Annotated in this window: 53 protein-coding genes, 2 tRNA genes and 1 other RNA gene; 6 read left to right on the forward strand and 50 right to left on the reverse strand. The window is 42.7% G+C overall.

The annotated features are described in order from the left end of the window. The first annotated feature begins 183 nt into the window (after window positions 1-183). Window positions 184-267: transfer RNA gene (locus tag HNQ46_RS11120), tRNA-Ser, on the forward strand. Between the two features lie 93 nt (window positions 268-360). Here HNQ46_RS11120 and sufU read toward each other — a convergent pair. The 8 genes from sufU to HNQ46_RS11160 form a co-directional block, all read right to left on the reverse strand. Continuing rightward, a complete protein-coding gene (gene sufU / locus HNQ46_RS11125) occupies window positions 361-828 on the reverse strand; it encodes a Fe-S cluster assembly sulfur transfer protein SufU (RefSeq protein ID WP_183684752.1) in 468 nt (155 codons plus the stop codon). After that, the gene (locus tag HNQ46_RS11130) at window positions 818-2053 is read right to left on the reverse strand and encodes an aminotransferase class V-fold PLP-dependent enzyme (RefSeq protein ID WP_183684753.1); all 1236 of its coding nucleotides are present in this window, start codon (window positions 2051-2053) and stop codon (window positions 818-820) included. Before HNQ46_RS11130 ends, sufU begins: the two co-directional genes overlap by 11 nt. Then, window positions 2053-3108 (reverse strand): SufD family Fe-S cluster assembly protein, encoded by a 1056-nt coding sequence (locus tag HNQ46_RS11135; protein ID WP_183684754.1) that lies wholly within the window; start codon window positions 3106-3108, stop codon window positions 2053-2055. Before HNQ46_RS11135 ends, HNQ46_RS11130 begins: the two co-directional genes overlap by 1 nt. A gap of 12 nt (window positions 3109-3120) precedes the next feature. Then, window positions 3121-4536 (reverse strand): Fe-S cluster assembly protein SufB, encoded by a 1416-nt coding sequence (gene sufB / locus HNQ46_RS11140; protein WP_183684755.1) that lies wholly within the window; start codon window positions 4534-4536, stop codon window positions 3121-3123. Window positions 4537-4566: 30 nt separating this feature from the next. Continuing rightward, window positions 4567-5313, reverse strand: coding sequence for a Fe-S cluster assembly ATPase SufC (sufC, locus tag HNQ46_RS11145; RefSeq protein ID WP_183684756.1), 747 nt, complete (start codon window positions 5311-5313; stop codon window positions 4567-4569). Between the two features lie 336 nt (window positions 5314-5649). Continuing rightward, the gene (locus HNQ46_RS11150; protein WP_243155929.1) at window positions 5650-6003 is read right to left on the reverse strand and encodes a DUF1667 domain-containing protein; all 354 of its coding nucleotides are present in this window, start codon (window positions 6001-6003) and stop codon (window positions 5650-5652) included. Between the two features lie 68 nt (window positions 6004-6071). After that, entirely contained in the window at window positions 6072-7574 is a 1503-nt protein-coding gene (gene glpK / locus HNQ46_RS11155) for a glycerol kinase GlpK (RefSeq protein WP_183684757.1), read from the reverse strand. Window positions 7575-7708: 134 nt separating this feature from the next. Further along, entirely contained in the window at window positions 7709-8773 is a 1065-nt protein-coding gene (locus HNQ46_RS11160) for a radical SAM protein (protein ID WP_183684758.1), read from the reverse strand. 121 nt (window positions 8774-8894) lie between these two features. On the opposite strand from HNQ46_RS11160, the gene HNQ46_RS11165 reads away from it, so the two are divergent. After that, the gene (locus HNQ46_RS11165; protein ID WP_183684759.1) at window positions 8895-9380 is read left to right on the forward strand and encodes a peptidylprolyl isomerase; all 486 of its coding nucleotides are present in this window, start codon (window positions 8895-8897) and stop codon (window positions 9378-9380) included. Between the two features lie 25 nt (window positions 9381-9405). Here HNQ46_RS11165 and rnpB read toward each other — a convergent pair. From rnpB to HNQ46_RS11210, 9 genes are all read right to left on the reverse strand, one after another. Further along, window positions 9406-9739, reverse strand: an RNA gene (rnpB, locus tag HNQ46_RS11170) — RNase P RNA component class A. Between the two features lie 65 nt (window positions 9740-9804). After that, window positions 9805-10692, reverse strand: a complete 888-nt coding sequence (locus HNQ46_RS11175) for an AraC family transcriptional regulator (protein WP_243155930.1) — start codon at window positions 10690-10692, stop codon at window positions 9805-9807. 158 nt (window positions 10693-10850) lie between these two features. Further along, window positions 10851-13142, reverse strand: coding sequence for an alpha-galactosidase (locus HNQ46_RS11180; RefSeq protein ID WP_183684761.1), 2292 nt, complete (start codon window positions 13140-13142; stop codon window positions 10851-10853). Between the two features lie 15 nt (window positions 13143-13157). Then, window positions 13158-13997 (reverse strand): carbohydrate ABC transporter permease, encoded by an 840-nt coding sequence (locus HNQ46_RS11185; RefSeq protein WP_183684762.1) that lies wholly within the window; start codon window positions 13995-13997, stop codon window positions 13158-13160. Window positions 13998-14010: 13 nt separating this feature from the next. After that, window positions 14011-14916: a carbohydrate ABC transporter permease gene (locus tag HNQ46_RS11190; protein WP_183684763.1), complete on the reverse strand. Its 906-nt coding sequence runs from the start codon at window positions 14914-14916 to the stop codon at window positions 14011-14013. A 202-nt stretch (window positions 14917-15118) separates the two neighbouring features. After that, window positions 15119-16462, reverse strand: a complete 1344-nt coding sequence (locus tag HNQ46_RS11195) for an ABC transporter substrate-binding protein (RefSeq protein ID WP_183684764.1) — start codon at window positions 16460-16462, stop codon at window positions 15119-15121. A gap of 210 nt (window positions 16463-16672) precedes the next feature. After that, the gene (locus HNQ46_RS11200; RefSeq protein WP_183684765.1) at window positions 16673-17980 is read right to left on the reverse strand and encodes an ABC transporter substrate-binding protein; all 1308 of its coding nucleotides are present in this window, start codon (window positions 17978-17980) and stop codon (window positions 16673-16675) included. 192 nt (window positions 17981-18172) lie between these two features. Beyond that, entirely contained in the window at window positions 18173-19810 is a 1638-nt protein-coding gene (gene ptsP / locus HNQ46_RS11205; protein ID WP_183684766.1) for a phosphoenolpyruvate--protein phosphotransferase, read from the reverse strand. A gap of 12 nt (window positions 19811-19822) precedes the next feature. Next, window positions 19823-21805, reverse strand: coding sequence for an alpha-amylase family glycosyl hydrolase (locus HNQ46_RS11210; RefSeq protein WP_183684767.1), 1983 nt, complete (start codon window positions 21803-21805; stop codon window positions 19823-19825). A gap of 375 nt (window positions 21806-22180) precedes the next feature. Between HNQ46_RS11210 and HNQ46_RS11215 the strand changes: the two genes are divergently transcribed. Both HNQ46_RS11215 and HNQ46_RS11220 read left to right on the forward strand, forming a co-directional pair. Next, the gene (locus HNQ46_RS11215) at window positions 22181-23071 is read left to right on the forward strand and encodes an ROK family protein (protein WP_183684768.1); all 891 of its coding nucleotides are present in this window, start codon (window positions 22181-22183) and stop codon (window positions 23069-23071) included. Between the two features lie 22 nt (window positions 23072-23093). Beyond that, window positions 23094-24422: a chloride channel protein gene (locus tag HNQ46_RS11220; RefSeq protein ID WP_183684769.1), complete on the forward strand. Its 1329-nt coding sequence runs from the start codon at window positions 23094-23096 to the stop codon at window positions 24420-24422. Between the two features lie 55 nt (window positions 24423-24477). Here HNQ46_RS11220 and HNQ46_RS11225 read toward each other — a convergent pair whose 3' ends face one another. Continuing rightward, entirely contained in the window at window positions 24478-24699 is a 222-nt protein-coding gene (locus HNQ46_RS11225; protein WP_183684770.1) for a hypothetical protein, read from the reverse strand. Window positions 24700-25093: 394 nt separating this feature from the next. Here HNQ46_RS11225 and HNQ46_RS11230 point away from each other — a divergent pair, with 394 nt between their 5' ends. Next, complete coding sequence (locus HNQ46_RS11230) at window positions 25094-26284, forward strand: ATP-binding protein (RefSeq protein ID WP_183684771.1); 1191 nt, start codon at window positions 25094-25096, stop codon at window positions 26282-26284. Window positions 26285-26334: 50 nt separating this feature from the next. Here the strand turns inward: HNQ46_RS11230 and HNQ46_RS11235 are convergent, their stop codons facing one another. The 31 genes from HNQ46_RS11235 to HNQ46_RS11385 form a co-directional block, all read right to left on the reverse strand. After that, complete coding sequence (locus HNQ46_RS11235; protein ID WP_183684772.1) at window positions 26335-26877, reverse strand: GNAT family acetyltransferase; 543 nt, start codon at window positions 26875-26877, stop codon at window positions 26335-26337. Continuing rightward, window positions 26874-27992: an AAA family ATPase gene (locus HNQ46_RS11240; protein ID WP_183684773.1), complete on the reverse strand. Its 1119-nt coding sequence runs from the start codon at window positions 27990-27992 to the stop codon at window positions 26874-26876. Before HNQ46_RS11240 ends, HNQ46_RS11235 begins: the two co-directional genes overlap by 4 nt. A 256-nt stretch (window positions 27993-28248) precedes the next feature. After that, on the reverse strand, window positions 28249-29904 hold the full coding sequence (locus HNQ46_RS11245) for a uridine kinase family protein (protein WP_183684774.1): 1656 nt from the start codon (window positions 29902-29904) through the stop codon (window positions 28249-28251). A 27-nt stretch (window positions 29905-29931) separates the two neighbouring features. Next, complete coding sequence (locus tag HNQ46_RS11250) at window positions 29932-30720, reverse strand: Nif3-like dinuclear metal center hexameric protein (protein WP_183684775.1); 789 nt, start codon at window positions 30718-30720, stop codon at window positions 29932-29934. Between the two features lie 10 nt (window positions 30721-30730). After that, window positions 30731-31519 carry a tRNA (adenine(22)-N(1))-methyltransferase gene (locus HNQ46_RS11255; protein ID WP_183684776.1) on the reverse strand — a complete coding sequence of 263 codons (789 nt, stop codon included), beginning with the start codon at window positions 31517-31519 and terminating at the stop codon, window positions 30731-30733. A gap of 143 nt (window positions 31520-31662) precedes the next feature. Continuing rightward, on the reverse strand, window positions 31663-33408 hold the full coding sequence (dnaG, locus tag HNQ46_RS11260; RefSeq protein WP_183684777.1) for a DNA primase: 1746 nt from the start codon (window positions 33406-33408) through the stop codon (window positions 31663-31665). Window position 33409: 1 nt separating this feature from the next. Next, window positions 33410-34444: a deoxyguanosinetriphosphate triphosphohydrolase gene (locus HNQ46_RS11265; RefSeq protein ID WP_183684778.1), complete on the reverse strand. Its 1035-nt coding sequence runs from the start codon at window positions 34442-34444 to the stop codon at window positions 33410-33412. A 42-nt stretch (window positions 34445-34486) separates the two neighbouring features. Continuing rightward, window positions 34487-35839 carry a sodium-dependent transporter gene (locus HNQ46_RS11270; RefSeq protein ID WP_183684779.1) on the reverse strand — a complete coding sequence of 451 codons (1353 nt, stop codon included), beginning with the start codon at window positions 35837-35839 and terminating at the stop codon, window positions 34487-34489. Between the two features lie 60 nt (window positions 35840-35899). Then, window positions 35900-35973, reverse strand: a tRNA-Pro gene (locus HNQ46_RS11275). A gap of 208 nt (window positions 35974-36181) precedes the next feature. Beyond that, a complete protein-coding gene (locus tag HNQ46_RS11280; protein ID WP_183684780.1) occupies window positions 36182-36769 on the reverse strand; it encodes a hypothetical protein in 588 nt (195 codons plus the stop codon). Between the two features lie 145 nt (window positions 36770-36914). Further along, window positions 36915-38789, reverse strand: a complete 1875-nt coding sequence (locus HNQ46_RS11285) for an N-acetylmuramoyl-L-alanine amidase family protein (RefSeq protein ID WP_183684781.1) — start codon at window positions 38787-38789, stop codon at window positions 36915-36917. 253 nt (window positions 38790-39042) lie between these two features. After that, entirely contained in the window at window positions 39043-39420 is a 378-nt protein-coding gene (locus HNQ46_RS11290; protein ID WP_183684782.1) for a hypothetical protein, read from the reverse strand. Window positions 39421-40189: 769 nt separating this feature from the next. Further along, window positions 40190-40747, reverse strand: a complete 558-nt coding sequence (locus tag HNQ46_RS11295) for an HrpE/YscL family type III secretion apparatus protein (RefSeq protein ID WP_183684783.1) — start codon at window positions 40745-40747, stop codon at window positions 40190-40192. After that, window positions 40744-41244 (reverse strand): pantetheine-phosphate adenylyltransferase, encoded by a 501-nt coding sequence (gene coaD, locus HNQ46_RS11300; protein WP_183684784.1) that lies wholly within the window; start codon window positions 41242-41244, stop codon window positions 40744-40746. Before coaD ends, HNQ46_RS11295 begins: the two co-directional genes overlap by 4 nt. Then, window positions 41241-41804 carry a 16S rRNA (guanine(966)-N(2))-methyltransferase RsmD gene (rsmD, locus tag HNQ46_RS11305; RefSeq protein WP_183684785.1) on the reverse strand — a complete coding sequence of 188 codons (564 nt, stop codon included), beginning with the start codon at window positions 41802-41804 and terminating at the stop codon, window positions 41241-41243. The genes coaD and rsmD overlap by 4 nt, the downstream gene beginning before the upstream one ends. Window positions 41805-41924: 120 nt before the next feature. Next, window positions 41925-44108, reverse strand: coding sequence for an ATP-dependent DNA helicase RecG (gene recG, locus HNQ46_RS11310; RefSeq protein WP_330604613.1), 2184 nt, complete (start codon window positions 44106-44108; stop codon window positions 41925-41927). Between the two features lie 223 nt (window positions 44109-44331). After that, window positions 44332-46035 (reverse strand): DAK2 domain-containing protein, encoded by a 1704-nt coding sequence (locus HNQ46_RS11315; protein ID WP_183684787.1) that lies wholly within the window; start codon window positions 46033-46035, stop codon window positions 44332-44334. A gap of 28 nt (window positions 46036-46063) precedes the next feature. After that, window positions 46064-46423: an Asp23/Gls24 family envelope stress response protein gene (locus HNQ46_RS11320; protein WP_040648588.1), complete on the reverse strand. Its 360-nt coding sequence runs from the start codon at window positions 46421-46423 to the stop codon at window positions 46064-46066. A 219-nt stretch (window positions 46424-46642) separates the two neighbouring features. Next, complete coding sequence (locus tag HNQ46_RS11325) at window positions 46643-47383, reverse strand: hypothetical protein (protein ID WP_183684788.1); 741 nt, start codon at window positions 47381-47383, stop codon at window positions 46643-46645. Then, window positions 47384-48085: an ABC transporter ATP-binding protein gene (locus HNQ46_RS11330; RefSeq protein ID WP_007156411.1), complete on the reverse strand. Its 702-nt coding sequence runs from the start codon at window positions 48083-48085 to the stop codon at window positions 47384-47386. It lies immediately after the preceding gene. A gap of 248 nt (window positions 48086-48333) precedes the next feature. Then, window positions 48334-48537, reverse strand: a complete 204-nt coding sequence (rpmB, locus tag HNQ46_RS11335) for a 50S ribosomal protein L28 (RefSeq protein ID WP_040648381.1) — start codon at window positions 48535-48537, stop codon at window positions 48334-48336. A 174-nt stretch (window positions 48538-48711) separates the two neighbouring features. Then, on the reverse strand, window positions 48712-49230 hold the full coding sequence (locus HNQ46_RS11340; RefSeq protein WP_183684789.1) for a GerW family sporulation protein: 519 nt from the start codon (window positions 49228-49230) through the stop codon (window positions 48712-48714). After that, window positions 49217-49639: a hypothetical protein gene (locus HNQ46_RS11345; RefSeq protein ID WP_007156414.1), complete on the reverse strand. Its 423-nt coding sequence runs from the start codon at window positions 49637-49639 to the stop codon at window positions 49217-49219. Before HNQ46_RS11345 ends, HNQ46_RS11340 begins: the two co-directional genes overlap by 14 nt. Then, the gene (locus HNQ46_RS11350) at window positions 49639-49986 is read right to left on the reverse strand and encodes a hypothetical protein (protein WP_183684790.1); all 348 of its coding nucleotides are present in this window, start codon (window positions 49984-49986) and stop codon (window positions 49639-49641) included. The genes HNQ46_RS11345 and HNQ46_RS11350 overlap by 1 nt, the downstream gene beginning before the upstream one ends. Next, window positions 49971-50261 (reverse strand): hypothetical protein, encoded by a 291-nt coding sequence (locus HNQ46_RS11355; RefSeq protein WP_007156416.1) that lies wholly within the window; start codon window positions 50259-50261, stop codon window positions 49971-49973. Before HNQ46_RS11355 ends, HNQ46_RS11350 begins: the two co-directional genes overlap by 16 nt. Window position 50262: 1 nt before the next feature. Further along, the gene (locus HNQ46_RS11360; protein WP_007156417.1) at window positions 50263-50784 is read right to left on the reverse strand and encodes a CinA family protein; all 522 of its coding nucleotides are present in this window, start codon (window positions 50782-50784) and stop codon (window positions 50263-50265) included. Next, complete coding sequence (gene pgsA, locus HNQ46_RS11365) at window positions 50784-51326, reverse strand: CDP-diacylglycerol--glycerol-3-phosphate 3-phosphatidyltransferase (RefSeq protein WP_183684791.1); 543 nt, start codon at window positions 51324-51326, stop codon at window positions 50784-50786. The genes HNQ46_RS11360 and pgsA overlap by 1 nt, the downstream gene beginning before the upstream one ends. Next, window positions 51310-52581, reverse strand: a complete 1272-nt coding sequence (gene rimO, locus HNQ46_RS11370; protein WP_183684792.1) for a 30S ribosomal protein S12 methylthiotransferase RimO — start codon at window positions 52579-52581, stop codon at window positions 51310-51312. The genes pgsA and rimO overlap by 17 nt, the downstream gene beginning before the upstream one ends. Continuing rightward, window positions 52581-53003, reverse strand: coding sequence for a DNA-directed RNA polymerase subunit omega (gene rpoZ / locus HNQ46_RS11375; RefSeq protein WP_007156420.1), 423 nt, complete (start codon window positions 53001-53003; stop codon window positions 52581-52583). Before rpoZ ends, rimO begins: the two co-directional genes overlap by 1 nt. Continuing rightward, the gene (gmk, locus tag HNQ46_RS11380; protein WP_007156421.1) at window positions 52984-53634 is read right to left on the reverse strand and encodes a guanylate kinase; all 651 of its coding nucleotides are present in this window, start codon (window positions 53632-53634) and stop codon (window positions 52984-52986) included. The genes rpoZ and gmk overlap by 20 nt, the downstream gene beginning before the upstream one ends. 18 nt (window positions 53635-53652) lie before the next feature. Further along, window positions 53653-54528 (reverse strand): YicC/YloC family endoribonuclease, encoded by an 876-nt coding sequence (locus tag HNQ46_RS11385; protein WP_183684793.1) that lies wholly within the window; start codon window positions 54526-54528, stop codon window positions 53653-53655. 208 nt (window positions 54529-54736) lie between these two features. On the opposite strand from HNQ46_RS11385, the gene HNQ46_RS11390 reads away from it, so the two are divergent. After that, on the forward strand, window positions 54737-56530 hold the full coding sequence (locus tag HNQ46_RS11390; RefSeq protein ID WP_183684794.1) for an Rqc2 family fibronectin-binding protein: 1794 nt from the start codon (window positions 54737-54739) through the stop codon (window positions 56528-56530). A gap of 247 nt (window positions 56531-56777) precedes the next feature. Here the strand turns inward: HNQ46_RS11390 and HNQ46_RS11395 are convergent, their stop codons facing one another. Continuing rightward, complete coding sequence (locus HNQ46_RS11395) at window positions 56778-57518, reverse strand: YebC/PmpR family DNA-binding transcriptional regulator (protein WP_183684795.1); 741 nt, start codon at window positions 57516-57518, stop codon at window positions 56778-56780. Window positions 57519-57671 lie beyond the last annotated feature (153 nt).

A 57671-nucleotide genomic window follows, 5' to 3' on the forward strand; every position in this document is an offset into this window, starting at 1 on the left:
CTAGAATTCAAAAAGAAAACAAGAGCTCATAAATGGCGTAATTACGCCGTTTATGGGCTCTTGACTCTTTCGCAACTGTCAAAGACGGGATTATAACGTATCGTTTCGAAAAATACAGCAAAGTTCTAAAAAATAATGCTTGATTTTCAAAAAAGCTAATGGTATACTGGCACAGTTGATTGAGACGAGGTGTGATAATGGTAGTCGGCCAGCCTGGAAAGTTGGTGCCCGTTCTGCGGGTTGTGGGTTCAAGTCCCATCCTCGTCGCTAAGATAAAGAGCCTTGATTTATGTAAGAAACGACATAAATCAAGGCTCTTTTCTTACCTTAATTCACCAAAAAAGGAGCTGTAAGCCCCTTTTAATCAAACTTTCCGGAATACTTGTCAATCTTTCCTTCATCCGCATCCTTAAAGATTTCATCCATGGTTCTCCAACCAAGTACGGCACACTTTACTCTGGCAGGCATGTGGGAAATATCCTCCAGGATTCCGGCTTCTTCCAGCTCTTCCTTTTCCTCCTCCGAAATCTTTCCCCGAATCATGCGCAGAAAGATTTCAGAAAGCCGAAGGGCTTCGTCCTTTGTTTTTCCTATGATTAAATCGCACATAATATCTGCACTGGCCTGAGAAATTGCACAGCCGTCTCCATCAAAGCTGGCTTCGGAAATAACATTATCCTTATCCAACTTTAAATACAAGACGATATCGTCTCCACAGCTGGGGTTCACTCCCTCTAAAGAAAAGCTGGCATCCTCCATCTTATATTTATTGTTCGGACGAATATTATGCTCTGTTAAAATCTCATTATAATAGGTATTACTCCCCATATCCCATCACTCCTCGAATAGTTTTTAACGCCGCCAAAAAGGCATCCACATCTTCCTTAGTATTGTAAAGGCCAAGACTGACTCTGGTGGTACTTGGTGTTCCCAGGAATTTCATCAAAGGCTGAGCACAGTGGTGTCCCGCCCGGACGCAAACCTGATTGGAATTGAAAATGGCTGCAATATCATGGGGATGAACCCCGTCTATAGTAAAGGTTACAATGCCATGATGTCTTTTCGGATCTTTGGAACCTATGATGTGTACATGGGGGATTTTTTCCATTCCCTCCATGAGATAAGCACAGAGCTCCGCCTCTCTTTCCTCAATAAAGGAAAATCCGACTTTATCAAGATAAGAAATCGCCGCTGTAAGACCAACCGCACCGCCAACATTTACCGTACCCGCCTCAAACTTATGAGGAAGCTCTGCCCAGGTGGCGCCTTCCTTGGTCACATATTCAATCATTTCTCCGCCGAAAAGGAAGGGAGGCATCTTTTCCAGAAGCTCCTTCTTTCCGTATACGGCGCCGATTCCCATGGGAGCATAGAGCTTATGGCCGGAAAATACCAAAAAGTCCACATCCAAATCCTGAACATCCACCTTGGTGTGGGGAACGGACTGGGCTCCGTCACAAACAAATACCGCTCCAATTTCATGCGTAAGCTTTGCAAACAGTTTAATGTCCTGAATATTTCCAAGAACATTGGAAACCTGCGCCATGGCCACCAGCTTTACCTTTGGATTTAATACTGCTCGGAAGCTTTCTTCCGTAATAATGCCCTCTTCATTGGGCTCCAGAAAATGAAGCTTTAATCCCTTTTCCTTTGCCAGCTGCTGCCAGGGAATAAAATTACTGTGATGCTCCGAAATCGGGAGCATGATTTCATCTCCCTCCTGCAAAAAGGCTCTGCCATAGGTATAGGCGATAAGGTTCAATCCCTCGGTAGCATTTCTTACAAAGATGATTTCCGCACTTTCCTTCGCATTCAGGAACTTCGCCACAGCTTCCCTCGCCTCTTCATAGGCTTCCGTAGCCTTTAAAGAAAGCTCGTAGAGCCCACGGAGAGGGTTGGCATTTTCCGCATGATAATAATGCTCCATAGCTTCCAAAACCTGCTTTGGCTTTTGGGTAGTTGCCGCATTATCCAAGTAGGCAAAACTTCCTGTTTTGAAAATAGGAAAATCTTCTTTTAATTTTTTCGCCAATTCCTCTCTTGCCAATTCCATTATTCCTCTTCCTTACCCTTTCCTCTGATAGTCTCCTCAATATATGCCTGAATACTCTTATCGGAAATGCTGTGAATAACATTTTCCATTCTGGCTTCCGCCATCAGCTCATAGGTGCTTTCCAAATCCATGCCCCTACTTTGCATATAAAAGACACTGTCCTCGTCCAAACGACCGATGGTAGCACCGTGGTTTCCTTCCACATCATCCTCATCACAAAGAATGACCGGGATGGTCTGGTTTACCACATTGTCATCCATCAAAAGCACATTTTCCTGTTCATTACCGCAGGCACCCTTTGCCCCATGCTTTAGGTCAATAGTGCCGCGGAAAATTTTGAAGGCTTCTCCTCTCAGAACGCCGTCACAGTAAATATGAGACTCGCTCTTCTTTCCGAAATGATTTACCAAAAGGTTGTAGTCCGCTCTCTCCTGCTTCTCCAAGAAGTAGCCAAGATGCATCTCCGCCTCACTGCGGTTTCCTAAAAGATCAGCCCGATAGCCTATATGGGCACTCTTTCCGCAAAGATGAATTGCGCTAAGCTTTACCTTCGAAGATTCCTGAAGCTGCAAAGATAAATCATCATAGCTTTGGAATGCATCACCGAACTTACTCACCAAAATCAGATTCAGCTCTGCATTTTTTTCTAAAATAAACTTTTCCTGTAAATAAGCGGAACCTTCCGCCTTCTCCTCTGATTCTCTATGCAAGAAGAGAGTAAGCTTTGCCCCCTCCTCCAGATAGAAGCAGAAGGAAGAATGCTGGTTCTCTTTACTCTCATAAAGAAAATGCATAATCATGGGAGCCTTGGCTTCACCCTTTTTAATGCGATAGCCGGTGCTTTCACAGCCGTCTTCCTTCGCAAGACCGGCTAATTCCTCTCCCAAACCGCTGACTACTCGAGAGAAGTCTCCCTCTCCTCTAGTGGCCTCTTCTTCTATTTCCGGTGTAAAGGATTGAAATGCTCCCTCAATCTTAATTTTACTTTCATTCATTTTCAGCCAGCGAAATGTAGGAACCGGCATTTTATTGATAATTAATTCTTCTGTACGCACAATTCCTCCTTCCTAGCCGATGGCTCCCACCATCTCCAAACGAATCAGGTTATTCATCTCCACCGCATATTCCAAAGGTAACTCCTTGGAAACGGAGTCCGCAAATCCGCTGACAATCAGAGATTTAGCCTCCTCCTCGGGAATGCCTCGGGACATCAGATAAAATACCGCTTCATCGGAGATTCTTCCAATCTTTGCCTCATGTCCCACATCCGCCTGGTTAGTACGAACATCAATGGCAGGAACCGTATCGGAACGGGACTGATCATCCAGCATCAAAGATTGACAGGATACCGCAGACTTTGCATTTTTCGCCTGATTTTGAATTACCACCGCAGAACGATAGGTGGAAATACCGCCGCTCTTGGAAATAGAACGGGTATTGATATAGGAGCTGGTATCTTTTCCGATATGCACCATCTTGGCACCGGTATCCAGATTCTGCCCTGCTCCCGCAAAGGTTACTCCGGTAAATTCTGCCCTGGCATTATCTCCCTTTAAAATGGTCATAGGATACAGATAGGAAATATGGGAACCGAAGGAACCGGAAACCCATTCCATAATACCGTTTTCTTCCACTCTGGCTCTTTTGGTGTTTAAGTTATACATATTCTTGGACCAGTTCTCAATGGTGGAATAACGAAGCTTGGCATTTTTTCCAACGAAAAGCTCTACACATCCCGCATGGAGGTTTGCCACATTGTACTTCGGTGCGGAACAGCCTTCAATAAAGTGTAACTCCGCTCCCTCATCCACAATGATTAAGGTATGTTCAAACTGTCCTGCTCCCGGTGCATTCAGACGGAAATAGGACTGGAGGGGAATTTCAACATTTACCCCCTTGGGAACATACACGAAGGAACCACCGGACCATACCGCCCCGTGAAGAGCCGCAAACTTATGGTCTGTTGGGGGAACCAGCTTCATAAAATGCTTCTCAATCATTTCCCCGTAAGGACCGTGAAGGGCAGATTCGATATCGGAATAAACCACACCCTTGGCAGCTACCTCCTCCTGCAGGTTATGGTATACAAGCTCAGAGTCATACTGAGCGCCCACACCTGCTAAGCTCTTTCTTTCCGCCTCAGGGATACCAAGCTTTTCAAAGGTATTCTTAATATCCTCGGGAACCTCTTCCCAGTCTGCGGACATCTTGGTTTTCGGCTTAACATAGGTCACAATATTATCCATGTTTAAGTCGGAGATATCCGGTCCCCAATTGGGGATATCTGTTTTATGATAAACTTCCAAGGCCTTTAGGCGAAAATCCCTCATCCACTGAGGATCATTTTTCTTATCCGAAATCTCCTCTACGATTTCCGCTGTTAAGCCCTCTTTGATTTTATAGAAGTCGCTGTCCTTTTCTTCATATCGAAAATCATATAAAGAACGATCAATATCTTGAACTTCTGTTCTTTCCTTTGCCATACTATCCTCTAGCTTTCCAAATAGAAGGATTTATTCCTTCTCCAAAAAAGATTCAAAACCTTCGTTGTTGATTTTATCTACCAGACTTCCGTCTCCCTCAGCCTTCATCACACCGTTAATCACCACATGCGTCTTATCTACTGTCAAGGACTCTAAAATTCTTGTAGAGTGGGTGATAATTAAAAGGGAGCCTTCCATATTCTTCTGATACTCCTTGATCCCTTCGGAAACGGTTCTTACCGCATCCACATCCAGTCCGGAATCTGTCTCATCAAGAATGGCAAGACCGGGTTTTAACATCAGAAGCTGTAAAATCTCCGCCTTCTTTTTCTCTCCACCGGAGAAACCTACATTTAAATCACGCTCTGCATAGCTATGATCCATCCCCAGGATATCCATGGACTTCTTAAGCTCCTTACGAAAATCCCAAAGGCGGATTCTCTTTCCGAAACGCTGTTCCATAGCGGAACGAATGAAGTTTCCGAGGCTTACTCCCGGAACCTCCAAGGGGTTTTGGAAGGAAAGGAAAATTCCTCTCTTAGCTCTCTTATCCACCGCTTCATGGGTAATATCTTCCCCGTCAAAAAGAATCTGTCCGTTGGTAATGCTGTACCGGGGATTTCCCATAAGAGCATTTCCCAAGGTGGACTTTCCTGCTCCGTTAGGCCCCATCAGTACATGGGTTTCACCCTTATTGATGGACAGGTTCACATTCTTTAAAATTCCTTTTTCTTCTACTGAAACGGATAAATCTTTTATCTTTAGTAATTCCGCCATATTCCCTCCAAATATATAAAGACCTTTCTGTCTTATCATTAAGATGCTTGGACTTGCCACCGTAAACCAATCTGTACAAACGATACGGTTCAATTCCCTGATTCTTTAATTCTGAACCAATAACAGCAATTCATAACATCTTCTTGACTATGTTTGGGATTATAAACGAGGCAAAATCATGTGACAATACTATTCCTAGTAATTTTATAGGATTATAAGAAAAAAAACAAAAGAAGAGAAAAAAGCCTGTAATAGCAAGCCTTTGTCTCTTCTTTTGGTTATACAACACTAACTATATTTTAGGAATCTATTCTCTTCAATACTTCCTGATTAATATTAACGTATACTTTTCAAGGCTATCAAGCGAACTCCGGTTTGACAGAAGTCATTTACCAAGACATCGCCTATTCGGATAGGAATAGGTACTCGGAAGCCCTTACAAAATGCCTCCGCCTCTGAAAATTTCTCCTTGGGAATGGCTTTCTCCGTCTTTACCGGAAGAAATTCCTTGGAACCTATCAAGCGAATCTCCGAGAGAAAGCTAGCCTTAGTCTCGGAAATCTCTCTTTCGGCAAAATCCTTCCCTCTTCCACATCCATTGCCTGTGACGGAAATCAATCTGTTTCCTTCGAAGCTTACTTCCAAGGTGCAGCCTTTTCTACAGTTCATACAAGTCATTTTTGTTTCCAAATTGTTCCCTCTTTCCGTAAGTAAAAATCTATTGTCAAAACATTCTTTTCCTTTGATGCCCTTTTCCTTTAATCCTCTTTACCGAAACCGAAGCTTGCTTCCAATGCTTTTTTCCAGCCCCGGACTTTTTCTTCTCTTTTCTCCCGGGTCATCTTGGGGAAGAACTCCATTTCCACATGATGTCTCTCCTCCAGGCTGTCCATGGATTCATAGAGTCCAACAGAAAGTCCCGCAAGATAGGCTGCTCCCAAGGCGGTGGTTTCTATAGAACGGGGACGAATCACGGAGGCCTGCATTAAATCCGCTTGAAACTGCATGAGGAAATTATTACCGGAGGCTCCTCCATCCACCCGAAGACTTCTAAGGCGCTGGCCCATATCCTGCTCCATGGCCAAAAGCAGGTCTCTGCTTTGAAAGGCAATGGACTCCAAGGCGGCCCGGATAATGTGATTTTTATTCACACCTCTGGTAAGACCGGTAATACTTCCCCTGGCAAAGGGGTCCCAGTAGGGCGCGCCCAGTCCGGTAAATGCAGGCACAATATAACAACCGTTGCTGTCCTCCACCTTGGAAGCAAAATATTCCGAATCCTCCGCCTTATCCAACATGTGCAACTCATCTCTTAGCCACTGAATGACCGCTCCACCTACATAAACCGAGCCCTCTAAAGCGTACTGCACCTTCCCGTCAATGCCCCAGGCAATGGTACTCAGCAAGCCGTGTTTTGAAAGAATAGCCTGATTTCCTGTATTCATCAGCATAAAACAGCCTGTACCGTAGGTATTTTTCACATCTCCCTTTTGGAAGCAGCATTGTCCGAAAAGAGCCGCCTGCTGATCTCCAGCCACTCCACAGATAGGAACAGGCCTTCCCAAAAATTCCGAATCCACCTCACCGAAAAAGCCGGAGGAGGGATTCACCTTGGGAAGCATTGCCTTGGGAATTCCAAAGAAGGACAGAAGCTCCTCATCCCATTCCAAGCTGTGAATGTTAAACAGCAGCGTTCTTGAGGCATTAGTATAATCCGTCACAAAACAGTTTCCCTTACTCAGCTTATACATCAGCCAGGTATCCACGGTACCGAAACATAGTTCTCCTGCCTCCGCCCTTTCCTGAGCCCCCTCCACATGGTCTAAAATCCAACGAATTTTCGTGGCGGAAAAATAAGGATCAAAAACCAGACCGGTTTTTTCCCGAATTTTTTCTGAAATCTCCGGATGGGCCTTTTGCGCTTCCTTAATCCATTCCGTAGTTCTTCTGCACTGCCAGACAATAGCTGGATAAATGGCCTGTCCCGTCTTTCTATCCCAAACAATGGTACTTTCCCTTTGATTTGTGATACCGATGGCCAATAAAGCCTCTGAGGGAATTCCGGACTTTTCCAGACATTCTCTTGCTACCGCCAACTGGCTTTGCCAGATTTCATTGGGATGATGCTCCACATAACCGGGTTTAGGGTAATACTGGGGAAACTCTTTTTGAGCCTTGAATATAGACTCTCCCTCTTCGTCAAAAAGGATGGCTCTGGTACTGGTGGTACCCGCATCTAAGGCCATGATATATTTTTTCATTTCATATCCTTTCTATAATTGCCTGATAATTTCTCTTTACTGCAAACTTTCTTTGCCTACCTGGATATTTATTACACTTTATGCTCTTTATTGTTTAACGTTTCCATTTATATACCACGCAAAACATATCTTCTCTAAATTCTTTTTTCCGTAAATTCCGGAATAAAGCTTTCTTTGGCACTTTCTTCCTCTTGCATATAGGCGTTTTGAATTCCTAGCTCTTCAGCATAACGAATCCATTTTTCATACTCTTTTCCGTAGACTCGACGGTCAATCTCCGGGTAAGCCTCAAGATTTCCATAAGGAATGTATTGCCAAAGTAAACTGTATAAAATATTTTCTCCGTACTCTTCATAGGCATATTTTAACACTTTTTTTGCCTGATACACCTGATTCGGCAGGAGCAAATGTCGAAGAATCACACCTTTTTGTAAAAGCCCCTCCTTATATTCAAGTTCGGGACACTGGCGTATACACTCCGCCAGAGCTTCCTTTGCCCTCATCGGGTAGTCCTTTGCCTTGGAATAGCGTAAAGCCGTGTCTTCCTTTATATATTTAAAATCAAAAAGATAAATATCGATAAGCCCTTCGCAGCTTGCCAATACCTCACTACTTTGATAACCGGAGCAGTTCCAGACAAAAGGCAAGCTAAAGCCTCTTTTCTTAGCCAAGCCAATCGCTTCTAAAATCCCCGGAAGATAATGCTCTCCCGTAACCAGATTAATATTATGACAGCCCAGCTTTTCCAAGCTCAGAAAATGCTGATAAAGCTCTTCAACAGAAACCACCTCCCCGATTTCTCCCCGAGAAAGCCTTTGGTTTTGGCAAAAAACACAGGACAGACTGCAATAAGAAAAGAAAATGGTTCCGCTTCCCTTGCTTCCGGAAATACAGGGTTCCTCCCAAAAATGAGGAGCTGCTCTACCGATATGCATGACACTTCCCGCATGACAAAATCCCCGCTCACCTTTAAAGCGATTCACCTTACATTCCCTTGGGCAAAGTCTACAGGAAGCATAGGAAAGAATACTTTGCTTCTCTCCGCCCTGAACCGTATTGGATTTTTCTTCCTGTACTATATTAGTTTTTTCTTCCCGTGCTATCTTAGGTTTTTCTTCCCGTACTATCTGAGATTTCTCTCCTTGTATTATATTAGATTTCTCTTCCTGAATTTCATCTATTTCCTGTATTTGCGACATTTTCGATACGTTATCCTCATTTTTCCCGCTTATTCTATTTAAGTCCGGCTTGTAAGCCCTCTAAAAAGCTGATACAATTCCTTTGATTTCACAATAATTTATCAGAATAAAGGAGTGTATTATGGCAAATCCTATTGTACGCATTACGATGGACAGTGGCAAGGTGATTCGTTTGGAACTGTATCCTGAAACTGCTCCCATTACCGTAGAGAACTTTTTAGACCTGGTAAAGAAGGGCTTTTATAACGGGCTGACCTTCCACCGCATCATTTCCGGCTTTATGATTCAGGGCGGGGATCCTGATGGAAACGGTATGGGCGGTCCCGGACACAGCATTAAGGGGGAGTTTAAGAGCAACGGTGTAGACAATCCTTTAAAGCATGAAAAGGGAGTTATCTCTATGGCTCGTTCCATGGATCCAAACTCTGCTGGCTCCCAGTTCTTTATCATGCATGAAGCCGCTCCCCACCTGGATGGACAGTATGCCGCATTCGGAAAGGTAATCGAAGGCTTGGATGTAGTGGACGAAATTGCTTCTGTAGAAACCGGTTTTCAGGATGCTCCTGTAGAAAAGGTAATCATGGAAAAGGTAGAAGTAGAAGCCTAAAAAAAATCCCCCTCTCCTAAGAGAGGGGGGAACTATGGCTATAAGCCGGGTTATGTTAAAAATGGTCATCTATCTAGGACTTATGTCGCCATAAGCCTCAAGCGGTTTACCCGAGGGCAGGCGAGCCACCTTATGCCCTCTGTTTAACCTTGCTTCGGATGGGGTTTACATAGCATTTCCTGTTACCAGGAAACCGGTGGTCTCTTACACCCCCTTTTCACCCTTACCGGAAACCGGCGGTTCTTTTCTGTTGCACTTTCCTGTGAGTCACCTCAACCTGACGTTATCAGGCATCCTGCTCTATGAAGCCCGGACTTTCCTCTCCTGCACTTGGCAGCAGCGACCATTCACCTTAGTTCCGTTAAAGTCTAGCTTATGAAATTCTTTTTTGTCAAGAAAATCCATTTTCCTTAATACATTTTCCTCAATACAAATGTTGCAAATATTCCCCGGTTTCCCGGTTATACAGCATTTCTTCTTTCATGTTTCTATATTGCAAAGGACTTACTCCAATTTTCTGCCGAAAAATCTTGGAAAAGCTTAAAGGGTCGTGATAGCCCACCATATAGGCAATCTCCGCTATGGACTTTCCTGTTCTCCGAAGCATGGCTTTGGCATTTTGCATCCGGATATAAAGTAGATATTCCTTGGGAGAGTAGCCGGTATCCTTTTTAAAACTGTTAAAAAGATGGGCTCTATGTATTCCCATTTCCTTGGCTAAAGCAGTAATGGAGATATCTTCATGATAATGCTCATCCAGATAAGCTCTCACTCTGGCACTGTGACTGCCTAAATCCTTTAAAGGGCCTCCCCAATGCATTTCTTCCTGCTTTCCCCTGAGAAGGTTGGCAAAAAACAAATGCATATAGGCACTTCTGGATAATTGCTCTTCAATGGTATAATCCTGTTTTTGCAGAATTTTATTAATATACAATAATAGATTATCCATCTGATGCACGATCCCCACCGGTTTTTCCTTGCTAAAACCGGCTTCGGTAAAAAAACTGTCCGCATCCACTCCCCTCACACCAATCCAAAAGTATGACCAGGGATCCGTTAAATCCGCCTCATACCAAGCTTCCATGTGGGGATATAAAAGAAACGCATTCCCCTTGGATAAATGATAGTATTCTCCGTTAACGAATAATGTCCCTACACCGGAATAGACCACATGCAAAAGATACAAATTTCGCTTATTTGGTCCATAACGATGCCCCGGAACACAACGTTCTTTTCCGCAATACATCAGCTGTAGGTCGGAAGCCTTATTTTCTGCATCCTGGAAATTGTAATAGCGTTGCTCTTCTCCCAAAAAACAACCAAAGGGATCTTTCACAAAATCTATCGTTTGTTTTTCCATCTCAGTAAAAAGAGAGGGAGACCGGAATGAAGAAAAGAAAAGGGTTCTTCTCTTTGCTATTCTCCATAGACTCTCCTCTCTCTACCTCCTATATTAATTTTTCTTTCTACCTAAGACTTGGCATCAATCTTGAAAAGGATGGAGGCAAAGTCTCCTCCCTTTCTGCTTAAATCATCTCTGGAAATAGGAATGCCCACTTCCATAAGCTCACTTCCGTATGCCAGATAATCCAAGCTCTTCTTTTCCAAATTAAAGGAAGCATGTAAAACAGGATTTTCCAGTCTTTCCAAGCAAGGGCTTAAATCCGCCTGTACTCTATATAGACGATTCTCCTCCAAGCCCTTTAACTTAAAGCGAATCCAAGAAGCATTCACATGATTTAAGGTCTGGAAATACATAGCCAGAGCTTGATCCTTCTTAGGAGATACCACCATAAAGGCAGTTTCATTTCCCTTAAAGGGAGAAAGAAGGCGGTAAAAATCTCCGTCAATCTGAATCAGCTTTCGATACTCCTTCATAAACTGAATCTGCTTCTTTACCTCTTCAATTTCCTTCTCCGGAAGAAGATTTAAATCCAGCTCATAGCCAAAGGTTCCAAAGTAAGCCATATTGGCTCTGGTTTCCAATGGGGTATTTCTGTAAAGCTGCTGATTGGGCACTTGAGAAACATGGGAACCAATGCTGACAATAGGGTAGGCAATGGAGGTTCCGTACTGAATCTTTGCTCTCTCCGCCGCATCAGAGTCATCACTGCACCAGGTCTGGGGAGCATAATACATCAGTCCCGCATCATATCTGGCTCCCCCGCTGGCGCAGGATTCAAAAAGCACATCAGGGAACTCCGTAGTCAGGCGATGATACAAATCATAGACTCCAAGAATATATCTATGCATCATCTCTCCCTGTCTCTCCGCATTCAATGCAGCGGAATAAGGCTCGGACATATAGCGGTTCATATCCCACTTAATATAGGAAATGGAGGATTCTCTTAGAATCTTTGCCATCTTTCCGTAAATATAGTCTACAACCTCTTTTCTGGAATAATCCAATACATGCTGGTGTCTGGCATGGCTTGGAAAACGTCCGGGAGTAGCAATCATCCAATCCGGATGAGCCCGGTACAAGTCAGAATCCATATTGACCATTTCCACTTCAAACCAAAGACCGAACTTTAGTCCCAAAGCCTCTACCTTCTTAGACAGACCCGCAATGCCCTGAGGAAGCTTTTCTAAGTTAGCATCCCAGTCTCCAAGGCCTCTGTAATCATCATTTCTCTTTCCAAACCATCCATCATCCAATACGAAAAGTTCCGCTCCCACTTCCTTTGCCTTCTTAGCAATGTGAAGAATCTTCTCCTCATTAAAGTCAAAGAAGGTAGCTTCCCAGTTATTTAAAAGAATCGGACGTTCCTGATTCTTGTATTTTCCGTGCATAAGGCGGTTTTTAAAGAAACGGTGATAAACCTGACTTAAACCGTTCAAGCCATCCTCGGAATAGGCCATCACCACCTCCGGGCTTTGGAAGGACTCACCCTCTGAAAGGCAGTAGGAAAAGTTCTGGGGATTAATTCCCAGCATCACTCTGGTCATATCGAAGGTGGATACCTCTACTTGAGAAAGGAAGTTTCCACTATAAACCAGGTTAAAGCCGTAAACCTTTCCCTGATCCTCGTTGGCATCCGGGCGAAGCAGGGCAATAAAGGGGTTATGCTCCGCACCGGAACAGGTACCGTTTAAACTTTGAATACTTTGAATACCCATTTCCAATTTTCTGCTTTTCACATAACGTTCTCTTCCCCAAGCTCCTGCCAGGTGAAGCATGGTAAAGTCCTTATCTAAGAACTCTACACTCATACTAAGAGCTGCCTCTAAGTGGATTTTTTCTGCTCCCATTTGGGTAAAACAAACATTTCGGCAAAGCACCGGATAATCTCTATAAAGGGTATATTCCAGACGAAGCTCTGTCTCACTGACAGCATCCACCAAGAAAATATCCAAGGTCAAAGCCTCATCATCCTCTTCCACATAAGACATAGGTAAGGGCAGGTAGCTTGGCTTTCCCTTCTTAATCTCATAGCCCCGGTAACGGAAGTCGGATACCCTACTACCATTTTCCTGCAAAATGGAAAAGGCGGGGCTACGATAATCTCCCGTTCCGTAGGAAGGATATTCCTGGGAGCTGTAATGCATAGAAAGTGAGCCCGGTTCCGGAATACAAATGCTCATCTGAGAACGCTGAGCCTCTTCATGGAGGGAGGAAAACCCTTCTCTATCATGGATTCTCTTTCCATAATACAAATGCTCCAGCTGCTCATTTTCCATTACCCGCATAAGATAGGAAATCTTCTCGTTATATAAGTGAAAAACTCTTTCTTTTTCATGAAAAACTATATCAAAATGCATTCTACGCCTCCATTCCTACAGCTTTCCGCCACTGGTAGCAATTCCTTCAATAAACTGCTTTTGGAACAAAATATACAAGATAATCATAGGAACACAGGCAATTAAAGAAGCCGCCATCAGTTCCGGGAATTTCACCACATACTGCCCCTGCATCTTTGCTAAAGCAGAGGATAAAACCAACATATCCTTATCCGTATTTACAATCATGGGCCACATCAAATCCTTATAGGCAAAGAGGGCTGTGAAAATTCCAAGTGCCACCATGGAAGAACGCATCAAAGGCATCATCACGAAAAGAAAGGTTTGTCCGATATTACAGCCATCCAGTCTGGCCGCCTCCTCCAGGTCCTTGGGCAGTCCCATAAAGCCCTGTCTTAAAAGGAAGGTTCCAAAGGCGGTAACCAGTCCCGGGAAAACCAGTGCAAAAATCGTATTTAACATTCCCATCTTGGAAACCATCAAATACTGCGGAATCAAAAAGACCTGATTAGGCACCATCATTTGGAATAAAACCAGGGAAAATGCCAGGTCTCTTCCCGGAAAACGGAGTCTGGCAAAGGCATAGCCCGCCATAGTTGCCGTTACCACCGCACAAAGCACTCTAAAGAAAATCAAAAGCAGGGTATTTCTATAGAGCAGAAGAAAATTCATATTGGCAATAACCGCCTTGAAGGCATCTGTTCGCCAAACCTTCGGGAAGATAATAAAAGGATTCACGGAGGTTGCCTCTGTAGTACTCTTAAAGGCTGTCAGTACCATCCAGAAAAAGGGAACCAACATGGTAATGGAAATCAATACCAGGGCAAGATGCACGACAAAACTACTGATTTTTCTATTTCTCTCTAAGCTATCCATAGGTACTCCTTTCTTAATTATAGTAAACCCACTTCTTCTGCCCGATCATCTGTAACACAGTAACCAGTAAAGTCAGAAGGAGGAGCACCACCACAATGGTTGAACCATAACCGATGTTTTTGTTTACAAAAGAATACCTATAGAAAAGATATACCAAAGACTGGGTTTTTCCCAGTGCCGGGTTAGTGTTATCAATAACCATATAAATCAAGTCAAATACCTGTAAGCTGGCAATGACTCTGGTTACCAAAACAAAGAAAATTGTGGGAGAAAGTAAAGGCAGGGTAATGTTAAAGAAGCTGGAAATACCGGTTGCCCCGTCAATCTCCGCCGCCTCATAATAATCTCCGGGAATTTCCTGTAATCCCGCAAGGAAAAGCACCATGTTATATCCCAAAATAGACCAAATACCGATTACCGCAATACTGTAAACGGCAATACTTGGGCTGCTTACCCAGTTAATTTTGCTATGAAAAATATGATTTAACAAACCGAAGTCGGAATTATAGAGCCAACGCCAAACCATGGCAATAGCAGCAGGAGCCGCCACCATGGGAAGGAAGATAATGGTTCTATACACCGATCTCCCTTTAATTTTCTTATTTAACAGCACTGCCAAAACCAGGGAAATAGCTATGGAGAAGGGGACTTCCACAATCGCATAACGCACCGTATTCAACAGGGCCTGCCAGATTTCCTTATCTGCAAAAACCTTCTGGTAATTTTGCAAGCCAACAAAAATATTTCCTCTACCAAAGTCTCCCGTCTTAAAGAAGCTTTGATAAATGGTGTTGATAATCGGTATAATATTTAAAACCACCAAGCCGATTATCGTTGGCAGGATAAATAACCAGCCCCAGATAAATTCGTTTTTCTCTCTACTGGTAAACGAAAATCCTTTCTTTTTCTCTTCCGCCATAGCTACTCCTTTTCTACTAAATACCGGACTTCAAAGTTTGTTTTTGCAACATTTTATTTCCTTGCCTTATTTAGCGTTTTGAAAGCTTTCAAAAGCGCCGTGATAAATGCCGTAATAAATGCTGTTGTGAATGCTATTAAGAACGCTTTTTGAAAAGTTTTGATAAATACTGTTTTAAATGCTGTTTCGCTCATTTTTATATTTACTTAGCATGCTCTTCAGCAAGCTTCTCATTCATCTGCGCCGCCATCTTTTTACAAGCTTCCTCCATCGTCAGCTCTCCGGTATATACCTTGGTAACCAACTCTGTATTGGCATCCTCCCAGCTTACTGTACTTCTGGAGAAAGGAAGAATCTCCATATCCTCCATCATATTAAGATATGCCTGTAAATTAAAGGGAGCACTTTTTGCCCATGCTTCGGAAGTTCCCTTGTAAGCGGACATGGTAATACCAAGCTCTGCCTGTTTTCTCTGGGCCTTTTCGGAACCCATGTATTCAATCAACTTCCAAGCCTCGTCCTTATGCTTTGTATTGGCTGCAGCAGCCCATCCTAAACCGTTATAAATGGATACTCTTCTTCCGGTCACTTTATCCTTGGGAAGCTCTACGCAATCCGCATTGGCCAAGCTGAAATCATTCTTCTTATGTGCCGCAATCATCCAGGAGCCCTGGGTAATCATGGCTACTTTTCCGGACTGGAACAAAACGTCTTCAGAGTTTTCGGACATGGTCTCAGCGGAAGGAATCAGATCTTCCTTAATCCAGGTCTCCAAAATCTGCATGGCTTCAATACTCTTCGGATCATCATAACCGGATTTTGTCTTGTCATCATTCAGAATATATCCGCCTCTGTCCAAAATCATATTATAATAGCCTGCCTGATCATTGTTTGGCCTTAAGCAAAAACCATACTGAGAACCATCCGGCTTCTTTAACTTTCTGGCAGCTTCCGTCAAGTCATCCCAGGTCCAGTCTGCTGTAGGATAAGCAAGGCCTGCCTCATCAAACATCTTCTTATTGTACCAAAGAGCAATGGTATCAATGTCCTTTGGCACCGCATAGTCCTTGCCCTCATAACCGTAAAGACTCCAGATGTCTGTTGGGTAATTCTCCTTTTTAATTACTTCAGAATTCTTAATGTAATCCGTCAAATCCAAAAGCATGCCGTTACTCATGTACCGCTCCGACTCATTGGAATGCATCCAGAAAACATCCGGTAAAGAGCCACCCTGCGCGGCAGCCTCCATAGCAGTCCAGTAATCCGCCCAGCGTACAACGGTAATCTTCGTTTTAATTCCTGTTTCCTTCGTGAAATCTGCCATGATTTCTTCCAGTCCGGGCTCCTGATTGGTATCCCAGATGGATACGGAGAGAGTTACGTCCGAATTGTTTTCTCCCTCTGCTTTCGCAGTTTCCTTTGCGCTCTCCTGAGCTGTTGTTCCGGAGCCCTCCGAAGAATTCCCTCCGGAATTATCCGTCTTCTGTCCGCAGGCCATCAAGCCTAAAAGGCTTAAGCCCATTGTCAATGCGTACTTCCTTAACATACTTGCCTCCTTTTAAAAAAATTGAAAGGTAAGCAAACAGGCATTCCCGAGGATAGCTCTTGGAAATTTTAGAAAAAGAGGCTGTAAAAAAAGAATTCATCTTTCGTCCCTTCTTTTTTCACAACCCCTCTTCTATACACAATCGACCCTGGTACTTTTCTTTTAAACGAGTATCGCACACTACGCGTGCGATACTCGTTAAGAATCAAATTACTTCTGCTCTTCTGCAAGCTTTTCATTCATTTGTTCTGCCATCTGCTTACATGCTTCTTCCATGGTAAGCTCTCCGGTATAAACCTTGGTGATGATTTCATTATCTGCATTTTCCCAGCTTACAGTACTTCTGGAATAAGGACGAATTACCATGTCATCCATCATGTTCAGATAAGCCTGCAGGTTAAAGTTTGCACTCTTTACCCATGCATCGGAGGTTCCCTTGTAAGCGGACATGGTTACTCCAAGTTCAGCCTGCTTCTTCTGTGCCGGCTCAGATCCCAAATACTCAATCAGCTTCCATGCTTCTTCTGTGTGCTTACCGTTCTTTGCGGCAGCCCATCCTAAACCGTTGTATAAGGAAACTCTCTTACCTGTTTTAGCGTCCTTGGGAAGCTCTACAATATCGGCATTCTGCGCTGTGTACTCATTAGCCTTATAGCTGGCAATCATCCAAGAGCCCTGAGGAACCATAGCTACCTTTCCGGACTGGAATAATACTTCCTCTCCGTTCTCGGACATAGTCTCAGCGGATGGCATCAAGCCTTCTTTAATCCAAGTATCTAAAATATTCATTCCTTCGATGGTCTTTGGATCATCCCATCCGGACTTCTTCTTATCATCACTGATAACATATCCGCCCTTATCATAAATCAGGTTATAATATCCTGCCTGATTGTTATCCATCTTCACTGCCAAACCGTACTGAGATCCGTCAGACTTTGTCAGCTTTCTTGCGGTTTCTGTTAAATCATCCCAAGTCCAGTCGGAAGTAGGATAAGGAACCCCTGCCTCGTCGAAAAGCTTTTTATTGTACCAAATGGCAATAGTATCAACGTCCTTAGGAACTGCATAATAATGGTCATTATAGGTATAAAGTCCCCAGATATCCCCCGGATAGTTCTCTACTTTAATCTTATCGGAAGCCTTAATCTTATCTGTCAAATCCAAGAGCATATCATTACTCATATAACGCTCTGATTCATTAGAGTGCATCCAGAAAACATCCGGTAAAGATCCTCCCTGTGCTCCTGCCTCCAACATAGTCCAGTACTCATTCCACTTTACAACGGAAATCTTGGTCTTGATTCCGGTCTCCTTAGTGAAATCATCTAAAATCTCCTTAAGTCCCGGTTCCTGGTTGGTATCCCAAATTGCAACGGAAAGCTCGTCAGAGGAAGCTCCCTGCTCACCGCTTCCGCTTGCTGTACTCTCGGAAGAAGAGCTCTTGCTTCCGCCGCAAGCAACCAATCCCAGAGCCATAAGCCCCATCACTACTGATACCGCTAAACTTCTTTTTTTCATCTTTTCCTCCTAAAGCGCAAGAGCCTCCGCACAAAAACCTTCCCGGAATCAGCTTCAAAAAAGCATACCCAAATCGGTTTCGAAAAAATCTTTCTTCTCCAGCTTCGCTCTTGAAAACAATATTCTACCCCATATTATACTTCCGGCAGGAAAATATAATATGGAAAAATGTTGTGATAATACAGAAAAATGTTATGGGATTCTGTCATATTCTTTGCTACTGTCACAGCAAAGAATTTTCTTCTTTATCGGCAAGATGGAAGGCCCGTTCATGGACAATTTATCCACTCCCAGATGAAGAAAGAAAGCGGTGAAATCCGGGTCAGCAGCAAATTCTCCGCAGACTCCCACCGATATTCCCGCCTGCTTTCCCTTTTCCGCCACTTCTTTGATGGCTCTCAGAATAGCAGGATGCTTTTTATGATAAAAACTGTGTACCATGGCATTTTGTCTGTCTATCGCCAAAAGATACTGGGATAAGTCATTGGTACCGATAGAGAAAAAATCAAGCTCTTTGGCCAAGTCTTCTGCTATAAAGACTGCAGCAGGAGTTTCAATCATCACCCCTAAGGGTATTCTTTCCGCCATAGGAACCCCTTGTTTTTCAAGTTCTGTCCTGCATTTGTGAAATAAGGCTTTGCTTTCTCTGACTTCTTCCAAACTACTGATCATCGGAAGCATTACCGAAAGCTTACCGTAGGCAGAAGCCCGCAATAAGGCTCTGATTTGTGTACAGAACATTTCCTTTTCCGTAAGGCAAAATCGAATCCCCCGAAGACCTAGAGCAGGATTTTCCTCCTTTGCACCGGCATGATAGGAAAGAATCTTATCCGCTCCCAAATCACAGGTTCGAATAATGACTTCTCTTCCTTTCATTTCCTCCAAGATTTCCCGATAGCTTTGAAACTGTGTTTCCTCGGAAGGAAGCTTGCCTTCCTCTAAAAATAAAAATTCCGTACGATACAGACCGATTCCTTCAGCACCGGATTTTAGCAGCTTTTTGGCATCTACCGGAGACGACATATTGCCATATAATTTTATGTGCTTTCCGTCCAAACTAACACATTCCTCATCTCTCAGTTTTTCAAGCTCTTGCCGTTCTTCTTTCTTTTTTTCCATAAGCTCCCGGTAATAAGCCAGCACTTCCTCCGTAGGAGAAAAATAAGCCACCGCTTTTTCACCATCAATAATACAGTATTCTCCGTCTTCTATTCCCCTCAGCCCTTTACATTGTACCAAAGCCGGGATTCCCAAGGATGCCGCCAGAATCGCCGTATGACTTTGTAAGGATCCCTTCTCCGTAATAAATCCCAACAGCTTATCTTTCGGAAAACGAATGGTGTCCGATGGCCCAAGGTCCTCTGCCAATAAAACACAAGGCTCTTCCTTGGTTGCGACTTCCTTTCCGCTTAAAATAGAAAGCATCAAGTTCAGAATATCCTGCATATCCTCCGCACGTTCCCGAAAATATGGATCCTCCATACGCCGAAAAAGCTTTTCCTGTTTAGTAAAGGCTTTTTTCACCGCATATTCCATGGTATGACCCTTTTGTACCAAGCTAAATACACTGTTTTGCAGAATTTCATCGGAAAGCATCAACGCATGAACCGAAAATATCTTTGCATCCTCATTCTGCATTTCCAAAAGAGCCTTTTGATAAAATTCCTCTTCCTTCGCTATTGACTTTAAAAAGGCTTCTTTTCCCCTCCTTTTTTCCTCCTCTATACCTTCTCCGGATTTTTTCAGGTAGGAAAATTGAAGCTTCCTTTTAAAATGTACCGGTCCCATGGCAATGCCTGAAAAGGCGGAAAGTCCTTCCAGTATCTTCATAAACTTTCCTCTTTAGACAAAGGAGGTTTTCAACCACAAAAATCCATGGGCAGGAAGAACAAGGTCTCTTGCTTTACAGGACTTTCCGGAAAGTAGATCCACATAATCCTCCACTTCGGACACATAGGCCACCTGCTCGGATCTGGCAAAGTTGTAGAAGCAAAGAATCTTTTCTCCTTCATAATATCTTCCAAAGGCAAGGACATGGATGTTCTTTGTATCAATTATCCAAGTATCCGCCATGGTTGAAAATGCTTTATGCTTTCTTCTTAAATCCTCTAGCTCCTTCAAACCGGTGAAAATCTTTTCTTCTATACTGCCCTTTTTCTTTCTCTTCTCCGCCTTTTCCCATGGGAAATTTCCACGATGAAGATAACGGGAATCCACTTTTTTAATATCATCCTCATGATAGCTGTAGTCATTTTCCTGTCCAATCTCATCTCCGGAATAAAGTACCGGTATACCGGACTGACTCAGCAAAAAGGCATGGAGCATTAAGTCAAGCTGCAAAGCCTCTTTGATTTTATGCTCATCCTTTTCATAGGCAGCCGCTTCCAATCCGCAAAGAGATGCGGTGGTACCGCAGAGTCTGGCATCTCCCCGTACCGGATCATCATTATACAGCTCTCCTCTTGCATCGGAATCCTCCGTAAAGCCTCTGAAATAAGCATTTAAAAAGGCTTTATGCGGAATCTCCGTAATGGAAAACTGCTCCAGGAAAGCGTAGTCCAGTCCCCAACCGATATCATCATGACAACGAAGGTAATTCAGAAATACCATGTCCTTCGGAAGGGCAAAGACCTGTCCCAGCTGATGCTGCATCAAACGGGTATCCTGGGTAGCTACGGTATGCCAGGTAGATGCCATAGTGGTAACATTATACAGCATGTGACACTGGGGCTTCTCCAGACTTCCAAAGTAAGGAACTACCTTTTGAGGCTCCATTACCACTTCTCCCAAAAGCAATACACCGGGAGCCACTATTTCCATCGCCATACGGAAGATGCGAACTAATGTATGTACCTCCGGAAGGTTTCGACAGTTTGTACCCAGCTTTTTCCAAATATAAGGAACCGCATCCAGGCGGAAAACATCCGCTCCCTGATTACACAGGAAGAGCATATTTTCCAACATATCATTTAAAACCGTAGGATTCCCATAGTTCAAATCCCACTGATACGGATAAAAGGTAGTCATAACAACCTTTTTCGCTTCTTCACAATAGGTGAAATTACCGGGAGCGGACTCCGGAAAAACCTGAGGAACTGTACGTTCAAATTCATTGGGAAGCCCCCAGTCATTAAACATAAAGAAACGATCCTGAAATTCTTGTTCGCCGTTCTTGGCACGTTTTACCCACTCATGTTCCTCGGAGCAATGGTTCATGACAAAATCCAAACAAACACTGATTCCTTCTTCATGGCAGACAGAACATAAACTCTTAAGATCATCCATAGTTCCCAATTCCGGTTGAACCTTGTGGAAATTGGATACCGCATACCCCCCGTCAGACTTTTCCTTTGGACTCTCCAGAATAGGCATCAAATGCATATAATTAAAGCCACATTCCTTAAGGTAAGGAATCCTTTTTTCCACGCCCTTTAAGTCTTTTCCGAAGCAATTGGTATATAAAAGAACTCCGATAAGGTTGTTTCCTTTAAACCACTGGGGCTTTCTCATTCTTTCTTGGTCTAATGCTCTAAGCTCAGGAGACCGTTCTCTGGCATATTTATCCAAAAGAGAAAGAAAATATTGAAAGGATTGTTCATTGCTTCTATACAGCTCATAATATAGCCATTTCAACTCATCCATATGGGTAGCCAGACGGTTCTGATAAGCCGTAATATAGTCATCCTGAACTTCCTCTACCGTATTCGTTACCTTCGTTTTCACTGCATTGGGCTCCAATGCTCTCAGCCTCTTTTCGGTGCATTCTTCTATCTTCATCTTATCTGTTTTATGCTCTTTGCTACCCGTTTCCTTTTTCTTCCCCATACTGATATCCCTTTCTATTATAGCTTTTCTAGAAGGTAAAGACTTGACCTCTCCAAGCGCTCATCTTCCAAGATGCCTGAAAAACTAACTCTTTTCTTCTTTGGAACATTTTCCTCATTATACCCTAAAGCAAAATAAGCAACAAGGAAAAGTGAAACAGAGGATACACTTTGTTTCTATTTAATAAAATAAAATATTCAACTTATACAAAAAGCATGGATAATCAAAAGAAAAAGGGAATAGACATTGCATTTTTGTCAAGCATTCTATACACTGAAGGGAAAAGAAATTGTAGAGTTTTCTGCATTCCATCATAAGCAAGGAAGCCGAAATTATATTCGGGTTTCTTGTTCAGAATTAAAGCGAGGTAAATATATGTATTACGGATCCCTAGAAGCCGGTGGAACTAAGATGATTTGTGCCGTTTGCGAGGAGAACGGAAAGATTATTGAGCAGGTTTCCATTCCCACCTTAAGCCCGGAGGAGACCATTCCTAAAATTATCGATTATTTTAAGGATAAAGACATTGTCGCCCTGGGTGTAGCCTGCTTCGGTCCCATCGATTTGCATAAAGATTCCAAAACCTATGGCTATATTACCAGTACCCCAAAGCTCAAGTGGCAGAACTATCCTCTGATTCCTACTTTACAAAAGGCTTTATCCATTCCCATGGGCTTTGATACGGATGTAAACGGTTCTCTTCTGGGAGAGATTTCCTTCGGTTCCAGTAAGGGGCTGGAAAATGCCATTTACATTACCATCGGTACCGGAATCGGCGGCGGCGTTATCAGTAATGGAAAATTACTGCACGGTATGTTACACCCGGAGCTCGGACATATGCTCTTGGTTCCCCATCCGAAGGATTCCTTTGCGGGAAACTGCCCCTTCCACAAGAATTGTTTTGAAGGTATGGCCTCAGGCCCTGCTCTTGAAAAAAGATACGGAAAGAAAGGCATTGAACTGGTAAATCAAAAAGAAGTATGGGAAATTGAGGCATACTACATCGGTCAGGCTCTATGTAATCTGATCTTAACCCTCAGTCCGGAGAGAATTATTCTGGGAGGCGGCGTAATGCATCAGGAACAGCTCTTTCCTTTAATTCGTAAAGAAGTAGCCGCCCAGTTAAATGACTATCTGAAAACCAAAGAATTAGCAGATTTAGACCATTATATCGTCCCTGCCAGCTTAAACGACAATCAGGGTATACTGGGTTGTTTACAGCTTGCCATCGATGCAAAGAAAGAAAGTAGCTTGAATTTAAAATAACAACATAGGGAAGTTTAGAACAATGAATGCGCAAAATGAAGCAATACCAGAAAGCAAAAAAAACAACAGCAGGAAAGAGAAAAATCAAAGCAGATTAGCAAAGCTTGAAAAAGTAAAGGAGACCTATAAAAACGGTTTAAAATGGATTCTGCTGGGTATTCTTACCGGTGCTGTTGTAGGCAGTATTTCCGCCTTCTTTGCCCATGGTATCGTACTGGCTTCCGCATTCCGGGTAAAGCACCCCCAGCTTCTTTTTGCCCTCCCCTTTGCCGGACTTCTTTTGGTCTTCGCATACAGCATTCTGTCTGACAAAAACAAAAAGGGTACCAATCTGGTGATTGAGTCGGTGCGAAGAGGAGAAAAGTTGCCGGTGGAAATGGCTCCTCTGATTATTTTCAGCACTGTGCTTTCCCATCTCTTCGGCGCTTCCGTAGGTCGGGAAGGTGCCGCTTTACAAGTAGGGGGCTCTCTAGGCTCCAGTATCGGCAGAGTTTTACATCTTTCTGAGAAAGAGCAAAGAAGAATTATGATGTGCGGAATGAGTGCAGCTTTTTCCGGGCTCTTCGGTACCCCGATAGCGGCCGCTATCTTTGCCATAGAGCTCTGCACCGTAGGCAGTATTTACTATACCGCCTTACTCCCCTGTACCGTTTCAGCCTTAACAGCCCATTTTTTTGCGGAAAAGGTCATTCATGCGGAGGAACCGAATCTTGCCCTTTCTCTGATGGCGGAAATGGATTGGTCCTCCGCCCTATATACTCTTCTGCTGGCTATTGCCGCCGCTTTGGTAAGTATAGTATTTGTCTCCTGCGCCCATAAAGCAAAGGATTTATTTAGCAAATACTTTCCAAATCCTTATCTACGTATTTTTGTAAGCGGAGCCATCGTTCTCCTTGCCACTTTGGCGCTAAACACCAATATCTATAACGGAACCGGTATTCAGCTGATTACGCAAACGATTCATGAACCCGGAACAAAGATTTTTCTCTTTGCCTTTTTCTTGAAAATTCTCTTTACTTCCGTTTCTCTTGGGGGCGGATTTCAGGGTGGAGAGATTGTTCCTTCCTTGTTTATAGGAGCAACGCTGGGCAATGCATTAAGCCGATTTTTGCCATTGGACCCTTCTCTATGTGCGGCACTGGGAATGACTGCCCTCTTCTGCGGCGTCACCAACTGTCCTCTGACCGCCTTACTCATCAGCTTTGAGCTATTCGGCTTCCAGGCCTCTTCCTACTTCCTTTTAGCCATAGCCATCAGTTATCTTTTCTCAGGGAATTACGGACTTTATCACAGCCAAAAAATACTCTTTTCCAAAACAGAGGAAGAAGAAATAAATGAGCATACCCATTAGGTATGCTCATTTATTTTCTTAACGAGTTTCCTTCGCAGTGCGCGAGGTATCTCATTTAGCCTTTTTTAAAACGGTTTGCCAAGCCCTTATCCTCCGGCTTAACCCGCAGATTAGTAACTTTCTCTTCTTCCCCCGGCCTTTGAATCTTTAATTCCAGAATGGTTCCTTCCGGTAAGCCCTTACCAAATTCTATTTGTAGGAACTTAGCTACCTTGGGGTGGTTTGCCTGAAAATCATCCAAATCTCTACTAAACTGCATTAACTCCATGGGATTCATGTCATTTCTCCTTTTCTTGATAATTCAAATTACTTCTCCACTACTCGATAAGCATCCAACATGACAAGCACTCTTCTTTGCATAATGCTTTCAATGCTATCATTACTTTATGCTGTTTTGATTTATGTTAGCCTAGGCTAATATTTTCTAAAAGAGCATAGCCTAAGTTCCTTTTTCTGACAAGTATTATTTTGCCTCTCTTAGCTTTATTGTCCCCTTGATCGTCTTTCCTTTCCCTTTCCGACTATTCTATACCTTAGGCTATATCTTCATAATATGCTTTATTTTGCTTCCATAGTCTCTTTATGCTATACTGCTTCGGTGTATTTTAAAAAGAATACTGTGATTATTTTAAAAAGAATACTTCTATTACATTATTGAGAAGGACTGAAACATGAGTAAAATCAAAGAAATCTCCCCGGAAGCCTGGGAGAAGGAAGAATATAAACACTATACCCCCATTGACCTAAGGGAAGCAGAGGAATATGAAATCGGACACATGGACAAGGCCCTCTCCTATCCTATAGAGACTTTACTGGGGGAGGAAATTCCCCTGTCCATAGAAGGACAGTATCTCCTTTACTGTAAATACGGAACCCTTTCCAGAGAGTTAGGAGAGCGGCTTTCCGACAGGGGCTATCAGGTGGCAAACCTGGAGGGGGGATATGGGAAATATGTTTTACAGCAAATAAAAAAAGCTGCAAAACAGGAAGAACGACAGAAGGAAATTGAATTAAGCCTTAGAAAAAAATTCAAAAAGTCTATCTTTACCCCCTTTGCCAAGGCCATCAATGATTATGAGTTGATTAAAGAGGGCGATTCCATCTGCGTCTGCATTTCCGGCGGTAAGGATTCCATGATTATGGCAAAGCTTTTCCAAGAGTTAAAACGGCACAACAAATTCCCCTTTACCCTGCATTTTCTCTGTATGGATCCGGGCTATAATGCCTACAATCGACAGATTATCGAGGAAAATGCATCCCTTCTGGGGATTCCCTTGGCGTTTTTCCAAAGCGATATTTTTGAATCGGTTTTCACCATAGACTCCTCTCCCTGCTATGTTTGTGCCAGAATGCGAAGGGGACACCTGTATTCCAAGGCAAAGGAGCTGGGCTGCAATAAAATTGCCCTGGGGCACCACTTTGATGACGTGATTGAAACCGTCTTAATGGGAATGCTCTACAGTGGACAATTCCAGGCCATGATGCCCAAACTCCATTCCACAAACTTTGAAGGAATGGAGTTGATTCGTCCCCTCTACTATGTTCGGGAGGAAGACATTATCCATTGGCGAAATTATAACCAGCTGAACTTTATCCAGTGTGCCTGCAAGTTCACCGAAACCTGCAGCACCTGCCATGTGGACGGCACCACCAGTTCTAAGCGCTTGGAGATTAAGAAATTGATTGCATCCCTAAAGGATGTTAATCCCTTTATCGAGAAAAATATCTTCCGCTCCACGGAAAATGTGTCCATCAATACCATCTTGGGTCTAAAAACCGATGGAGAGAAGCACTCCTTCTTAGAATGGTATGATAAGGGCTTTGAATTTTCGAATCCCGATAAAGGGGATGTAAAAAACTAAATCCAATCTATTTTTAAAGCAACTTAGACCTGAAAAAGGGGTAATGTACCTCATTTCAGGTCTATCAAATCCGCTAAATACAGCTCCTCTTTTTTATGAGAAGATTTTATCCTTTTGTATTCAAGAATAGCCTGTACCAAAATATCCACTCTATCACCAAAATAATCTTTATAAAATTTCGTACTGTTATCGTACTTTTTCCTGCCTAAGCTTATATGCATTTTAGCAAAATCTTTAGGTTTTACTGTGGATTTATTCTTCTCAAACTCAGCGACTTTATCTTCTGCAATTAGAAACAACATTTCCAATTCCGGTTTAGTACAATACTTCTCAATTCCTATAATCTTGCCTTTGTAGTCTTCCGGTATCTTTAGCCTTTCCTTTTGTGCATCTCCTATCCGCATAATTAATACATCATTGCCGGGATAAATGTTTAGTTCTGTCCGAACCTGCCCATTACCGGTAATTTGTCTTGCATGATAGGGAGTCAAGCCCAATAATTCATCCTCTCCAAAGATTAATCGATTATTTGCCAAGAGGATACGAACAATTTCCAGTTCATTTGCCCCTTCGCACATGATTAATCTTTTCATTCCTTTAGCTTCCTCTTTAGGCTCATCAGCTCTTCATAATTTACAGCAGTTTGAAAAGCATTGTTATAATACTGCTTGCTTTTCAGAAGTTCAGTCCTGATTTGATAGTCTTCATACATATTAGAGAGGGATACATGCTTTCCTGACTTACAAATCCATATGTTATCCTGCCGTCCCATCTGATCCAAAACCTCACAATAGTGAGTAGTAAAGATTAAAGAAGCATTCTTCTTATTGACCGATTTATCCTTATACAAACTGATCATATTTTCCACAAGAGTTTTATGAAAATGATTTTCTACCTCATCAACCAAAAGATCAAAACCTTCTTTTAAAGAAGCAACCATTAAGGTATACAGTAGTAATCCCTTTGTTGTACCGCTAGACAAGATATAAATCAACTGGCTATCAGAAAGATACTTCTCTTCCCCGTTAAAAACCAATCTGTAATTATGTTCGTCCAAGCTTTGTAAATGTTCAATATTGTCATCAAAAATACGCATAATATTTTCCAAAACCAAAGTATCTATGCTGTAATTTTTTAAGGCTTTGAAAATCATACGATAAGTCTCTGCTCCATTTCCAAAACTTTCGAAATAAATAGCTCTTGTACTTTTTTTCTCTAAGACAAAAAATACTTTGGATATATCCTCCGGCAATGTTCCATACTCATCCATTTTCTCGAAAGAACTATCTTCATACAGTTCATGAATACGACTTTTATAATATTTTTTTCTATACAGCTTTTCCTCTTTAAAAATTGCCTGATTACTGAGAGATATGTCCGTAGACAATAAACACTCATACTTATAAATAAAGCCTGCATGATAAAAGACTATCTCCAATTCAACACCGTCATAGTCATAGTGTTTATCTTCTAAGCGAAAGTCTCCCAAAATAGAATAGCAAGCATCCAAAAGCTCCAATGCAGAGGTTTTTCCGGAAGCATTTTTTCCAATAAATGCCATCGTATTATAAACATATAAATCAGGCGCAATCTCCTGCAGTTCATACTCTTTATCTTCTGCAGTCTTCCTCGATTTAGCCACCAAATCAATAGTATATCCTTCTATACAGTTTTTAAAATTTTTGGCTTTTACATAAAGTAATTTCATTCTGCACACCTCCTTTTCCTGCTTTTATAGTATATCAGTGAAACGTGATTTAAACAATATTTTTGTTTTAATCTTTATTTATTCTGCAAAAATTCATGATTTGTACTAATATGTTGATAATTATATGATTTTTTCTATATTTTAGTTCTTCTAATAAAAAAACTTTAGCTAATTTCGGTTTGAAAAATCAGCTAAAGTTTTTTGAAATTTTTTATGCTATAGATTTCAATTTTAAATCTACATTCCAATCAAGGCTTTACCCCACATGCAAGCAGGAACCGCCAATAAACTCACGAATTATGGAGTTCTTCGGAATGGACTCCGGGCTTACGGGAAGCACATAGTCCAGGAACTTTAGGAGACGCTTAGCCTCCTGGTAGGCAGGACTGTCATTTTCAATCTGGAACAACAGAGGCTGGGCAAAAATCTTCAAAACTGCAAGCTCATAAATCAACGCAGAGTTTACCATCACATCCGCCCTCTCCTGGAAGGGGAAAATGTAATTGTCTTCGCCCCGTCTTACATTTTTCCAGATAGAAATGGTATCTTCCGCAGAATAACCTCTGGTTCTGTTATCTCTTACCATTCTTCTAAGCAGGCGAACATCCGTTGTAGGAATACGGTTATGCTCATCAATGTTTAAGGGTGTTAATGCTGAAATGTAAATGCGGAACTTGCTTTCCTCCGGTAAGGAGGTGGACATTAAGTCATTCAAGCAGTGAATACCCTCGATAACCAAGACATCCTCTGCCTCCATTTTCAGATAATCTCCCTTATACTCTCTTTCCCCTGTGAAGAAATTGTAACGGGGAAGCTCTACCTTTTCTCCGGAAAGAAGAGAGAGCATATCCTTGTTAAACAGCTCCAAATCCACGCACTGAATGGACTCAAAGTCGTAATTACCTTCCTCATCTTTGGGCGCCTCCACTCTGGCTCTGAAATAATTATCTACAGAAATAGCATGGGGCTTTAGTCCAAGTGCTGAAAGCTGAATGCTTAAACGCTTGGAAAAGCTGGTTTTTCCTGAGGAAGAAGGTCCTGCAATCAGTACCACCCTCTTCTTCTCCTTAAAGATAGACATGGCGATATTACCGATTTGCTTCTCAAAATAAGCTTCCTGCATCAGAATAAGAGAATCCGTATCCCCTTGAACAATCTGCTTATTCAATGCACCGATATCCCCGATTCCCACCTTTCTGGCCCAAAGGGAGGATTCCTTTTGCACCTGATAAAGCTTATCCATTGGACAGAACTCCGGAAGCTCATTGGGCTTCTCCGGAGTAGGCAAAAGCAGGATAAAACCGTCTCCATAGGGAAGCAAATCAAACAAAGTCACATAGGAAGTATTTTGCAACATATAGCCGTAGAAATAATCCTGGAAATTCCCCAAGGAATAGATATTGACACGGCTGGTCATACGATAACGGAAAAGCTCCTCCTTGGAATGCATACCCACCTCACGGAAGATCGCTCTGGCATCCTCGGTGGAAACGGAACGCTTCATAATCGGCATCTTCTTCTCCGCATACTCCAACATAGAAGCCTTCACCTTCTCCAAGAGCTCCTTTGTAATCTTCACATCTCCGGAAAGGTAGCCATAAAAACCGCCTCCCAGAGTATAATCCATATTTACCCGAAATCCCGGTACATCCTTACAATGATGGTAAAAAGCCTTTAAAAGCATAAATACGGCAGAGCGGTGATAACTCTTCATACCGATACTATCTTTCAAGGTTAAAAAGCTGCATTCCTGATCCACATTGGGGATTCTCTTATGCAACTCATAAATACGCTTTCCAAAGCGCACCAAAACAATGGGATACTCCTCCGTATCCTGAAACAAGGGAACCAAGTCTTGAAACTTACTTCCCTCCTCTAACTCTACCACTCTTCCTTTTGCTGTAATCTTCATGGACATCCCTGACCTTTCTATTTTGTTTTACAGAATTTTTCCTAAGAAAACTTCCTCTTCCTCGACGCAATCTATCTTAGGAAAATGTCGGCGAATCTGCTCCCCCATATAAGGCACGAAGAAGCGCTCCAAGCCGTAGTGCCCTGCATTAAGGAGACTAAGCCCCTCTCCCAATGCATCCACCGCATCGTGGTGTCCCAGGTCCCCTGTGATATAAGCGTCTGCACCTAAAGCAATCACATCCTTAATAAAGCTCTTTCCGGAACCGGGACAAACCGCAATTTTTTGGATAGGCTTTCCGCTGTCAAAGTACTCAATATAGGGAAGCTTGGCCTTTTCTTTCACATAGGCCGCCAGTTCCTCGCAGGAAAATGCCTTATCCACCCTGGTATAAAATCCTATCCCCTGAACGGCTCCCTCTAAAGATGGAGAAACTTCCTGCAGTACCCCCTCCTTTTTCCAGGAAAGCTTAGAGCAAATCAAATCTCCCATCCCTTCCTTCACACTGTCGAAGTTGGTATGCATGCTAAAGACGGAAATCTTATGTTCCGCCAAAGTAAGAAGTAATCTTCCCTGTTCATTGTCTCCGGTAACTGATTTCATCCCCTGAAAGATAAAGGGGTGGTGGCTCAAAATGAAATTACAGGACCGGGCAATCGCCTCTTCCACCGACCTTCTCTGCACATCCAGACAGATGTAGACCTTGCTAAGCTCTTCTTCCTTCTTTCCCAACAAAAAACCCACATTGTCCCAGTGCTCCGCATATTGCTTCGGCGCAAATTCCTCCAAAAAGGAAATCAGCTCTTGTTTTTTCATATTATTTCTCCTATCCAAAGTACCCAAGCCCTTCTTTCACCCGTTCCAGCTTCTCTGCTATCACTTTTTGGGGATTTTTCAAAAGCATTTCTTCCAAATGTCTTTCCTCATCCTCTAAAAGCTCCTTTAAAACAGGATCCTTTTTTGCCAGAGGAAGCCAGCCAAACTCCCATTCCACTTTGGATATTTCGAAAGAGTCCAAAGTTGTTCTCTCGATCTCCGATTCTTTTCCCCCAATATTCATACTGATTCTCTCGGCATCCGAATTTGTCGCCTTAAGCTCCAGGACTTTCGCCCCGGTATCCAAAGTATTTTTTTCCCTATCTGAATTTCTACGCTTTTTCGCCAGCAGGATACGATAGAACTTATTTTTCTCCTTCACATAGCAGTCTTCCACAAGCTCCATATAGGGATATAGAAAACGTCGCAGCTTCTCATAGTCTGACTGGGGAGAAAGCAAAATCGTTTCAAACTCCTCTATTCGCTTTTCCAAAATCTGTATCATCAGCATTCCCCCCATACCGGAGAGAAGAAGGTGCTTACATTCCCCTTTTTCCAAGGCTTCCAGACCATTTCCCAGACGACAGCTGATTTTATCCTCCAGCCCCCTGAAACGCACATTTTTCTTCGCCATTTCCAAGGGCTCTTTTCCGATATCACAGGCAAAAAGCTTCTCCGCCTTTCCTGCCTCAAACAAGGCAATGGCGGTATAGCCATGGTCGCAGCCGATATCCGCAATACTGTCCACCACCGGATACAAGTCCACCATGGTCTGTATTCTTGCCCCAAGTCCCTTCATCTACACACTCCTTTAGGAGGAAAATAATTTTCCCCAAAACTTTTTCGCCTCTATACACCGTAAAGACTATATTTCGTAAAAAATCCAATCTCTATATCCAAACTGTAATCTCTACGAAACCAAATATAGCTTATTTAAGCTCTTTAGCCGGAAAATCCGGAGAAATGCTCCCACTTATCCTTCTCCCGAAACAGTCGGGAAAGCTCCTCTCCGTCCATAGCTTCTGCAATGGCCTTTTCAATTCCCCGCAGTTTCATCTGGCGAATAAAGTCCAGAAGCATTCTTTCCTCCTCCTGTCTTTCCAGATCCAAATGATACAGATCTCCATGATAGAGCGCCATACACTTTTGATATTTTTCTTCCTCTCCCCGAAAACTATCCATGATTTCCTGTACGGATTTCCCACTCTTTAGAGATAGAAATACCTGCCGGCAAAGCTCCTCCCTAAGATCCTCTGCCTTGATATATTGAGAAACCGGTCCGATCCACTCCTCCTTTTGCAGGAGGAGGGAAAGAAACTGTTCCTCCAAATTGTCTGTTAAAGCCTTTTCCCGCTTATTTTCCTCCCGTCTTCCTTGCTTGGAAAGAGCGAAGGAAAGCTGGGATTTTTCCTCTCCCTTTTGTACCAGGTACAAGAGATTCTCCGCAGATAAAAGCTGTTCTCTGGCCACTGCCTTGCAATAATTTTCCAGCTCCACAGGGTCGGAGAAGCAATCCCTTAAGAGGGAAGCAATCGCTTCCATATAGCCCTGCATCTCTCCCGGATCTTGCAGGTTAAAGCCGGACTTTAATTCCTCAACCTCCCACAAGAAGGCATTTTTGGCATTATGAATCCGCTCCATAAGAGCATCCTTCCCCTCCGCCTTTAAAAACTCATCCGGATCCTTATAGGGCTTTAGGGAAATGACCTTTGCCTGAATTTCCTTTTCCCGTAAGATAGGAATGGCTCTCTTACAAGCCTTTCTTCCCGCATTGTCACTGTCAAAGCAAAGGAGCACTGTAGAGGTAAAACGCTTTAAAAGAGCCGCCTGTTGCTCCGTAAAGGCGGTTCCCAATGCCGCCACCGCCTCAATACAGCCTGCCTGATGCATGGAAATCACATCCATATAGCCTTCGCAAAGAATCAGATAGGATTCCCGGCTTCTTCTGGCAAAGTTCAAGGCAAAAAGATTTCTGGATTTGTCAAAAAGCTTGGTTTCCGGAGAGTTTAGGTACTTGGGCTCCCCATCCCCCATCACTCTTCCCCCAAAACCGATTACCCGATGATGAAGATCCATAATAGGAAAAATCACTCGATTAAAAAATTTATCTCGAACACCGTTTTCTTTAAAGGTAAATAAGCCGGACTCCTGCAAAATAGCATCCTCATAGCCTAAAGCTTTACAATGCTGATACAAAGCATCCTTTTCCTGCACCGCATAGCCAAGGCCGAAGTGGGTAATGCTTTCCCCGCTTAAGGCTCTTTTAGCCAAATACTGTAAGCCCAGCTTTCCCTTGGGACTGCGAAGCTGTTTTACGAAGAAAAGGGCGGCATTTTTGTTGATTTCCAAAAGCTTATACCGAAGGTCCTCTTCCCCCTTATTGACTCCGCTGCTTTTTTCGGGAAGAGTGACATTTGCCCGCTCTGCCAGCTGCTCTATCGCCTCCACAAAGCTTAAGTTCTCGTACTCCATCATAAAGCGGATACTGTCTCCCGCCTTGCCACAACCAAAGCAATAAAAAATCTGCTTCCCGGGGGAAACAGAAAAAGAGGGAGTTTTCTCCCCATGAAAAGGACAGAGCCCAAAGTAGCTGGAGCCCTTCTTTTTCAAATGTACATATTGTCCTATTAAATCCACGATATCCGTTCTTTGCCGGATTTCCTCTACAATCTCTTCTCCATAGTACATATCAGTCCTTCTCCCAGGCCTTCGGAACAAAATACTCCATGAACTTGTGGCTGCAATATTCATCCGTCATGCCGGAAATGTAATCCGCAACAATACGGTCTAAAAGGAATTTGGGATCTTCCTTTCCTTCCTCTTCCCCCTTTTTTAGCAGAAAACGATATTCCTCCGCCATTTCCAGAGGGTGCTCCTGATAAAAGGAAAATAAGAGTTTCAGCATGCCGTCTACCTTCCACTCCTCTTCCTTGGCCTTACTGCTGGTATAAACATTTTGAAACATCCACTTCCTTAAGCCCTGCATATTTTCTTCCATCATAGGCTCCATGGAAAGCTTATCCTTCCCCCTGGAGGTAAAGATGACGGAGCGAATCAAAGTGTTTAGTCTCTCTCTTGCGGTAAAGCCCAGCACCTTCCGATATTCCGCCGGAAGCTCCTCCTCCCGGAAAAGTCCGGCACGGATGCCGTCATCCACATCATGGTTCAGATAGGCAATCTTATCTGCAAAACGAACAGCCTGCCCCTCTAAAGTCTTGGGTTTTCCTGAGCTTCTATGATTTTGTATTCCGTCCCGAACCTCTTTGCTCAGATTCAGACCTCTACCATTTTTCTCTAAAATCTCCACAATCCGGATACTTTGGTCCACATGAGAAAAGCCTCCGGAGCATAGCTTGTTTAAGGCCCTCTCTCCGGCATGGCCAAAGGGAGTATGGCCTAAATCATGGCCTAAGGCAATGGCCTCGGTAAGGTCTTCATTTAAGCGAAGAGCCTTGGCAATGCTTCTGGCAATCTGACTCACCTCCAAGGTATGGGTCAGTCTTGTACGATAATGGTCCCCCTCCGGCTGAATAAAGACCTGGGTCTTATGCTTTAGCCGGCGAAAGGCCTTGGAATGTAAAATCCTGTCTCTATCTCTTTGGAAAATGGTTCGGATATCGTCCTCTTCCTCCGGTAGATCTCTTCCCAAAGAGTCCACGCTACAACAAGCAAAGGGAGAGAGAATCTCCTTTTCCATTTTCTCCATTTCTTCTCGAATATTCATCCTGCTCCTACCTCCCGGATCAAAGCAAAACAACAGTTCCTTTTATAATAAGCCCTGAAACAGGAGAAGTAAAATGAAAATTGGCAAAACAAAACGGAAATAGTTTAAGAGGAAGGCCGGCATTTTCACGCCCTCTCCCTTATTACATTCCTCCAAATATCTGGGGAAACCCATGCCCCACTTACTTACACAGAACAGAAGGTAAACTAAAGAACCGATGGGAAGAATCAAATTACTGACAATAAAGTCCTCGGAATCCAATACATCTCTACCGCCTATCAGTTTTAAATCCTTCCAAAGGTTATAGCCAAGAATACAGGGAATACTCAAAAGCAGAATCAGAATGCAGTTCACGATAACCGCCTTCTTTCTATCCCAGTGGAAATTGTCAATACTGGTGGAAATGAGGTTTTCAAACACCGCAATAACGGTGGAAAAGCTGGCAAAGGTCATAAAAACAAAGAAGAGGGTTCCCCAGATTCTTCCTCCCGCCATGTGCATAAATACTCTGGGCAGAGTAAAGAAAATGAGGGGAGGACCTGCATTGGGCTCCACATGAAAGCTAAAGCAGGCCGGGAAGATAATTAAACCGGAAAGGATAGCCACAAAGGTGTCCAAAGCACAGATTCTGATTCCCTCTCCTGTTAAGGAATAGTCCTCAGACATATAGGAGCCGAAAATCTCCATGGCCGCAACCCCTAAAGAAAGGGTGAAAAAGGCCTGATTCATAGCCTGAGAAATCACGTGAAAGAGGCCAATTTCCTTCACCTTTTCCGGATTGGGGAAGATGTAGAACTTCGCTCCCTCCAGAGCCCCCGGCAGCATCAGGCTATGTACCGCCAAGACAATAATTAACAGTAAAAGGCAGGCCATCATAATGGTAGTAATCTTTTCCAGCCCTTTTTGCAATCCTAAAGAGCAAACCAAAAATCCCCCAATAACCGTAATCGCCATACATAGAGTCATTTCCTCTGGACGACTGAGCATGGTTCCAAAAACATTTTCCACCTGAGAGGAATCAATTTTAGAAAAGGTTCCGAAGGCAAATTTAAAGAAATAAGAAAGCATCCAACCGGAAACGGTGGTGTAGTACATCATCAAAAGATAACAGCCCAAAATACAAACCCAGCCGTGCAAATGCCACTTGGTACCCTTGGGCTCCAAAACCTCATAGGCCTTTACCACGGACTTCTTACTGGCTCTCCCCACCGCAAGCTCCATAGTAAGAATGGGAAGACCGATTAAAAGCAAGAAGCAGAGGTAGAATAGAACAAAGATTCCTCCGCCGTTTTGTCCTACCAGATAGGGAAACTTCCAAACGTTACCGATTCCGATGGCACAGCCCGCACTCACCAAAATAAAGCCGATTCGTGACTTAAAACTTTCTCTTTTCATTTTTACCCTTCCTACATAAGAACAGGAGATGCCTAGGCATCTCCCACTCGTTGCTTACAGTCGATGCGACTGGATTCGAACCAGCGACCTCTGCGTCCCGAACGCAGCGCTCTACCAAGCTGAGCCACGCATCGCTCTAAATATATAGAACAAAGGAGATTATACGCTTTTCTCCTTTGTTCTGTCAATTATTTTCTGTCTATAAAGCTAAAAATTTCTGTCATGAAAGTCAAAATTTGCAAATTCTAATTATAATTAGAGTGAGATCGGAAGTTAACTCTTTAATATCATTCAAGACTTGATGCAAGTATAAACTTTCCAGATTTTCCATCTTAACATATATTATGAGTATTTACGTACATCTCGAATCGAGTTTAATTCTATATTTTTCTTCATAGCCAGTCTTTCTCCATTGTGAAATACTGCATAATACGAATCTATGATAGTTGAACCATTAGCTTCCAAACAGGTGACCTCAACTATGTAATAATCATCAAATTTAGTTACTTGGATATCAATTTTGCCATCAACACTAAGTTCCATTTTTTTTATTTGCTCAGTTAAAATATCTGTATCATAAAAACCATCGTTAAACTCAGATATTTCATACTCCCAATCCGACGGATCTTTCGATCTGGCGTTAACCTCAAAGTTGTAATATTTTTCCCATACAAAGCTATAATGATTGTCTTCAGCGTATATTAAATTCTTATACCTTATTTCCGGGATTTTTTTTACACCATCATCATCAATTGCAAAATATGTAGTATCAAACGCCAGTATACCGCCAGACCCTGCATTTTCTAATAAGTATTTAGGTGGATGTTTATAATCACCATACATGTTTAGCAGTATGGAAAAACTATTAATTAATGAAATAATAAAAAATAGCAAAAAAACAAAAAATACAATCCTTCGAATTAATCTCATGCAGATACATCCTCCTCACTGACTTTATCATGCTTGTTCCAGCGTAAAAATGCACCGGCTATATCCTTGTCGTGATACGCCTATACATCCACCAGAAACAACAAAGTATTCCCATACATTTTAAGAGAGGAAATATTTCATACTGCTACTTCTTTTGTACTGCTCCATTCACTATCCATCTTCCTTCCAAATCCACTGTAAAGCCGTCAGGAGTGGTGCTGTTTCTATAAAGAGCTCCTTCATTCTGTCCTTGCGGGTCTAAGTAGTAGCAGTTTCCGTCAATCCACTGCCAACCGGTGAGCATTCTACCCTTCCAGCCGTCAGAGTTTGGGAAGAGGTAGTATTTACTGCCGTTCACCTCTACCCAGCCTGTAGCCATATAGCCGGAATCCAAGAAATAGTACCAGTAGGACTTTCCGTTATAGGCTTCATAGCCCCAGCTGTTCTTCGGATAGCTTCCGTCCGGTCTTTTGTACCACCAGCCCTTTTCATCCTGCATCCACTGTCCTCCGGATAAAGAACGATCTACGCCAAGTACCTGTCCGGTAAAGCTAGTGCTGACCTTAAAGCTTCCGGAACCACCACCGGAACTTCCCCCTGAGCCGCCGGAGCCGGAGGAACTGCCCCCTGAGCCGCCTGAGCTTCCGGAATTTCCGGAGCTATTATTGGAATATTTGGTTTTTTCTTTTACATCAAATTTTGGAGAAGTAAGTTTCGTCGAAGGAGTCAGAGCATACTCTGGAACCACAGGAGTATTGGTATATAGCTCATTATTCACATAGAACTCAGTTCCATTGCCATAGTCATCATCTGTTCCCATAGTCAAAAATCTATAGTTTTCGACTTTATAGTTTGGTCTAAATAAATATTTAATCTGATATCTGCCTACCGTAAATGCTTTACTCTCAGATATATCGGAAATGTCTCCTAACGTTCCATCTTCCATTTTATGGCTGATTAAAAACATCTGAAATTGATTTAAGTTATTTGGAAATTCTTTATACGCGTTCATAGCATACGGCTCAATCCCAGGTCTTTGCTCCGTTCCATCTGGCAGTACAATTTTATCTAATGTGAGTGTTACTCTCTTCATTAAATCCCCTACATGAACATTATGAATATCAAAGCTGGACTTTAGATAGACCTTACTAATTACCTTTTGTGCCTCTACAGTAAATTCTCTACTTTTGAAAAGATATTTTCTTCCTCTGCTACTATCTCCTTCCAAAACACTATCAAATTCAAGAAATCTTGATTGATTATCTACATTATATGCAAAGCTTGAATTTATAAAAACTGATGATACCTGCATAGTTTCACCATAATTTTTATCTCCTGTCATAAGATATAAAGGAGAATTTTTCTCTATCTCTAAAATATACTTATAACGATATACACCGGGAGTATAGTAATCCAAGCTATATACATCCCATTGACCATTTCTTTTTTTCTCCACGATTCTATTTGGCTGTATGCTTAAGGGTTGGGGATTTTCCCCCTTATCAGATAAGCTTAATGAAATAGCCTTGACCTTTAAAGCTCTATCTCTAATAACTTTCATGTGGTCTCTAGCCGCTATATCCGGAATTTCAAATGCTGTAGTTACAGATAAAATTCTGTTTCTTCTGTCTTCCTTTTCTTCCTCCTCACTAGCATAGCGGGGGGTATCTGCTAAGGCTCTTCTGCTTCTGCTTAATGTAGTGAGAGTCTCTTCTGCCGCTCTGTCCGTTCCACCTAAGTCTTCTGTAGCAAAGGAGGAGCCCTCTTCTGCCTCTTCCTTTTCCTTATCAGAGGCTTCCATTTCCTCTACAGCTGAAGATTCTTTCTTGCTGTCTTTCTTTGCATCTTCCTCTGTGACGGTCTCAGTATTGGAAGCTGTTTCTTCTACATTTTTCTCTTCTAAAGTGCCTGTCTGAAGGCTTTCTTCCTGCTCTAAAGGAAGAGCATAGGCGAGGGTGCTACTCGCCCCCACTCCCAATACAAAGCTAAGCCCTAAAGCCAGCATATTTTTTCTTCTCATCTCTATCGTCCTTTCTTATTTCTTGCCATTTCACGATATAAAATTATACTATATTTTAGATTTTTTTCTAATTATTTTCCGCAAATTAAAATGTTTTTTTAAGCTCCCATACCTTATCTATTTTTCTATTCCATTTTTTGCGCAAAAAAAATAATGCCTAAGATCTTTTCATTAAAGCATTACATAAAAAAATGGATTTCCAATTATACTTCGTTAAAATTAGAAATCCATTTTAGTATTATACTGTGAAAGCTTACTCTGATTTGTTCAAAAGATAAGCAAAAAATATCCCCCCAACAGTTCCAATAAATTGTTGAAAGAAATAATACAGAATCCAAAAATGAGATAGTTGATTGATCCATTTTTGCCCTATAAAATAAACAATACTAATCATGCCTATGGTAAAAACATAAATTGCCACTTTCTGTTTTCCGGATATCTTTTGATGAGATAGACTCTCATAAAAGGATAAAGAAAGCACCGAAGAAAAAGAGATAAGCCATAAGCTATAATTAAATTCACTTAAAAGGAGCATAAGTAATAGAGAAAGTAAAGCATTGAGTACAAAGTAATTTACTTGCCCTATTGTAAAACGATTTCTTAAACCCATGAATCTTTTGTTATTCTGCATAATTATTATTTTCACCTCTATAAATACAAGTTAGAAAAATAGATTTCAAGACTATTAACAGACACTTTTTTAGCGTTTTCATTTTGTTGTTGTAAACAGAAGACTAAACTATTGCCACATTTTTTAAACGTCTATATCCTCTGATCATTAGTTTACTTGCTAAAATGGACGATACCCATATCAATATAAAGCAAAAAATGTCTCCAAAAAAGGCCATAGTATTATCTTTCCAAGTATTGGGAGTATAAGACATGAATAAATGCTCAACACTCATGGAAAGAAATACCACCAGTAAAAGGTAGAGAAAAATATTAAATTTCTTTTTGCTAGTACCACTTGTAATCATAGCAAAAAAAACATATAGCCACGAATAAATAACAACGCTGAATATCATGCGCATATCCTGTGCGTCTGTAAATAAAAGTCTCCGCATGAGGAGATAAAGACTCCCAAAACATAACCATAAAGAAATTAAGCGCAAATAAATTTTCATTTTTCTACATGCCTCTCTCTTCAATACCTTATTGCATATAATTAAATTTTAATTCTTATATCACGGTGTTTTATTACCGTCAAGCCTTATTAGATAATTTTTTTATATAAAATGTAGGATGATTTTTTTGTATACTTTAACAATTATTCCTTTTCTATTTTCGTAAAAGATCACAGCTAAGGACTTTTATTTCAAGCATTGCATTAAAAAAAATCCCCCTCTCCAAGGGAGAAGGGGAACTTTCTATAAATCTTCTTATTCGTTTTTAAACTATTTTTAGCCCTGCTTCTGCTCCGGAATGGCCTTTGCCAGAGCAAAACGGTTGGACTGCACGATGGAACGGGAATCCTGTAAGGAGGACTTTAAGCCGCTCAGATGCTCCTCTGCGGTGTCCAGAGAACGGGTAATAATGGTTTCCAGGCTTGCCAGCATCTCATCTGTGTAGCGAATGGCATTGCTGCGAATCTGGTCAGCATCCGCCACCGCATTGTTTACAATACCGTCTGCCTGCTTCTGAGCGTCCTGCAAAAGAGCATTAGCCTTCTCATAAGCCTTCTGCATGATTTCATTGTCGGAAACCATCTCCTCGGTCTGGGTTCTAGCATCATTTAACATCATATCTGCCTGAGCCTTCGCATCAGCCAGAATAGCATCCTGCTGGGAAATAATCTTCTGATACTTCTTAATCTCCTCAGGAACCCGAAGGCGAAGCTCCACTAAAAGCTCCTCCATCTCTTCCTTATTCACTAAAATCTTCGTATTGGACAAAGGCTGATACTTACAACTATCAATGTACTCCTCAATTTCTCCAATCAACTGCTCAATTCTGCTCATATCCCCCTCCGCCTCTCTTGTTCATCAAATTTTTTCTTCATAGCCTCTTCCACATCTTTCGGAACAAAGGCTGATATATCACCATGAAAGGATGCAATCTCCTTAACAGTACTGGAACTTAAATACGAATATTTCAAGCTGGTGGCAAGGAAAATGGTGTCCACTTCCTCCGCAATCACCTTATTGGTCTGGGCCAGCTGCAACTCAAACTCGAAGTCCGTTACCGCCCGCAGACCTCGAACAATGATATTGGCATGGACTTTTTTTGCATAATCCACTGTTAAACCGGTGAAGCTATGCACTTCCACATTGTCCCATTTCTTCGTATGTTCAGAAATCATTCTAACACGTTCTTCCATGGAAAACAACGGCGTCTTCTGCCTGTTTTGCAGCACACCCACAATTAATTTATCCACCATTTTTCGGCTTCGTTCAATCACGTCCAAATGCCCGAAGGTCACGGGATCAAAGGAGCCGGGATACAATCCTATCTTCATACAGCCTCCTGTAAACGAAGAAAGATATGCTTATTGGTCTTGTACAGCTTCTCCCGAAGAATTCGATAGCCTTCCTCTTCCAATTCGGAGAAATCCTCTTCCAGAGCAGTTTCCACCACAAAAACCGTATCCTTCCCTACCATGGAGGACTTTGCCAGTCTCTGAAGGGCTTCCTTTGCCAAATCCTCGCCGTAGGGGGGATCCAAAAAGACGATACCGAAGTGGTAATCCTTTCCCTCCAGACTTCTTAAAGCGCTATGGAAATCTCCTCCATACACCAGAGCCTGTTCCTGAAAATGACAACGGGCAATATTTTGCTCTATACAAGCCAAAGCCTTCTTTCCGCTGTCGCAAAAAACTGCTCTTTTCGCTCCTCTGGACAGGGCTTCAATTCCCAGAGCACCGCTTCCCGCAAAAAGATCCAGAACGTCCTGGTCCACTAAGTCAAATTGTAAAATATTAAATAAGGTCTCCTTGATTCGATCCGTGGTGGGACGGGTATCCTTCCCCTCCGGCACCGAAAGCAAAAGCCTTCTGGCTGTACCTGCAATAACTCTCATACCACTCTCCTTTTCCCTCATATTAAAGCGAAAATGCAGTTCGTTGTAAAGGGATAAAGATTAATTTTTTTCTACAACTTCCGATTTTTATAGCAAGCTTTCTATTCGAATATTCTTATTTTAAGCACTTTCTGTAAGGAGGCTTTGGAAAATCTCTTTCATCCCCTGATGTTCCGGTCTTTCCAAAAGTGCATCCTCCTCTAAAAGAGTCTTTGCCGCCTCTCTTGCCTTGAAAAATAACTCTTCATCCCTTAGAGGATCCGCAAAACGAAATTGCAGGGGGCCGGACTGTCTTTCTCCAAAGAACAAATCCCCCGGTCCTCGCAGAGCCAGGTCTTCCTTGGCAATGGCAAAGCCGTCATTACTGTCCCGAATAATGGAAAGTCTTTTTTGGGATTTCTCATCTTCCTTATGGTCCATAAAGATGCAATAGCTTTGCAGCTCCGACCTTCCCACCCTGCCTCGTAGCTGGTGGAGCTGGGCCAGACCAAAACGCTCCGCATTTTCAATCAGCATCACCGTGGCATTGGCCACATCCACCCCCACCTCCACAACGGTGGTGGACAGAAGTATCCTTGTCTTTCCGGAAGAGAAGTCCTGCATCACCTGCTCCTTCTCCCCTGCCTTCATTTTCCCATGCAAAACCGCGAAGGAATAGTCCTTCCCAAAGTACTGCTTAAGATTTTTTTGGTAGGCGGTAACACTTTCCACGGAAAGATTCTCATTTTCCTCCACCAAGGGACAGATAATATAGGCCTGCCGCCCTTTATCCAGCTCCTTTTTGATAAAGGAAAAGGCCTTCTCCCGATCCGCAGGGGAAAGCAGGGCATTCTTAATCGGCAGACGATTGGCCGGTTTTTCCGAAAGCAGGAGGTAGGGCACCGCACCATAGAGGAGCTTTACCAAAGAACGGGGAATGGGGGTTGCGGAAAGGTAGATACAGTGGGGATTTTCCCCCTTCTTTTCCAAACGGTTTCTTTCCTGAATCCCGAATCGGTGCTGTTCATCAATCACCAACATTTTCAGATGAGAAAAAGCTAAGCCTTCCTGAATCAAAGCCTGGGTACCGATTACCCCTAAAATACTGCCCTCTTTTAGTCCCTGATATATTCTTTCCTTCTCCTTCTTACTGCTGCTGCCAATCAGTAAGGCTATGGGAATCTCCCATTGATTCTCTTCCAGCAGTTTTTGCAGTTTTTGAAAATGCTGTTGAGCCAAAATTTCTGTAGGCACCATAATGGCGGTTTGGAAGCCCCGGGAAGCCATAAGGTACAAGGCATAGAAGGCCAAAATGGTTTTTCCCGATCCCACATCTCCCTGCACAAAGCGAAGAAGTCTCTCTCCTTGGGAAAATACCCTATCCATCTCCTCTAAAGCCTCTGATTGGGCTTTCGTCAAAGAAAAAGGCAGTCCCTTTTGAAACTCTTCCCTCTTTCCCTGAATTTTTTCCTCATTACCCGAAAGAGAGAGAAAATCCCTCTCCTCCTTTTCCAGAAACAGGCTGTAGTAAAACAATTCTTCAAAGGCCAGACGCTTTAATCCCTCCTGCCTCTCCTCTTCCCTCTTCGGCAAATGCAGATACTCCATAGCCTGTCTTTTATTACACAGCCCTTCTTTTTCCAAAAAATCCTGAGGAAAACTTTCTAAAATCTTGGGCTCTTCCTTGAAAATCTCCTGAATACACTTTCTTCTTAGGGCATTGCCAAGCCCCTTTCGAAGGGAATAGATTGGCTCTAAGCTCTTTCTTTTTTCCTCGTATTCCTCCAAAGAAAAAATCTTAGGCTGTTGCAGGATAAGATGCCCTCGAAAGCTTTTGACCTGCCCGAAAAACACCAGTTTTCTTCCCTTTTTTAAAGTTTTTAAAAGGTAAGTTGCATGAAAGTATTGAATCAGTAGCTTTCCGCTCTCATCCCCGGCGGAGCACTGCAGCATGGAAAGCTTGGTATTTCGTAAAACCCTGGCATCCTCTAAAAGTACAAGAGAAAAAGCCATCCACTCCTTCTCCCTGGCTTCCGAGATAAGACAAAGCTTGGGATATTGCAGATAGGAAATAGGAAAATCCTCTAAAAGATCTTCCTTTGTGTAAATATTCATCTTATGAAAAAGAGCGGCGGTTTTCTCTCCCACCCCCTTAATCCTTTCCACAGCATCCTGAAGCATACATCTCCTTTTAAACTCACAAAAAAACAAGCTTATCAATTCCTCCGGGTAGCTTTTAGCTTTCTGCGTTATAGCTTTGAAACGGTGGGCAATCTGAGCCCGCCAGTACTTACAGAAATATCTTTTCAGCTTACAAAAAAACAAGGCTTTATAGAACAGCGAACTTTCGCATTATAGCTTTGAAGCCAGGGGGCAATCTGAGCCCGTCAGTACTTGCTAAAAGCGAGCATCGCGAAGCTTTTAGCTTAGTACTGCTACGAGGCGAAGTTAGCGAAAGCGTGCCCCCGATTCAAAGCTATGATGTCGAAAGTGTATCAATTCTATGTACCTTGTTTAAATAGTGACTACATTTCTGTAAAAACGACTCTTACTCTAGGGAAAGAAGATAATAGTACACTGCCTGTCCGCCGGCATGAACCTCCACCTCCAGATTCGGCATATACTCCAAAATCTCCTTCTCCAAGGCCTTAGCCTCTTCTTCCGTAACGCCCTCTCCATAGTAAAGACTCAGGATTTCTCCCTCTCCCATCTTCTCCAAGCCTTCCTTCATAGCCAAGGAAATGCTTTTTTCAGCGGAAAGTAATCCCTGATCGCCTAAGAAAAGGATATCTCCCTTATGGATTTCTCTTCCGTCAATGCTGGTGTCTCGAACCGCATAGGTAATTTCTCCGGAAGAAACCATGGATAGGCTGTCTTCCATCCCCTCCTGATTCTCCTCCACCGTTCCCTCCGGCTGGAAGGAAATCATTGCGGAAATTCCCTGGGGAATGGTCTTACTGGGCACTACGGATACGGAACGATCCTCCAGGATATCCTTTACCTGCTGGGCAGCCAGTAAAATGTTCTTGTTATTGGGTAAAATAAAGACATGCTTAGCATGAATCTTCTCTACCGCAGCACACAAATCTTCGGTGGAGGGGTTCATGCTCTGTCCTCCGGAAACCACCTGGTCTACCCCAAGGTCTAAGAAAATATCTCTAAGTCCGTCACCGGAACATACGGCCACAAATCCGAAGTCCTTTTTTTCCACCGGCTCAGACTCTCCAGGAGCTTCTGCACCCTTAGGCTGTTCTTCCAGCTTTTCCATAGCCGCAATGCGGGAAGCATCCTCAATCAATACCTCGTGGTGCTCAAGGCGCATATTATCTACCTTCATTTTGGAAAGGAAGCCCAGGGTAAGACCCTTCTCAAAGGCATCTCCCGGATGATTGGTATGTACATGAACCTTAATCAAATCCTCATCGGAGAAGCAAACGATGGAATCTCCAATACCGGAAAGATAATCTCTAAGCTTCTCTACCTCTTCGTCAGAGAAAGGATGATCACCATTTACCATAAATTCCGTACAATAACCGAAACGAATGTCCGCTGTAGAAATCTCTCCACGGCTCTTTCTCTCTCCGGTTAATGCGGAAACGCCGGAATCTTCCTTAAATTCCAAATCCAGTTCAATCTTCTCTCCCTTTAAGGAACGTAAAGCTCCTTCCAGAACGCACATTAAACCGGCTCCACCGGAATCCACCACTCCCGCCTCTTTCAAAACAGGAAGCATTTCCGGAGTTTTCTTTAAAACCTCATCGCCGTAGGCCACCACCTTCTCCAAAAGAGGCAAAATCTCCTCTTCTGTTAAGGACAGCTCCATAATCTTATCCGCCATCCCCTTGGCTACGGTTAAGATGGTTCCTTCCTTAGGCTTCATTACCGCCTTATAGGCTGTTTCCACAGCTCTTTGGAAGGCCTTCGCCAGAACAATGCTGTCAGCTTCTTTTACTTCCAATAATTCCTTCGTAAATCCACGAATCAGCTGAGAAAGGATAACGCCGGAGTTTCCTCTGGCTCCGCGAAGAGATCCGCCGGACATCGCCTTACAAATCTCTTTCAAACTTCCTCCCTCAATCTTTGACACTTCCTTTGCTGCGGAAAGGATCGTCATGGTCATATTGGTTCCTGTATCTCCGTCCGGAACCGGGAAGACATTTAACTCATTAATCAAATCCTTTTTTGCATTCAGCTGATTTGCCCCGGCTAAGAAAGCCTTCTGCAAATCCCTTGCACTTAGTACTTTACCCACAGGTAAATTCCTCCTATTTCTTTGAAACTTAATCGATTACCCGAACCCCTTCTACATACACATTGATTCGTTTAACTTTCATTCCTGTAAACTGTGAAATTCTGTATCTTACACTTTCCATAAGGTTCTCAGCCACAGCCTGAATGCTCACACCATAAGCTACAATCACATGGAAGTCCAAACTGATTTCATTGCCCTGGATTTCCACGGAAATACCCTTGTGATAGCTTTCCTGCTTCAAAAGCTTTGCCAGTCCCTTTCCGGAAATGGGAACCGCAGCCATTCCAACAATACCAAAGCAAGAAACTGCTGCATTTCCTGCGTAGCTTGCAACGACTTCTTCGGAGATTTGTACCTCACCGTAATGAGAGGAGATTTTTCCTTTCATTGTCTTTCCTCCAATCCCTATCTTCTGTCCATTCTTAGTCATTATGTTTTTCCCGTAAGCAAATGCTCCTATGCCCTAAGGGCAGAGCCTGCTATGATGAGAATTTCGTATAGTATACCCCATTTTCCCTGTTCTGAAAAGGAAATCTATTGTTGTTCAGGATGAATGAACTGTCTCTTTTCTTTTTGATCTACTTAAAGAATCTTCCCTCTTCGCCTTTTAAAAATTTCTTTGCTTCTCTAAAAGATAGGATGAAAGTGCAAAGAAGCCGACAGATAATACTAGGATCATTCCATAAAAAATTGGATCTTTGTACTCCCAGGATATGTTAGCGGCCAGCTCCGGCAAGGCACTGAACAAATATAAAAAGAGGCAAAAGAAAGCAATTATGCTGACTACTAAGGCTAATGCCTTTCCTTTAAATATGCTGGCCTGTACTGTCACACAAAGAATCGCCATGGTGGAAAGGAAAATCCAGAAAGCCGCCGCAGTGGCAAGAAAACGAATCATATATAAACTAAGTGTCCCAAAGCCTTTTCCGCTCATCACAAGATTCCAAAACATTTCCAAAAGATCTTTATATGCCTCTGTATCAATAGCAAAGTAGCTGATATTAAAAAAGAAAATCAGGACAATCACCAGGCCCGCCAAAAAGGTACTTACTAAGCTTTCAACAATCTTTGCCAATAAGAAATAGGCACTGTGTTTCGGCAGCATAAAGAGCATATAGCCCTGGGTTGTATTTAAATCCTTGCTTAGACTGGCCATACTGGATAATCCCAGAATAAAAATCACCAGAAAACTGAAGAAAATCAGTAAACCTGCACCAAGACCGGCTACCACATAATTATCCGTTGCTGTTCCCAGCATCACAAAGGCCTGGGAAATAAAAAGGGCAAAGCCGCAGAGAATCTTCATAAAGGCGGTTTTTTTCATTTCATATTGTAGTAATGTCAGCATTTAGCCCTCCTTCTTTTTTCCCAAAAGACTTCTGTAACGTTCTGTAAGATTCTGCCCCTTATTTTCCTGCATCCTCTCAAGCTGTTCCACGGAAAGTACCTTTCCCTGATGGAAGAAAATAGCAAACTGAACATAATCCTCCACCTCTTCCACCAAATGGCTGGAAAGAAGGATGGTACTGTTCTCTTGTTTCTTTTCCAAAATCATTTTTTCAATTTCTTCTCTGGCCAGAAGGTCTACTCCGTTAAAGGGCTCATCCAAAAGCACCAGCTTTGCATTTCGGGCAAGGGTTGCCGCAATTCTTGCCTTCTTGTCCATACCGGTGGATAAGGCCTTGAAGGGAAGCTTTAGAGAAATATCCATCTCTTCCAGCATTCTCTTGTACTCTTCCTCCTGAAATTCCGGAAAGAAGCTTTTATGATACTTTCCATAGTCTCCCACTGTCATAAAGGGATAGGCCTGACTTTCTGTAGGCAGATAGGCAATGTCTTTTCTACTTTGAATGCTTAAGGGCTTTCCCTCAAATAATACTTCTCCACTGCTCTGCTTGGTTAAGTCTCCGAGAATCTTCATGAAAGTGGTTTTTCCGGAACCGTTTGGCCCCAAAAGAGCATAGATATTTCCCGGATAAATATGTAAGGTGGCATCCCTAAGAGCAACCTTGGATCCGTATTTTTTTGTTAAATTTTTGCATTGAACCATAGCTTTCTCCTTTAAAGTATTTCGATTCTCTTTCTTTTTACCCTAGAAATACTAGGGATTCTTAGGGATAAATCATAATTCTTTCTTAAGTATTTAAAAAATATTGAGCTTTAAGGAAAGCTATCAAAAGCTATTGCTACTTTTCCTTTATAATATTCCATGCATTAGGCCTCCCTTATGAAATAGAACTCCTTATACTCTTTAGGCAAAAAAAAAGATATTGCTCACACAATATCTTTTCTAACATCTTATTCAGCTACACCGGATACGGCACGTTCTACTTTTCCGGAACGTAGGCAGGAAGTACATACGTACATCTTCTTTGTACCGCCATCTACCTTAACTCTAACCGATTTCACATTTGCTTTCCACATCTTATTAGATCTTCTATGTGAATGGCTTACCTGATTGCCGAAATGCACTGCCTTCTCACAAATAGCACACTTAGCCATGATTGCACCTCCCTCTTTTAAAAGTTCCACCGCAAAACAGCGACTAAAATATAATAGCAAAAAGAATAGTTTCTTGCAAGGGCTTTCTTGCTTTTTTCCTAAAACTCCTTATTTCCGATTTTTTTCTTCCTATACATTCCCGGAAATAAACAAAATCCCACAGGAAACCGATCCTTAGTCTGTTAAATCAATATCCACTAAGTCGATTTCCTCGATGTCTTCCTCCTCCGGCAGATCAATCACCGGAGCGACATATTCTTCTTCAACTTTATCCTTTTTCTTCGTATTGTTCTTCTGCTTTAAGCTTTCCAGATTCTCTTCCGCCAAATCTTCTGCAGACTTTGTTACCCGACTTCCTCCTGTAATCTTGTCAATGGCTTCGGGAATCATATCAATAATCTTGGAAAAAGCATCTTCATTCTTCACACGAATGAGCTTTGTTCTTCCCTCCTGGATAATCAGCATGGCGGCAGGAGTGATTTTGGAACTCATGGCTCCCGCTCCTCCATCCCCCTTTTTCTGATTCTCCTTCATAAAGGCTCCACTGGCCATTCCACAGCTTACTTCCATCAGAGGAATCAGGGTGGTGTTTCCCACGACAATGGGCTCTCCCACCACGGTTTTCGACTGGACAAAACCATCTAAGCCTTGAAACAGGGCGTTCAGTAATTCTTGTGTATTATGATTTGCCATCATTTCCTCCCTTAAAAAGCAATTCTCGGAACTTCCTGTTCCGAAGAAGACGAACAGCCACGATAACGATATGGATCAAACGAAACTTTCCCTTTGCCTTAAGCTCTCCGTAGTAATAGGAGTCATCAAATTCCGGATAAACATGCAGGGAATCTCCGAGGAATGGGGATAAAAGTGCTATTCCCTGCAAAACCTGTCCCAAGGTGTAGGGATCCTCCATGGAAAGATAAAGCTCCCCCTTCCAGTTCCTGACCCTAGAATGATGAAGAAGATAGAGAATCTGGCGAAAAACAAGGACAAGCATCTCCTTTGTTTCTTCTTGGGTAAGCATCCGGATTTTCTTTTTTATTTCCTTCCCTTTCCGTATGGTCTTCTTAGGGATGGAAAGGATTTTCTCCATAGCCTTCATCAATTTTCTTCCTCTTCGAGTTCTGCTTCTTGTCCCGAACCTTCTACATTTCGAGAAGCGTCTTCGTTCTTTTCAGAATTCTCTTCCTTGCCGCTCTCAAAAAGAGTAAAAAACAAAAACTTTCCCTTATATTCTAATTTTCCCTCTTGAAAGCTTCCGGAAATTTTTAAACCGGGATAAGTAATTTTCCCTCTTCCCCTTGGTAATTTCTCCTCTCTCTCCTTCTCCCCGAAGATTTCATAACGAAAGGGAAGAAGCAAGAGCAGAAGAAGCAAGAAAAGAAGGAGCAAAAATAGGATAAGAATAATCAGCAATATCCATTTTAGAATCCCTAAGACAAGGAGCATTTCCTTTCTTCCTCCAATGCTTGCCGGGTCATCCCGGACACCAGCAACAGGGCATCTTTATAGCCATAAGCCACCCCAAGGATTTCTTCCTCTTTCCTGGGAAATGTGGGTAAAGACCAATGGGGAGCCCCATAAAATTCATATAGGTTATTTCCCAAGCCGGAGTAGATTAAATAACACATGGGGATCGTATGTCCCTCTCTTAAATTCTCCATCAAATAGGGAATGTAGTTCTTGGCCCTTTCGCCAAACTGTAAAGATTTTGAAAAACGCATACTAAGTCATTTTTTCCAAAAGATAGTTTCTTACCATCACCAATGCGGTGTTACAGCATTGTTCCCGGATTTCTTTTCGAGTTCCCGTAAAATGATACTCTTCTACCTTTGTCTTTCCTCCGGCGCAAACCGCAATGTAAACCAGACCAATTTCTTTATCTTCCAAGGCAGTAGGACCTGCATTACCGGTTACGGCAACCGCCAAATCCGCCTCGGATTCCATCATGGCTCCAATAGCCATTTCCTTTGCCACAGAGGAGGAAACTGCTCCTTCCTTTCGTAATAACTCCTTCTTAACGGAAAGCAACTTCCTTTTTGCTTTGTTGGAATAACTGACATAACCCACCTTAAAACATTCGGAAGCTCCTTCCACAGAAGTAATCGCGGCAGAAATCATGCCGCCTGTTATACTTTCGGCGGTAGTAATGGTTTTCTTTAAACCTTTCAGTAAAGAAACCACCTGTTCTTCAATGGGTGCCTCACTATTATACACCAAAACCTTCTTTTCTTTTTTATCTCCCATTAGAAGCCTCCCTCTGAAATCACCCTGTGATTTTTATATACATAGTCCACCAAAGAAAGAATGGTGAGCACTAAAGATAAAACAATAAAAATCTGATTCACAAAAGCCAAAGCGGGAATCTGTAAAAGAAGCAAAATAATCATAAGCATTTGACTGGCTGTTTTCGCTTTTCCAAAGATTGATGCGGCAATAACGATATTATGATCTGCCGCAACCAATCGAAAACCGGAAATCACAAACTCTCTTCCGATTAAAATGACCACATACCAAGCCGGCAGCTCACCCAGGGGAATCAAGCATATTAATGCAGAGCACACCAGAAGCTTGTCCGCCAAAGGATCCATGAATTTTCCGAAATTGGTCACCAAATGATTCTTTCTGGCCAGATAACCATCTAAAAAATCCGTAAAGGAAGCAAAACAGAAAATTCCCAAAGCGATATAGCGGTAAAGAAGATTGTTTCCACCCTCTAAAAGGATAAAAAACACAAAGAAAGGAACAAGAATTCCTCGTAACAGCGTTAATTTATTCGGCAGATTCACACCATTCTCCTATCAAATCATAGCCTTCCGTATCTATTACCTTAGCATATAGGAAGCTACCCACTTCCTTTTTCTCTCCGAAAACATAGAGATAGCTGTCCACATCCGGAGCATCCATATAGGAACGGCAAAGCACTCTCTGTTCCTCCTCGTCATAGCCGCAAACCAAAACCTTCAGCTTTCTTCCTATCTGCTCCTCCGCCTTTCGGAAAGCAATATTTTGCTGCAGCTCCATAATCTGAGAAAGTCTTTGATTTTTCAGCTTTTCGGGAATCTGATCTTCCATCTCCGCAGCCTTGGTTCCCTCTTCCTGAGAATAGGGAAAGGCTCCCAGGCGATCAAAGCGCATTTCCGAAATAAAGTCCAAAACCTCTTGAAAATCCTCTTCCGTCTCTCCCGGGAAGCCGGTAATAATCGTGGTGCGCAAGGCAATATCCGGCATTTCCTTTCTTAAAAGAGCAATCTTTTCCTTCAGCTCTTCCTTTCTGGTTCTCCGATTCATCCTCTTTAAAATCCTGTCAGAGGCATGCTGTATAGGAAGATCCAGATAGTGACATACCTTCGGATTCCTCTTCATTTCCCGAATCAGCTCCGGTTCTATTTCCTCCGGGTAGCAATACAAAATCCGAATCCACTGAAGATTCGGAATCTCGGAAAGCTCTGCCAAAAGCTCTGCCAAAGCCTTCTTTTTATAAAGATCCGTACCGTAAAGAGTGGTTTCCTGGGCAACCAAAATCAGCTCCCCGGCCCCTTCCGAAACCAAAGCTCTTGCCTCTTCCAAGACCAGCTCTTTGGGAATGGAACGATAATGGCCGCGAAGCCTTGGAATAATGCAGTAGCTGCAATATTTATCGCAGCCCTCTGCAATCTTTAAGTAGCGACTGTACTTCTCTCCGCTTTCTACCCTGGCCATCTGATGGTCCAGTCTCTTCACATAATCCTTTACGGAAGTAATTTCATCAATCTCCGGAAGCTCTTTCCGAATCTCATCCTTGTAGCGCTCCACGAGACAACCTGCTACAATAAGCTTCTCCAGCTTTCCCGTTTCCTTGTATTGCGCCAAATCCAGAATACACTGAATACTTTCTTCCTTGGCAGGACCAATAAAAGAGCAAGTATTTACAATGGCAATCTCCGCTTCACTTGGCTCATCGGTAACGGAGGAACCGGGATATTTCTCTAACAACTCAAAAAGCAGCTTCTCCGCGTCTACTCTATTTTTATCACAGCCTAAGCTCTCCAGATAAAGCTTCATTAGGCCTCACTATCAGACTGATAATCGTCTTCTCCGAAGTCTTCCTCTTCCTCATCCCTTTCGGAAAAGTCTTCCTCTTCGTCCTTTTCTTCCGAATCTTCTTCTACATCCTCGTCCTCATCCAAATCTTCATCAATGGCATAACGAGAATACTCTTCTTTCTCCGGAAGGATAATCGGCTCATCCTCATAATCCAAGCCCTTTTCTACGTTGACAAGGTTACGGGAAATCTCTTCAATCGCCATGGAAAGAGGCTTCTTACCCTCTTCTCCCTTTATCAAAGGTTCCTCTCCGTCAATCAGCTGTCTGGCTCTCTTAGCACTGGCAATTACTACGGAATAGCGAGACTGTACTTCCAATTCCCCCTCTTCTCTATTGCGGTTCATAGATTCTATTAAATCATTATACGTTGGACGTAGCATCTTCTATCCTCCTTAAGTCCTTTCTGATTTCTTCAATCAGATCCAAATGTACCTCTGCCCGATCATGAGAGGCACGGATTAAATTATGCAGTTTTTCCGTGCATGTGTCAATATCTGCATTGACAAGAATATAGTCATAGGCCTCCACACCTTCCGCCTCTACAATGGCACGACTTAAGCGTTTATTAACTGTCGCTTCATCCTCGGTGTTTCTGCCGATTAGTCTGGCTCTAAGCTCCTCAGCGGAGGGTGGTGCCATAAAAATCAAAAGGCTGTCGGGAAATTTTTTCTTAATTTTCAAGGCTCCCTGAATCTCTATCTCCAGAATGACATCCTTTCCTTCGTTAAGACAATCCTCCACAAACTTTCGGGGCGTTCCATAATAATTGTCCACATACTTGGCGTACTCCACCAGTTCATCCCGATCAATCATCTCTTCAAAGCGATCCTTGCTGACGAAGAAATAGGACTTTCCTTCCTCCTCTCCCGGTCTTGCTGCTCTTGTTGTTGCGGAAATGGACAGGGCATAGTTATCATATTTTCGGGTCAGATTCTTCATAATCGTTCCCTTCCCTGCCCCGGAAAACCCGGACACCACCACCAAAATTCCCTTTTCTTTATGCTTTTCCATTCTTCTTTCCTGCTTCCCTTATTCTATATTCTGTACCTGCTCTCGAATCTTTTCGATATGATTTTTCAATTTTAAAGCCTTCTCGGATACAGATAAATCATTAGCCTTAGATAATATGGTATTGCTTTCCCGATTCATTTCCTGCAAAAGAAAATCCAAATCTCTTCCTATAGGAATCTCTTCCTCTAAAAGCTTTGCCATTCTTTGGATATGGCTTTGCAACCTTGTGATTTCCTCATCCGTACTCACCTTATCAGCAAAAATTGCCACTTCCTGAAGAACTCTGCCTTCCTCTACCTCTCTTCCGGAAAGCATCTCCTCCATCTTCTTCCGAAGACGCTCAGCATAAGCCCTTTGAATATCCCCTTCTTTTCCCTTAATGAAATCAATGCCTTCCTGCATTTCCGAAAGTTTTAAAAGAATATCTCTTTTTAAATTGCTTCCTTCCTTCTCTCTGGCCTTTTGAAATTCTGTCATAGCCAGCTCCATAGCCAAGAAAAGAGCTTCCTCCCGATCTTCTTCCTCCCCTTCCACAATCTGAGCCACTTCCGGAAAGAATACCAGCTCCTTGGCATCCAGATTATAGGGAAGAGAATATTTTTCGGCTACTTTTTTAATGCTTTCCACATAGGCATCCAGTAAATCCTCCCGAAGCAAAAGCTTCTTCTTTTTTTCCGTGCTGTCCTCCAGAGAAACAAAGATTTCCACCTTTCCCCTGGAAATTCTTTCCTTCACCCATTCTCTACACTTCATTTCCAGATGCTGCATAGTCCGGGGCAGGCGTATAGACAGGTCTAAAAAACGGGAATTAACCGACTTGATTTCCACCGTGATACCGGAGCAATCCTTCTCTCCCACACAGCGGCCGAATCCTGTCATACTTTTGATACTCATAAAGCCCCCTCTCTTGCATTTTTCATGCCTTTACTTTATCCTCTTTGTAGCTTTTCCTACGAAAATATAGGAAAAGTCATAGCCGGAAAGGATAAAGAACTTTCCTGTCGGCAATTTCATTTACGTATAAACCACCAAACTTACAGGCCGGTATTCCAGTATGATAGCAAGGTGGATTTACTATTTCAAGTGGAAAAGGACGGTTTTCATGGCATTTGACGGATTGTATCTTGCAGCGTGCATCGCGGAATTTCAAGAACGAATTTTAGGCGGAAAGATTTCCAAAATCATCCAAAGTGAAAAAGATGAGTTACAGCTTTTTATAAAGAAGGAAAAAAACACGGAGATTCTCCACCTCTCCGCCAATCCCTCCTTCCCTCTTCTATATCTGGCAAATGAAGGGAAAACCGCCCCCATTACCGCCCCCAGCTTTTGTATGTCCCTTCGAAAGCATATCGGAAACGGCATTATCCAAAGCATTCGGCAGGCTTCTCTAAAGCTTACGGAGGCAGGGCTGGAGCGAGTGCTCTTTTTGGATATATCCCATAGAGATGAGCTGGGGGATGTAGGTATCAAGCATTTGGCTGTGGAGATTATGGGTAAGTATTCCAACATCATTTTGCTGAAGGAAGATTATACAATTTTAGACGCCATAAAGAGAATTTCCCTGAGCCAGTCCTCCGTAAGAGAGGTGCTTCCCGGGAGGGAATATTTCATTCCGGATGCCTTCCATAAGGAAAATATTTTATCCTTCCCTATGGATAAGCTGGATGCTCTCTTGGAAAAAGATGCCCTCCCCTTATGGGAATGCCTCTTCCAAAGCTTTTCCGGACTAAGCCCCTTGCTGGCCAGAGAACTTTGCCTTAGCGCTTCTCTCCCCATCGATAAACTCTCCAATACCTTATCTTCGGAGGAAGGGATGCGGGTGCAGGAAGCCATTTTGGCCTTTCGGAGAACGATTCAAGAAAGGGATTTTCATCCGGTCATTTTGTATGAGGGTGAAAAAGCCTTTGACTTTTCTGCACTCTCCGTCCAACAATACAAGGGCAATCCGGCATTTTCCGAAGAATACATTGCTTCCCCCTCCGCCCTCCTCCTTCAATACTATGGAAATAAGGAGAGGGACGACAGGGTACGGCAAAAATCCACCGACCTAAAGAAGCAGTGCCATACCCTTCTGGAGCGTTGTAATAAAAAGCTGGCATTGCAGGAAAAGCAGTTAAAGGATACGGAGAAAAAAGATAAATTCAGAATCTACGGAGAACTCTTAACCACCTATGGCTACAGCCTTTCCGGAGGAGAGAAAGAACTGGTATGCGAAAATTACTATACAGGAAAAGAAGAAAAAATTCCTTTGGATCCTACCCTTTCTCCTATGGATAACGCCAAGAAATATTTTGAAAAATATGATAAGGCCAAGAGGACGGAACAAAACCTTTTAGAGCAGGTAGCAGAAAGCAAAAAAACGCTCTACCACCTCCAATCCATTATGAACAGTATACAGCTTGCGGAAAGCGCAGGAGATCTGGATGCCATAAGGGCGGAAATGGGAGACTTCGGCTATATCAAAAAAGTAAGCGGAAAGAAGAAAAAACAGCGAAAGGAAGACCAGTCCAAGCCAAGACTTTTCCGTTCTTCAGACGGCTATCTTCTCTATGTGGGAAAAAATAACCAGCAAAATGAAATCCTCAGCTTCCAGATTGCAGAAGGAAAGGATTTTTGGTTCCATGGAAAAAATATTCCCGGCTCCCATGTGATAGCCAAAACAGAGGGAAAGGATTTGGAAGAACTTCCCGATCGTCTCTTTGAAGAGGCTGCAGAGCTGGCCGCCTACTTCTCTTCGGAAGGCAGCAGCCAAAAGGTAGAGGTGGATTATACCCAGAAGAAGAACCTGAAAAAGGTCCCTGGAGCCGCCCCTGGCTTTGTGATTTATCACCAGAATTACTCTATACTGGTAAGCCCAAAGCTTAAGCTGGAAGAAATCAAAGACTTCCCCTGGTAAAGTTTCAGAGAAGAAAAAGAGAAGATGAATTTTAAGCATTTCATAACAGTATAGGTCTGGAATTGGGGCACGCTCCCGCTAACCTCGCCCTGCAACGGATACTAAGCGAAAAACTGCAGTTCCTTCGTTTTTCGCAAGTACCGGCGGGCTCAGATTGCCCCCATTCCAGACCTATACTGTATGAAATAGAAAATTGTTTCCAGCTCTATATTCTCTTTTTCTTCTGCCCTTTACCAGAAAGTCAGACCTATTCCTCTTCCCAATTCGTGTAAACATTCTGCACATCATCGGATGCGTCCAAAAGGTCCAGAGTCTTTCTTAAATTCTTTACCGCTTCTTCATCGGTTACGGAAATGGTATTTCCCGGAATCATAACCACATCGGCTTCCGCCATAGGCAGGTTCTCCTGCTCCAGCTTTTCTCGCACAGAGGAAAACTCGCCGGGATCCGTGAGAATCTCATAGTAATCATCTCTTTCCAGTAAATCCTCGGCACCTGCCATAATCGCCATATCCATCAAGGCTTCCGCATCGTGACCTAAGTCTTCCATTTCTTCCTTATCCAGAATAATCTGTCCCTTTTCCTCAAAAAGGAAAGATACGGATCCCTGACTTCCCAGACTTCCCTTTCCCTTAGTGAAAGCGGAACGAACATCCGCTGCGGAACGGTTCTTATTATCAGTCAACACCTTAACGATAATAGCTACCCCGTTTACTCCGTAGCCCTCGTACTGCAGCTCTTCAAAGTTTACCGTATCCAAAGCACCTGCTGCACGCTTAATACCGTTCTGAATGGTATCGTTGGGCATATTGTTAGCCTTCGCTTTGGCAATGACATCCTTTAATTTGGAGTTGCTGGCAGGATCTGCTCCTCCCTGCTTTACGGCTAAGGCGATTTCATGACCGATAATGGTAAAAATCTTTCCCTTTGCGGCATCATTTTTCTCTTTCTTTGCTTTAATGTTTGAGTATTTTGAATGTCCTGACATGCTTATCTCCTACTTTCTATAATATTTTTCTATATTAGCCAGTCTTCCCCTTCTATGCAAGTTTTTTTCCAAAAAACAGGCCATTCCCTTGCACTGGAGAGCTGAATTGATTTTTTAACAGATTTTGTTCAGCTTATGTTTCCATCCGAATAA

It is taken from the genome of Oribacterium sinus (assembly GCF_014202695.1).
GTDB classification, from domain to species: domain Bacteria; phylum Bacillota; class Clostridia; order Lachnospirales; family Lachnospiraceae; genus Oribacterium; species Oribacterium sinus.

Coding starts and splice junctions, on each gene's coding strand:
- rpoZ (WP_007156420.1), bottom strand. CDS start 53,003: ATGCTACGTCCAACGTATAATGATTTAATAGAATCTATGAACCGCAAT.
- HNQ46_RS11220 (WP_183684769.1), top strand. CDS start 23,094: ATGAATGCGCAAAATGAAGCAATACCAGAAAGCAAAAAAAACAACAGC.
- dnaG (WP_183684777.1), bottom strand. CDS start 33,408: ATGTACTATGGAGAAGAGATTGTAGAGGAAATCCGGCAAAGAACGGAT.
- HNQ46_RS11180 (WP_183684761.1), bottom strand. CDS start 13,142: ATGCATTTTGATATAGTTTTTCATGAAAAAGAAAGAGTTTTTCACTTA.
- rimO (WP_183684792.1), bottom strand. CDS start 52,581: ATGAAGCTTTATCTGGAGAGCTTAGGCTGTGATAAAAATAGAGTAGAC.
- coaD (WP_183684784.1), bottom strand. CDS start 41,244: ATGAAGATAGGATTGTATCCCGGCTCCTTTGATCCCGTGACCTTCGGG.
- ptsP (WP_183684766.1), bottom strand. CDS start 19,810: ATGAAGATACTGGAAGGACTTTCCGCCTTTTCAGGCATTGCCATGGGA.
- HNQ46_RS11240 (WP_183684773.1), bottom strand. CDS start 27,992: ATGAAATTACTTTATGTAAAAGCCAAAAATTTTAAAAACTGTATAGAA.
- HNQ46_RS11250 (WP_183684775.1), bottom strand. CDS start 30,720: ATGAAAAAACAAGAGCTGATTTCCTTTTTGGAGGAATTTGCGCCGAAG.
- HNQ46_RS11330 (WP_007156411.1), bottom strand. CDS start 48,085: ATGGTTCAATGCAAAAATTTAACAAAAAAATACGGATCCAAGGTTGCT.
- HNQ46_RS11165 (WP_183684759.1), top strand. CDS start 8,895: ATGGCAAATCCTATTGTACGCATTACGATGGACAGTGGCAAGGTGATT.
- HNQ46_RS11255 (WP_183684776.1), bottom strand. CDS start 31,519: ATGAAGGGACTTGGGGCAAGAATACAGACCATGGTGGACTTGTATCCG.
- HNQ46_RS11340 (WP_183684789.1), bottom strand. CDS start 49,230: ATGGCAAATCATAATACACAAGAATTACTGAACGCCCTGTTTCAAGGC.
- HNQ46_RS11290 (WP_183684782.1), bottom strand. CDS start 39,420: ATGCAGAATAACAAAAGATTCATGGGTTTAAGAAATCGTTTTACAATA.
- sufC (WP_183684756.1), bottom strand. CDS start 5,313: ATGGCGGAATTACTAAAGATAAAAGATTTATCCGTTTCAGTAGAAGAA.
- sufB (WP_183684755.1), bottom strand. CDS start 4,536: ATGGCAAAGGAAAGAACAGAAGTTCAAGATATTGATCGTTCTTTATAT.
- HNQ46_RS11230 (WP_183684771.1), top strand. CDS start 25,094: ATGAGTAAAATCAAAGAAATCTCCCCGGAAGCCTGGGAGAAGGAAGAA.
- HNQ46_RS11235 (WP_183684772.1), bottom strand. CDS start 26,877: ATGAAAAGATTAATCATGTGCGAAGGGGCAAATGAACTGGAAATTGTT.
- sufU (WP_183684752.1), bottom strand. CDS start 828: ATGGGGAGTAATACCTATTATAATGAGATTTTAACAGAGCATAATATT.
- gmk (WP_007156421.1), bottom strand. CDS start 53,634: ATGGAAAAGCATAAAGAAAAGGGAATTTTGGTGGTGGTGTCCGGGTTT.
- glpK (WP_183684757.1), bottom strand. CDS start 7,574: ATGAAAAAATATATCATGGCCTTAGATGCGGGTACCACCAGTACCAGA.
- HNQ46_RS11390 (WP_183684794.1), top strand. CDS start 54,737: ATGGCATTTGACGGATTGTATCTTGCAGCGTGCATCGCGGAATTTCAA.
- HNQ46_RS11325 (WP_183684788.1), bottom strand. CDS start 47,383: ATGCTGACATTACTACAATATGAAATGAAAAAAACCGCCTTTATGAAG.
- HNQ46_RS11285 (WP_183684781.1), bottom strand. CDS start 38,789: ATGAGAAGAAAAAATATGCTGGCTTTAGGGCTTAGCTTTGTATTGGGA.
- HNQ46_RS11195 (WP_183684764.1), bottom strand. CDS start 16,462: ATGTTAAGGAAGTACGCATTGACAATGGGCTTAAGCCTTTTAGGCTTG.
- rsmD (WP_183684785.1), bottom strand. CDS start 41,804: ATGAGAGTTATTGCAGGTACAGCCAGAAGGCTTTTGCTTTCGGTGCCG.
- HNQ46_RS11245 (WP_183684774.1), bottom strand. CDS start 29,904: ATGAAGATTACAGCAAAAGGAAGAGTGGTAGAGTTAGAGGAGGGAAGT.
- HNQ46_RS11185 (WP_183684762.1), bottom strand. CDS start 13,997: ATGGATAGCTTAGAGAGAAATAGAAAAATCAGTAGTTTTGTCGTGCAT.
- HNQ46_RS11360 (WP_007156417.1), bottom strand. CDS start 50,784: ATGGGAGATAAAAAAGAAAAGAAGGTTTTGGTGTATAATAGTGAGGCA.
- HNQ46_RS11345 (WP_007156414.1), bottom strand. CDS start 49,639: ATGAAGGCTATGGAGAAAATCCTTTCCATCCCTAAGAAGACCATACGG.
- HNQ46_RS11225 (WP_183684770.1), bottom strand. CDS start 24,699: ATGAATCCCATGGAGTTAATGCAGTTTAGTAGAGATTTGGATGATTTT.
- HNQ46_RS11200 (WP_183684765.1), bottom strand. CDS start 17,980: ATGAAAAAAAGAAGTTTAGCGGTATCAGTAGTGATGGGGCTTATGGCT.
- HNQ46_RS11210 (WP_183684767.1), bottom strand. CDS start 21,805: ATGGGGAAGAAAAAGGAAACGGGTAGCAAAGAGCATAAAACAGATAAG.
- HNQ46_RS11270 (WP_183684779.1), bottom strand. CDS start 35,839: ATGAAAAGAGAAAGTTTTAAGTCACGAATCGGCTTTATTTTGGTGAGT.
- HNQ46_RS11130 (WP_183684753.1), bottom strand. CDS start 2,053: ATGGAATTGGCAAGAGAGGAATTGGCGAAAAAATTAAAAGAAGATTTT.
- HNQ46_RS11355 (WP_007156416.1), bottom strand. CDS start 50,261: ATGCGTTTTTCAAAATCTTTACAGTTTGGCGAAAGGGCCAAGAACTAC.
- HNQ46_RS11295 (WP_183684783.1), bottom strand. CDS start 40,747: ATGAGCAGAATTGAGCAGTTGATTGGAGAAATTGAGGAGTACATTGAT.
- HNQ46_RS11385 (WP_183684793.1), bottom strand. CDS start 54,528: ATGAGTATCAAAAGTATGACAGGATTCGGCCGCTGTGTGGGAGAGAAG.
- rpmB (WP_040648381.1), bottom strand. CDS start 48,537: ATGGCTAAGTGTGCTATTTGTGAGAAGGCAGTGCATTTCGGCAATCAG.
- HNQ46_RS11190 (WP_183684763.1), bottom strand. CDS start 14,916: ATGGCGGAAGAGAAAAAGAAAGGATTTTCGTTTACCAGTAGAGAGAAA.
- HNQ46_RS11160 (WP_183684758.1), bottom strand. CDS start 8,773: ATGTCGCAAATACAGGAAATAGATGAAATTCAGGAAGAGAAATCTAAT.
- HNQ46_RS11320 (WP_040648588.1), bottom strand. CDS start 46,423: ATGAAAGGAAAAATCTCCTCTCATTACGGTGAGGTACAAATCTCCGAA.
- HNQ46_RS11265 (WP_183684778.1), bottom strand. CDS start 34,444: ATGAATATTCGAGAAGAAATGGAGAAAATGGAAAAGGAGATTCTCTCT.
- HNQ46_RS11280 (WP_183684780.1), bottom strand. CDS start 36,769: ATGAGATTAATTCGAAGGATTGTATTTTTTGTTTTTTTGCTATTTTTT.
- HNQ46_RS11350 (WP_183684790.1), bottom strand. CDS start 49,986: ATGCTCCTTGTCTTAGGGATTCTAAAATGGATATTGCTGATTATTCTT.
- HNQ46_RS11215 (WP_183684768.1), top strand. CDS start 22,181: ATGTATTACGGATCCCTAGAAGCCGGTGGAACTAAGATGATTTGTGCC.
- HNQ46_RS11395 (WP_183684795.1), bottom strand. CDS start 57,518: ATGTCAGGACATTCAAAATACTCAAACATTAAAGCAAAGAAAGAGAAA.